Here is a 55,768-nt window from a genome sequence, read left to right on the forward strand (position 1 = left end):
CCGGTGGCTCATCGTCTACGGCGACTGCGCCGCCCTTCGACTCCTCACCACCGGCCAAAACGATCGTCAACGACCGGCCAAAACAATTGTCGCTGCCCATGAGCATTGATCGAATGTGGGTGGCCAATCAACTGGGACCCTTGCCATCCCTGACCAACGCCGGATGGATTCTGTTCGCTCCCGTCGACAACCGTGTGCTTGACACACTCGCCGAACTCGCACGGCTCGACATCGCTCGGCTAGCGCACATCCAAACGCGTACCGACTGGATGATTCCGCGAAGGCATCTACCCTATTGCTTCCGTTGCCTGGTTTTGAACCCGGCGGACGTTACTGCGCCTCGCTGGAAGCGGGCGTGGCTCGATCCCGCCGCAGGCTACTGTGACGAACACCGTGAGCCGTTAGAAACAGTACGTGCATCGACGATACGTCAAGCAAGCAATATGGAACATCTATTGAAGCTGGTCAGCCGCTACCGCAAAAAACGCGAGGTTCGCCGAATGCGCCTATATTAGCGGAAATGTTGCACCCGTTAGCGGAAATAGTGAACCTCAACAGCAGATTCAAACGCGACCTGACTGGCTGAAGGCCCGCTCGAAACTCCCGTACTGTTTTGTTTGCTTGACAGTTGACTAATCCAGCCGATGTCTTCGCGCCACGCTGGAAAAGCCGGTGGCTCGATCCAGAAACCGTAGTGTGCGAGGAACACGGGACGGTGTTGGACAGAATTCCGATAGGACTTCCGAAACAAGCTCGAAACATGACGAGTCTGCTATCGCTCGTCAGCAAGTATCGACGTGTCATCGCTAGATCGAGGCTCGCTTGGCGGTATTAGCGAAATTAGCGTACCTATTAGCAAAATTAACATACCTCAACACTTGGTCTTGTTCCCCGCCAGTACAGCACGGGCGGCAGATCTAACCTTCTCGGGATAAGTCGACGCGGTGACAAGAACATCCGAAGTCTTCTCGTCCAGTGCGCCCGCGCCTTCATGCGATGCCTGGAGAAGCGAACCGGCCGGCTCGCCGACTGAACCCGTGCGCTTCTGGCACGACGCCACTCGAACGTTGTGGCGTGTGCATTGGCCAACAAGCTGGCTCGCACCGCCTGGGCGATCGTTGCCCGTCATCTTCTGCGCTTTTGCGACGACTGAAACCTGATGACGTGAACGGCACACCGGCCTGCGGAACACCCCGGGAAGTAAAGAGGCTCCTGAAGCCGCCCAACTTTATCGGAACCGCTGGCGCGAACTTCATCGTGGCGCGGGGAGCAGTCCCCACATCGACGCCGGATAGATTTGAGCAAGCCAACATGACATCAAGCATCAGGGGTTGCAAAACTGGGGCGGACCATAGATTTACTTCGGATGACGCTGACGGATACAACAAAACAAAGAGAATGCTTAACAGATCAAACATTTGCGACCGGTGCCAACTCAGCCCTGAAATCAGGGTGAGCAATATCAAGCATGCGTTTGGTCCGCTGCCTCAAGCTCAAGCCCCGCAGATCCGCTATGCCGAACTCGGTCACGACCAAGCCAATGTCGCAGCGAGGGGTGCTGACCGGACCCGACAGTCGTTCGACGATACGACTTCGCCCCTTGCTGGTCGACGGAAGAGCGATCACTGGCACGCCTCCTCGCGAACGCGCTGCACCCCGCAGAAAATCCCCTGCACCACCAACGGCGCCGAGGTATGAGCCATTCGCGACTTCCGCATTGACCTGCCCAGTGAGATCAACCTCGATCGCCGAGTTAATCGCGACAAGGCGGTCAATGCTTGCAAGCACGTCCGGGTGGTGAACATAGTCCGTCGAACGCATCAACACGTTTGGGTTACGATGAACAAAACTGTGCAGCGCGGCGCTGCCAATCAGCACGCCGGCCACGGTCTTCCCGCTATCGATTGTTTTGCGCGCGTTGGTGATCACGCCGCTTGCCATCAGTCGCGCGACGCCATCGCCGATGCTGCCTGAATGCACACCGAGATCACGGTGGCCGGTAAGGCAGCCGAGGACGGCCTCGGGAATCGTGCCAATCCCCATCTGAAGCGTCGCACCGTCCTCGATAAATTCAGCAATGTTTTGGCCTATCCGTTGCTCTGTAGCGCTCGGTGTCGTGCGAAGCTGTTCCAGTACGGGGCGATCCGACAACAGCACGGCATCAAAACGCTCGAGCGTAAGCGATTGCTCGCCGTATGCCCACGGCGCCTGGCGATTAACTTCAGCAATCACCACCCGCGCGCTATCCAACGCCGCCAGCAGATACTCGTGCGCCAGGCTCAGGCTGTACCGCCCTGCCTCGTCGGGTCCGGCCACTTGCAACAGCAGCACGTCGACTTTTAGCGACCCCTCCCGGATCAGCGCGGGCAGCTGAGAATAGTGACATGGCAACACGTCAAGCACCCCAGCGTCGGTCAGTTTCCGGTTCGCACCGGATCCGCCGTAGCTGACGAAGTCAACGTAATCGGTGTGTTCTACTCGACACGAGTCGCTGGACGCGATGCCAAGAAGCACTCTAAACCGCCCAATGCGCTCACGCTGCGCCATTAACGCGCGCGTCAGCGGTAAAGGTTCAGCATTCGCCTGGCCCCACAACACGGTATCGCCGCGGCGGATCCAGGGCGAAAGATCGGGCGAGTCGTGATCCAGATAATGCGTCATGTACGGGTGAAATAGATATCAATACACGCGACGAATCGCCGCCGCGCGCGATGAAAGGCCTACTATTCAGATAGCCGACGGATGGCGAGCCAATGGCGTGACCTGAATGGTCATATACGGAAACAGCGGCAGCGACGACAACAACTGATGCAACTCATCGTTGCTCTCCACATCCAGGATGCTGATGTTCGAATACTTTCCTACAACTCGCCACAGGTGCGGCCACTTTCCCGCCTTCTGAAGCTCGACGGCCCGGGCTTTTTCCGCTGACTTGATCTCTTCAACCCGGCTCGGCTCGAGACTATCGGGAATGTTCACCTGCATCTCTACGCAATACAGCATTTTGCTTTCCTTATTACGTTGTTTGGAAGAATTCATTCAAATCCGATTCGCTCGATACATGTCTGCATACTGGTTGCGAGGTGAACGCCTGAACGGGCGTAGACCTTTGTCTCGAACGAAAACTGCTTTCCGTTCCGCTGTAAAAATTCACTGTCGAACAACAGCCAGTCGTTGACATCGAATGACCCGGAATGAAACAACATCGAGAACTCACGTGTGTCGAAGTTCCATCCATGCACGTCATCTGCTGTCTCGCTGACGCCTATCGCAGCCGGGACGCTGCTCGCCGCCATATAAGCCAGAGCAGCCGAACACCACACGCCCTCCAGAGGCAACGCATGCCTCAGTCGGCACCATACAAGCCGCCGCAGTTGGCCAGTTTCGTTCGCACTGGGTGCCGTCTGAGCTGACTGATGAATCTCGACGAACGGTATGCTGCTCGTGCCGTCTTGCGCCTCGTCCCGGGCAACAGATTCGGCCGCCAGAAACTCGTTAAATGCGACGGCAACGTCGGACGAACGTGTCGGTCGCAATAATGAAGCCGGTTCGGCAAATCTGACATGCATGCTGGATACGGTCTCTAGCCCCTCGACACCGTAGACATGCCTAGTCAAAGTGTGCGGCGTTTCACCGGAGGATTCGACCGCATACTCGAGCCACTCATCGAACCGAGGGGCGCGCAACATCGACAACTGCAGTGCGCTCACACGCCATCCTTGAGCAGATTGCGCAGCAGCCCACAATGCCTGCCCCGCTACTTGCCCTGCGCCACAGCGCGCGCTCGGATCAGGTTGAAAAAAACAATTCCGAAAGGAACGCTCGCCCAGACTGCTCAATGGCAGCAGCACCGTCAAGTCGTCATAGTCCGACGATGCATAGGGACGATAGAATGGCTCACGCATCGGTGTTGAACCTGTGTTAGGCGCTATGTTGCGGGGAAACCGGCTCGGTGCGAAACGGCTTCAGCTTGCCGATGAAGGTTTTGCCGTGCTCAAACCAGGCCCGCCGCACATCCGAGTCAAGATATCGGTTGTAGGCTTCCTCGTTTTCGAACCAGCATTCGCCAATTGCATCGACATGACCGATATCAAAAAACGGCACGTGAGTATCAGTCGGTTGCTCGGCGACCAACCGCACTTCGTATTTCATCAAGCCAGGTACGTCGCGGGACATTTCGTCGTGGCGAATGCATTCCGCCTTGAATTGCTCGTCTGACATTCCGTCCGGTTTGCCGAGCAAATAAAGCATTCGAATCATGTCTTCTCCTTTTCACGGTGATGATGCCGCAGAGTTCTGGTTCAGTGATGCCCCGGCTGTAGCGCATTCGCATGACTGTCCAACGTGGTCTCGACTTCGTCGAGTGCCACGCCCCGTGTTTCGGGCAACAACAGGATCGCCAATACTGCGATCGCGTAAGAGCCCAGGCAAAACAGGCCAATGGCTGTCGCCAATCCGGTGCGAGCCGACAAGAAACCCACACCCACCACCGCGCTGGCCCCCACCGACTTGCCAACGTTGTATGCAAAGCCCATGCACGTCGTGCGCACGTGCGTCGGGAATAGCTCGCTCAAGAACGGGCCAAGCGCCGCGAACATACCAATCGAAGCAAATCCGACGAAGAATCCCATGATGCTGGTCAGGACCGAATTCAGCGGAACCAGCATATAGGTAACCGTCACCACCCAGCTTAAAAGCGAAAGCGCGATCAATGTAGGACGGCGCCCGATTCTATCGGCAAGATACGCAGACGAGGCGAACCCACAGAATGAGCCTAGCGCCATGATGAGAATCGCCGTGATCAGCGACCCGGATGCCACGTGGCGTTCATTCAGCAGCGACGGCAACCAGACCAGGATGGCGTAGCATGCAGCTTGCAACCCGATCACGAGCATACTGGCCAAGATAGTGGAACGGACATACTGACGGTTAAACGCTGAGGCAAATGACGCCCGCGGCTTATCGCTCCTTTGCGATTCCTTGAAGATTACCGAGTCCTTGACGTTGCGGCGGATGAACAGCACGACAGTTGCCGGGATGACCCCGCTCCAGAAGGCGACGCGCCAAGCCGTTTCGTGAGGCAAATTCGTCAGCAGAAAGGTTGCAACCAGCACCGCGAGCGCCCATCCCAGCGCGAATCCAGACTGGACGAAACCCAACGCCTTGCCTCGGTGTCGAGTACTGGTGGCCTCGGCCATCAGCGCTGCCCCGACTGCCCATTCTCCTCCGAAGCCGAGACCTTGCAGCGTGCGTGCTACGAGCAATTGCTCGTAGCTCTGGGCGAATCCTGCGAGGATGCCGAAAAAGGTGAACCAGACGATCGTGAAGATCAATACACGAACTCGTCCATAGCGATCGCTGAGAATGCCGGCCATCCAGCCACCGATCGCCGTCACGATCAGGGCGACCGTACCGATCAACCCGATTTGCCCTTTGGTTAGCGCCCATGTTGTCATCAAGGCTGGCAACAGGAAGCTGAACATCTGCATATCGAACGAATCTAGTGCCCATCCTGAGTAGCAAGCCCAGAACGTCTTTCTTTGCTGGGGTGTACCGTCCTTGTACCAATCGAACATTGTCTGTCTCCATCAATCGTAATAGTTCTATCGACGCCGGCGGGTGCGGTGCTACGCTGCCTGAGACGCGTCCAGCAACGAAAAGTCAAGCGTTACCTCGGTGAGCGCCTGAAGCTTCGAGGGTGCCATGTCTCCAATGATTTCAACCACAAATACGCCATCTTCCCGAATGTCGAAGGTGGCAAGTTCGGTATAGATTCGGCTTACGCAGGCCAACCCAGTCAGCGGATAGGTGCATCGCGACATCAGCTTGCTTTTGCCGTCTTTTGCCAGGAAGTCCATCATCACGAAGACGCGTTTAGCGCCGATTGCGAGGTCCATCGCACCGCCAACAGCGGGAATCGAGTCCTCAGCACCGGTATGCCAGTTCGCCAGATCGCCACGCTCCGACACCTGAAACGCACCCAAAACGCATATGTCGAGATGACCACCACGCATCATGCCGAAGGAGTCCGCGTGGTGAAAAAATGCCGCGCCCGGTTGAAGTCGGATTGCTTCCTTGCCGGCGTTGATCAGGTCCCAGTCCTCGTGGCCGGGGTCCGCGGCCTCCCATTGACCGAGCACCCCATTTTCGCTGTGCAGAATCACTTCCTTGTCTCTCGAGAGGTGATTGGCGACAAGTGTTGGCAAACCGATGCCGAGATTCACATAGGAACCGTCGGGAATATCTCGCGCGACGCGAGCGGCCAGCAAATTACGCGATTCTTGATTCATCTCGTTCGTTCTCCGTCTGCGCTGCAACTCAATGTGTACGACTGTCGCCGCGCAATACCACGCGGTTGACAAAAATGCCGGGAGTAACGATCGTCTCCGGATCGAGTTCGCCCAACTCGCGAACTTGTGTGACTGCTGCGACCGTCGTCTTCGCCGCCATCGCCATCACCGGCGCGAAGTTGCGCGCGGTCTTGTTATAAATCAGGTTGCCCCAGCGATCGGCGCACTTTGCATTGACCAGTGAGAAGTCGACATGAATCGGATACTCGAGCACGAAATCGCGCTCATCGATCCGGCGAGTCTCCTTGTTCTCGGCGAGCATCGTGCCAAATCCGGTCGGCGTATAAAACGCGCCTATCCCACATCCGGCAGCCCGCAGCCGTTCCGCGAGTGTGCCCTGCGGGACGACGTCGAGCTCGATTTGCCCGGCCCGATATAACTCTTCAAAAGCGTAGGCGTCTTTCTGCCGGGGAAACGAGCAGATCAGCTTGCGCACCCGTCGCGCCCTGAGCAACGCAGCGAGCCCGAAGTCTCCATTTCCGGCGTTGTTGCTGACCACGACGAGATCCCTCGCTCCCTGTTCGATCAGCGCGTCGATCAGTTCGTCGGGCATCCCTGCACCGCCAAACCCGCCGATCGCGATCGTCGCGCCGTCGGCCACGTCTCGAACAGCATCCAGTGCTGTGTTGCAAATCTTGTTGATCATGTCTCTCGTTGTCCTTGCTCAGTGACAGGAGCGTTCAAGTAGTTCGCCACGCTCGATGGACGTAGCGTGCCATGCCCCTATGCGGCCCACAATTTTCAGATCCGCAACTGTCTTTAAGCTGGCGTTAAGGCCGCTCTCGGCCGGTTCTGGCATTCACGCTGCCAGAAAGACGGCCTGCATTAAGCAACGCGAAACATGGATTCACCAATCCAAACTTCGCAAATTCCGAGCGCAACCCCATAGTGCGAAAACCGCCCGACCTGCGCAAAGCAGAGATGTCTTAGGGTGATGAATCATCGGAGGAAAAACTTTGCCCAGTACAACCGATACCTTCGCCCAGTGGCGCAACAAACAGGAAAGCATCTCAGAGGAGATCAGCCGCTATCCGATCACCGCGCTGTCTGCAACTCTGGACATTGCGACGGTCAGCAGCGCGGTGCCGCCTCTATGGCATTGGCTGTATTTCCTACCCACCGCGCCGCTCGCGGAGGTGGGCGCCGACGGACATCCTAAGCGGGGTGGCTTTCTTCCACCTGTGCCGTTGCCGCGCCGCATGTGGGCCGGTGGGCGCCTGACTTTTCACGGGTCTTTGCAGCCCGGCGAAAAGGCTGAGCGCGCGTCCACCATCACGGAAATCGAGCACAAATCGGGGCGTTCCGGTTCGCTGCTATTTGTGACCGTACGGCACGAAATTTCAGTCAATGGCGCGCTCAAGATCAGCGAAGAGCAGGACATCGTCTACCGCGATGCGCCACAGCCGGGTGCGCCGGCTGCGCAGCCCACGCGCGCACCCGACGGAGACGTCTGGCAGCGCACAGTGATCGCCGATCCGGTTTTACTGTTCCGCTATTCGGCGCTGACCTTCAACAGCCACCGAATCCACTATGACCACCCTTACGCGACCGGGCAGGAAGGATATCCAGGCCTTGTCGTTCACGGGCCGCTGATTGCGACGCTGCTGGCCGACCTGGTCCGCCGCGAGTGCCCCGGCGCCACGTTGCGACAGTTCAGCTTCAAGGCGGTGCGCCCGACTTTCGCAGGCCAGTCATTTTCATTGTGCGCAAAGCCATCTGACGACGGCGCGAGCATCGACCTGTGGGCCAAAGACCACGAGGGTTATCTCACGATGCGAGCAAGCGCCTTACTTACCTCGAACTGATTAAACCGACTCCGATGCAAACGACCAATCACGACGCATTTCAAGATATTCGCGACGCCGTTCGCGATCTTTGTCAACAATTCCCGGCTGACTACTTCCGGAAGATCGACGAGGAACGGGGCTACCCGGAAGCGTTCGTCAATGCGCTGACTCAGGCCGGCTGGCTCGCCGCGCTGATTCCGCAGGAGTACGGGGGCTCGGGCCTGGGCCTGACCGAGGCTTCTGTCATCATGGAGGAGATCAATCGCTCGGGTGGCAATTCCGGCGCCTGCCACGGTCAGATGTACAACATGGGGACCCTCCTGCGGCACGGTTCCGAGGAGCAAAAGCGCAAGTATTTGCCTAAGATCGCCACAGGCGAACTGCGCCTTCAATCGATGGCCGTCACTGAACCGACCACCGGCACCGATACGACCAAGATCAAGACAACCGCCGAGCGCCGTTCCGACCGCTACGTCATCAATGGGCAAAAGGTATGGATCTCGCGGGTCCAACACTCCGACCTGATGATCCTGCTCGCCCGTACAACGCCCCTAAGCGAGGTTAAAAAGAAGTCCGAGGGCATGTCGATCTTCATCGTTGACTTACGCGAAGCGATCGACCGTGGCCTAACGGTGCGGCCCATTCCCAACATGGTGAATCATGAAACCAACGAGCTCTTCTTCGATAATCTCGAAATTCCGGCGGAAAACCTGATCGGGGAGGAAGGCCAGGGCTTCAAGTACATTCTCGATGGCCTGAATGCAGAACGCACGCTGATCGCAGCAGAATGCATCGGCGACGGCTACTGGTTTATCGATAAAGTGTCCGCGTATGTGAAAGACCGCGTCGTCTTCGGACGTCCCATCGGTCAGAATCAGGGCGTACAGTTCCCGATCGCGCGGGCACTTGTCAATGTCGAGGCCGCGAGCCTGATGCGTTTCGATGCGGCTCGTCGCTTCGACGCGCACGAGCCTTGTGGCGCGCAGGCTAATATGGCCAAGCTGCTGGCGGCGGACGCATCATGGGAAGCGGCGAATGCGTGCTTGCAGTTTCACGGGGGATTCGGATTTGCGTCCGAGTACGATGTCGAACGCAAGTTCCGCGAAACGCGGCTCTACCAGGTCGCGCCGATCTCGACAAATTTGATCCTTTCGTACGTATCCGAGCATATCTTGGGTCTACCTCGCTCGTTCTGAACCGATGAGTCCGCCGGTCTGCAATGCTGCATGAAGTAAGTATCCACCGGCAAAGCCGGTGGCTTTAATTTGTGAGCCGCTCAAAGCGGCTAATCGGTGGCGCTAACGCGCCCCGGTTTCTTGCGCCACTGATCGGTGGCACGCTTCGATCACCACAGTCGCATCTGATCCAGCCGCTGATCTTCCTGCTCCTGATGCTCGATGTACTCAGGCGATGTCCCGAAGACAGTTGAAGGTTGGGACGGCGGGTGCGGCATAGGTTAGGCAACCTTCCGATCATGGTCAATTGATTTCGAGCGTGACCGTTTCAAGGCCGCAGCGAGAATCCAGAGTTCATTCACGCCGAGGATTTTTCGGGAAGTGCTTCGCAGCTTCCAGGAAGCCCGCGGCTGTCCAGCGCAACGCCATGTCGGCGTCGCGATAGCGCTTCACGCGCCCCGCGACACGGCGCACCGCGCCGTTGGGATTCTCGATGATGTTGGTCGTCGACAGCCCGCGCATGAGCGCCGGCGTCAGGCCCAGCTTGTTCACCGTGAAAGTTTCCTCCAGCCCCTCGAGCAGTGCGGCGAGGCGTCCGGATAGTCGGCCTTGAGCCACGCCGCGTGCGTCTTGAGCTTGGCGATGCCATCGTCGGTCGACAACTTGTAGGCGGCCTTCATGATCGCGGCGGTTTGCGAAACGCTCTCCTTGGGCAGGCGCTCGAGGACGTTGCGCTGCTTGTGCACACGGCAGCGCTGCACGTGGGCGCGTTCGCCGAAGAACTCCTCGATGGCCGAGCGCAGCGCTTTGGAACCATCGATCACGAACAGGTATTCGCGATCCGCAGGCACGCCGCGCTCGATCAGTCCGCGCAACAGATCCTTGACGACCTGGGCGTTCTCACTCGACCCGCTCGCGAGACCCAGGAGGTGTTTCTCGCCGGGGCTCCACGCCGATAGCGGCGATGATGTGACGTGAGTCGACGATGATGCCGTCAAGGTAGATCGCCAGAAAGTCCTTGTCATCGAAGCGCCGCCCCATCAGCTCGGTGAGCGCCGTCTGGCTGGCCTTGATGAACTCGCGCGAGACGCTGCTCTTGGAGATGCCAACGGTGCCGGCCATCTCGGGCAGGACCTTGGCATATTTGCGCGTCGACACGCCCGTGACCATGATCTCGTGCACGCGCTCGGCGAGCCGCGGATTCTCGTTCAATTGCTCGTAGGCGGGGACCGGCACTTCGCCGCCGCCACGACGCCGAAGGCGCGGCCGCTTCACGTTCAACTTGCGTTCGTCCATCACAATCTGGCCTTGCTGCGAGCCGTGCCAGCGGATCTCGCCGCCTCTGCGGCCCGGATGCTTCTCGCCGGCGACTTCCGTCGCCGAGATCACCAGCAGTTGCTCGACAAGGCTACGGCCGGCTTCGTGCATCAACTCGTCGATGCTCGCGCGGGTGTTCTGAATCAGATCGAGCATGGGCAACAGGAGCTGACTGTTCTCGGCAAAACAGGCACGCAGTCCTTCCGGGTCCTGCTTGGGCACCACGTGCAACGGCGCGCTGGCGCTTTGGGGCTTCTTCTTGGTACGCTTCATTTGGCGGTTCTCCTTGGTTCCCTGTCCGGGAAGTTGGTCGTCGAAACCCGATTCTCTCGGATTTCCAACGGGGAACCGCCGCCTTCAACCTTCAACTACGCCCGGGACATTGCCTGTACTCACGGATCAGCTGCTCGTCTCGCCCCACTGTGAACACGAAATACCCTCGCGCCCAGAAATGCCTGGCCCACGAAGGTCTGCTTGCGCTCGCCATACACCCGAGCCAGGTGGATCGCACTCTTGCCCTTCATGTAGCCGACCACCTGTGACACCGCATACTTTGGCAGTATCGACAACAGCATATGAACATGATCCGCCATCAGGTGCCCTTCTTCTACCCGGCTCTCCTTTTGCTGAGCCAGTCGTCGGAAGACCTCACCCAGATGTCCCCTCAGCTGTGCGTACAACACCTTTCTACGGCACTTCGGAATGAATGCCACGTGATATTTACATTCCCATCTGCTGTGGCTTAGGCTATCAAAGTCGTCCATCATGATTCTCCCTCTAGTGTGCTTGGCGACTCACAAAGGGGAGTGTCACCGATGGACGGCTCCCGCATACGTCAAACTTTTACTACCTCCCCGGCAGAGCCGGGGAATTTTCCATGTTAACCGCGCTACAAAATGGCGGTCAGTGGGCAATCCCCAAGGGTCTCGAAAACGGGCCGTTTCCGCTGTGCGGATGTGGTCGTTCTCGATACAGGGCCAGCTAGGCCGGCAGTAGAAGAAGTGTAGAAGTCCGTGTTGGGCAACGTTTGGCCCTGTCGCGAGGAAGATGTGGGACATCGCTGAGCCCATCGGCCAACGGTCCCTGACCCTTGTCGACTCGGCATAGCCGCTACTTCGGGCTAGTCGATCAAATGCGCGCTGTCCCACAAGCAACTTGGGCCGGTGAGAACCTGTGTGTCATCCAAGTAAGATCGACCCGGTGCACACTAAGCGTTCGCGTCGATCAGCCACACAGTATCGAGGTATGCGACGCGCGTGCGTTCGGGTGTTCGAGTAAGCGAATGGACGAATCTCGGTCGATGATAAGGCCGTCGACAGCCCGGTGATCCGCCACATGCGACGCATCGCCGGATCGAGTAGCACGTCTTTTCAATCGATCAGACGAGAGGCGCCAGCGCCTGTGGCCCGACGTTGCGGACAGCCGACTATCGTCGCGCTACACGAGATTGCTTTGCGCGTAACGTTCAATCAGGCGGTGCGCGAACTCTTGCGCAAAACTTGACAGAGCGTTGAGGTCGCGAGCACAAACCTGAAACGTGCGTACGGCCCAAGGATCACGTAACGCGCATGAGCCAATGGACTGTTCGCCCTTCAGCCGCACGAATGCAGCTTTCGGCAAAATTGCAATCCCGGCTCCGGCGGCCACCATGCGACAGATCGCATCGTAGCTCGCAACATGGACGCGAATCGTCATCGGCTTGTGTGCCACCGCGGCAGCTCGATTCAGGAAGATCTGAATTGCACTTGCTTCCAGGAGCGCGACGAACGAATAAGAAAGGGACTCTTCGAACGACACATCGGGCCGCTCAAGCAGCGGGTGCCCCGCCGGAGCAATCAGAACCAGCGTACTTGATACGAACGGCAACGATTGCAGTCCACTGGTGGCCACATTGCCGGATATGATTCCCAAGTCCGCTCCACCGTCGCGCACAATACGCACGATGTCGTCACTGAGCCGTTCGCGAATGTCGATGTGGATATCGGGATGGGCGCACAGATAGTCGCCGATCACCGGTGGCAGATATTCCGTAATCGCCGTCGTATTTCCAACCAGCCGCAATTGCCCTGTCAGACCGGGGGCAAACTGCTGCAACTCCCCTGTCAGCTTTTCCAGCTCGGACAACACAACACGCGCGTGTCTTAGGTAGACTTCGCCAGCGTCGGTTAACGCTACGCCCTGTGATGATCGTTCAAGCAGGCGAATACCCAGCGTATCTTCGAGATTCTTTATGCGGTTGCTCACCGCCGGCACGGAAAGGAATGAACGCTCCGCGCCACGCGTGAGACTGCGCGTCTCTGCGACATTGACGAACAAACGGAAGTCAGTGATATCGAACCCCACAGCCATTTTCTGGTCTCTCTACTAGCCCCGACACCGTAACCATAACGGGACGTTAAGAAAACAGTATATCGCGCGCGCAACCGGTCACCGCAGTCGTTCTCAACGCCGAGTCAGAAGCGAGCGGAAGAGTCATCCGAAGGATACAGATCGGCAAACGGTGAGCAGCTCTGGCCAATGACCGAGGCGTGCGCACCTGCTACCAGCTCGCCGGCTCAAACAGGAAGCCTTGTCCCTCACGCCGGATATACCCGCAATGCGGTTCGCCGAAATGCACAGGCAGTAAAAGTGCTTCACGATCCGCAACGCGATTCAGGCATTCGAGGCGCGATTGGCGTGCAAGATCCGGCCGGATACAGTACCCAGAATTGACATCCGGCCGAACAATTTGAAGTGGGCTATGGAAAACGTCGCCACAAAACAAGCCTTCTTCGCCGCGCGAGCGTACGCGGAACGTCAACTGACCGGGGCTATGGCCGGGGGCGGGTTCAACCTGCAGACAATCGGCAATTTCGCGGGTCGGATCGATCATCTCAGCCAAGCCTTCGTTGACAATAGGCATGACGCTATCAAAAAATGATTCACCGAAGACATCGATTACACCAGCTTCCTTGTTTCGACCTTCCTCGCAAAAAACGAAGTCGTCGTTGGGAAGGTAGTAGCGCGCATTGGGGAACGTCGGAACCCAGCGATTGTCCTGCCAGGTGGTGTTCCATCCGACGTGGTCCGCGTGCAAATGCGTCATGACCACGTGGGTGACTTTTTCAGGTGGCGCGCCTGCGGCAGTCATCCACTCCTTCACCAGCCCATTGAGCATGTTCATCCGGGCGATACCCGGACGGGGTTTGAAGTTTCCTACGCCTGTATCGATCACGATGATGTTGCTGCCAGCGTGCACGATCCAAAACTGGATCGTGACGATCAGCTTGTTCATGTGCGCGATCCAGTGATTCGGATGCATCAGCGCGGCATGCTCATCCAGCACCGAGCGGTCAATTTCCGGGAAGAGGAACGCGGGGTCGTGAGTCGGACCGGCGTATTCAAGAATGCGGGTTACTTTCAAATCGCCAATCATGCGAGACTGCATCATGTTTTGTCTCCTTAATCTGGTGCACCGCACCGCGGTGTTTTTAATGCGCTCATGCCCCGGAGCATCGGGAAATCATTCAACGCGTTCGAACAGCGCGGCCATCCCCTGCCCACCGCCGACGCACATCGTCTCCAAGCCGTACCGGCTCCCGCGACGACTCATTTCATGCAGCAAGGTCGTCATGATACGCAGACCGGTCGCCCCGATCGGGTGACCCAGTGAAATTCCCGATCCGTTGACGTTAATGTTGGACAGGTCATTGATATCCCATTGCCTAAGCACCGCGAGAACTTGTGCCGCGAACGCCTCGTTTACCTCGATCAGATCCATCTCGCGTAAGGTCAAGCCCGTTCTGCGCAGCAGCTTCTCGACCGCGGGCACAGGCCCAATGCCCATGCGGGCGGGATCGCACCCTGCCGATGCCCAGCCGGCCAGTCGTGCGAGAGGCTTCAGACCGAAGCGACGCGCATAGTCTTCACTAACGACAAGGCAACCGGCTGCCGCGTCGTTCTGCTGACTGGCGTTACCTGCCGTGGATACACCCCCTGGCAACAAAGGCTTCAACGCGCTCAGTCGTTCCATAGAGACGTCAGCGCGCACGCCTTCGTCGCGCGTTATCTGCTCGACGCCACCTTTCTTCGGGACGTCGATCGGAATTACCTCGGCATCGAATCGGCCGTCGCGCCATGCGGCCGCGGCGCGCTGGTGGCTGAGCATTGCCAGTTCATCGGACGCCTCGCGGCTAATACCATAATCGGTTGCGAGGTTTTCAGCGGTTTCGGGCATGCCCGAAATACGCCCAAACCGCGACTCGGGTTGCGAGCGCTCTCGTCCGCGCTCCAGCCGGTCGTGCAGCTTCACTGACCCACTTCGGGAGCCCCAGCGCATATCCGTGGTGTAGTACTCAATGTTGCTCATACTTTCCACACCAATAACCAGCACTGCATCTGCCGTTCCCGTCTGGACCGCCATCGCGCCATTGACCAGCGCCTGAACGCCGGATCCACACCGACGGTCAAGCGTATACCCTGGCACCTCGATGGGCAATCCAGCGAGCAGCGCTGAATACCGCCCCATGCAAGGTGCTTCGCTCGACGCATACGATTGCGAGACAACGACCTCATCGAGCGTTTCGGGTGGGACGCCGGTACGCGCCATCACCGCTTTGATGACTGCTGCGGCAAGCGCATCGGCGTTCAGCGGCGCGAGGGCTCCGCCAAATTTACCGATCGGCGTTCGAAGGGGAGAAACAATCAAAGCATCACGCATGACGGAAATCCAATGTTGGTTGATGTCTCCGGGCCCAGCATGACGGACCGCGCGAGCCGTGCCAATTTCGCTTTTCAAAAGGAGCCTTTGCCGGAGATTTAGTCGCGATGCTCTGCGGTCCCATCAATCGAATACCAGCCACAGAACTCGGCGTGACAACGAAGTCGTGAAGTCCGTTTGAGGCGGCGCCCCGTGAGCTTGGTTTGGCTATTCATCGCGAACCTTTTGCTCGCCAAAAGGCCCCTTTTCGAAACGCCGATTGCCAACATCAAAGGTGTTTTGCATGATGGCATCTCGTGATTCCGCCCGGTTTCGAGCGCTCGCGACGATCTTTTGATGAAACGAGGAGACATCTCTTGGACTGGGTTGAAGTCAACGGAACGGTTCTCAGATATGAGCTACGGCAGGGCGAAACACTGCCGACGGTGTTGATCCACGAAATGGGCGGCTCGCTCGAGAGCTGGGATACGGTCTGGTCGCTGCTGCCGGTCAATCAGACTCTCTTGCGCTACGACACGCGTGGTTCGGGTTTGTCGGAAAAATTGCTGGAGCCGCCAAGTATCGACTCGCACGTAGACGATCTCGCTGCGCTACTCGACGCATCAGGCCTCAATGAACCCGTAGTACTCGCCGGCGTCGCGGTCGGTGCCGGTATCGCAATCCGGTTCGCGGCTCGCTATCCGCACCGGGTTCGCGCGCTTATCGCCATGGCGCCTGCGTGCGGTGTCGCTGCGGACGCGCGGAGCGCCACACTGATACGCGCCCAAGCACTACGAGAGCAAGGATTGCGCGACGTCGTCCCTGCACTGCTTGAACGCACCTGGCCGTCGCCGCTGCAAACCGATGCTGCAAGATATGCGACGTTTCGTAGCAGATGGCTTACAGCGGACGCCGCGAGCTTTTCGGCCATATTCGCGATGCTGGCCACTATGAATCTTGATGACGACATTCCCAAGTTGCCGCCACGCAGCGTACTCGTCGCCGGCATATTCGACGAACTGCGTCCACCGCAAGAAATCGATCGGCTCGTCGCACTCGCGCACCACGTCCAATCGATTCACGTCGCATCCGGTCACTTCATGCAGATACAAAGCCCGAAATGGGTCGCAACACTCATTCAAGAATTCGCTATTGGGACGCAAGCTGGTGCCGACATATATCGATCATTCATGGCGGACGCCGACAACCGCTGCGGTATTGTTCAGCATGCCGCATGAAGTATTTGTCCGCGGTTTGTAGTGGTATCGGTTCCCGATGCGAGACGACCAGATACAGATCACTACGGCAGCGTAAAGTATCGCGCCTGGACCAGGCTGACATCACGTCTGTGCCAATCCAATCAGTCTGTGACATTCATTCTGGAGGAAGAGTTGAAGATCCTTGTGCCTGTTAAACGTGTGGTCGACTACAACGTGAAGGTCCGTGTGAAGTCGGATAGCACGGGAGTCGATATCGCGAACGTGAAGATGTCGATGAACCCGTTCGACGAGATCGCCGTGGAAGAAGCGGTGCGGTTCAGGGAAGCGGGTGTTGCGAGCGAAGTGATCGCTGTTTCGTGCGGCGTGATGCAGTGTCAGGAGACGTTGCGCACGGCGCTAGCTATCGGTGCGGATCGAGCGATTCTCGTCGAATCCGCGGATGATCTGCAGCCGCTGGCCGTCGCGAAGATTTTGAAGGCGCTGGTCGATCGGGAAAAGCCCGAACTCGTGATTCTTGGCAAGCAGGCGATTGATGACGACTCGAATCAGACCGGGCAGATGCTTGCTGCAATGGCGGGTCTGCCGCAGGCGACGTTCGCCTCGAAGGTCGTGATCGCGGATGGCAAGGCCATCGTTTCGCGTGAAGTCGATGGCGGCGCGGAAACGCTGTCACTGAAGCTGCCCGCAGTCGTGACGACCGATCTGCGCCTGAACGAGCCGCGCTACGTGACGCTGCCGAACATCATGAAGGCGAAGAAGAAGCCGCTGACGACGGTGAAGCCCGCTGATCTGGGTGTCGACGTCGCACCGCGCCTGAAGACGCTGAAAGTCACGGAGCCGCCGAAACGCAGCGCCGGCATCATGGTGCCGGACGTGAAGACGCTGGTCGAGAAGTTGAAGACCGAAGCCAAGGTGCTGTAAAGGGAGACGCGAGAAAATGACGATTCTGGTAATTGCGGAACACGATAACGCGTCGATCAAGGCAGCGACGCTGAACACGGTTGCGGCGGCCGCTGAGGTTGGCAAATTCGTCGACGGCGATTTGCACGTGCTGGTCGCGGGTTCGAACGCGCAAGGCGCGGCGGACGCGGCGGCGAAGATCGCGGGCGTGGCGAAAGTGCTGCTCGCCGATGCACCCCAACTCGCCGATGGCCTCGCGGAAAACGTCGAAGCGACGGTGCTGAACATCGCGAAGGATTACTCGCACATTCTGGCTCCGGCGACGGCTTACGGTAAGAACATCGCGCCGCGTATCGCAGCGCATCTCGATGTCGCGCAAATCAGCGACATCACCGCCGTCGATAGCGACGACACCTTCGAGCGCCCGATCTACGCGGGCAACGCCATCGCCACGGTGCAGTCGAGCGATCCGATCAAGGTCATCACCGTTCGCGCGACGGGTTTCGATCCGGTCGCGGCCGAAGGCGGCAGCGCAGCGGTGGAAAAGATCGAAGCGGCGGCGGATGCAGGCATTTCGTCGTTCGTAAACCGCGAAGTCACCAAGCTCGATCGTCCGGAACTGACGAGCGCGCACATCATAGTGTCGGGCGGTCGCGGTCTGGGCAGCGGCGAAAACTACACGAGGACGTTGGAACCGCTCGCGGACAAGCTCAACGCGGCGCTCGGCGCATCGCGCGCGGCGGTCGATGCGGGCTATGTCCCGAACGACTTCCAGGTCGGTCAAACGGGCAAGATCGTCGCGCCGCAGTTGTACGTGGCCGTCGGCATCTCGGGCGCGATTCAACACTTAGCCGGCATGAAGGACAGCAAGGTCATCGTCGCGATCAACAAAGACCCCGAAGCGCCGATCTTCAGCATGGCGGATTACGGTCTCGTCGGCGATCTCTTCACTGTCGTGCCGGAACTGGTGTCAACATTGTGAGCAACAACACTTCCATGAATGGTCTTTTGCAAACTCGTTCATTTCTGTTCGTACCGGGCGATCGACCGGAACGGTTCGACAAGGCGTTGCAGAGTGGCGGGGACGCTGTCATCCTCGACCTGGAAGATGCGGTTTCACCGGAAAACAAGAGCGAAGCACGACGCGCGATCGAGGCGTGGTTGACGCCCGATCGCCCTGTACTCATCCGAGTGAACGCGCCGGGCACTTCGTGGTTCGAAGACGACGCACAGCTTTGCAGGCTGCGAGGCGTCGCGGGGATCGTACTGCCCAAAGCGGAGAGCGCGTCCGACGTCGTCGAACTCGTATCTCGAACGAAAAGCAGGATGCCCGTGTACGCGCTGATCGAGACAGCGAAGGGAATGTGCAATGCGATGGGCGTCGCCCGAGCGCCGTTTGTCCGCCAATTGATGTTTGGAACGCTGGACTTCTGCGCGGACCTGGGACTGGCATCCGATGGTGACGAACTTGATCATTTCCGCGCCGATCTGGCCGTCACTTCACGCGTCGCAGGAATCGCTCCGCCGATCGATGGGGTGACGCCTGCCATTGAAGACGATGACTTGTTACGCGTCGAAACGCTCAAGGCAAGGCGATGGGGCTTCGTCGGGAAGCTTTGCATTCACCCACGGCAGGTTGCGATCGTGAATGCGGCCTTCGCGCCGAGCGAAGACGAACTAGCGTGGGCAAGACGTGTCATCGAAGCCTTCAAAACCGCCGACGGTGCAGCAGTCGCCGTCGACGGGAAAATGGTTGATCGGCCCGTCGTACAGCGTGCGCAATCGATCCTCGATGCTGTCGCCGCATGAGGAGCCGGTTTCTCATCGAGCCATACGGTCCCCGCGAATCGATGGAATACGACGTCGTCATCGTTGGCGGCGGACCAGCCGGTTTGTCGGCGGCCATCCGGTTGAAGCAACTGGCGCAGGAAAAAGGCGTCGAGATCGGTGTGTGCGTCCTGGAGAAAGGCTCTGAGATCGGCGCGCACATCCTCTCGGGCGCGGTGATGGACCCGCGCGGCCTGTCCGAGCTCATTCCCGAATGGAAGGAAAAAGGCGCGCCGCTCGACGTCGAGGTGACCGAAGACCGCTTCCTCTTCCTGTCGCAGAACGACGCCAGGCAGGTGCCGAACTGGCTGCTGCCCGACAACTTCAAGAATCACGGCAACTATGTGATCAGCCTCGCGAACGTCACGCGCTGGCTCGGCCAACAGGCCGAGGCGCTCGGCGTCGAGATATTCCCGGGCTTTCCGGCGGCCGAAGTGCTCTATACCGATGACGGCGCGGTGCGCGGCGTCGTGACGGGCAACATGGGCGTCGGCAAGGATGGCGAGCCGACCGAGAACTTCCAGCTCGGCATGGAACTGCACGCGAAGTACACGCTCTTCTGCGAAGGCGCGCGCGGGCATCTCGGCCGCCAGCTGATGGAGAAGTTCAAGCTCAACCAGAATTCCGATCCGCAGGTGTACGGCATCGGCATCAAGGAACTGTGGGAGATCGATCCGGTCAAGCACAAGCCCGGCCTCGTGATCCACACCGCCGGCTGGCCGCTCGAACCCGACACCTACGGCGGCTCGTTCCTCTACCACATGGACAACAACCAGGTGGTCGTGGGCTTCGTCGTCGGGCTCGGGTATTCGAATCCGTACCTCTCGCCGTTCGAAGAGTTCCAGCGCTACAAGACGCATCCGTCGATTCGTGCGTTCCTCGAAGGCGGCAAGCGCATCTCCTACGGCGCGCGTGCGATCACGGCCGGCGGTCTCATGTCGCTGCCGAAGCTCGCATTCCCCGGCGGCGCGCTCGCGGGCGATGACGCGGGTTTCCTGAACGCGTCGCGCATCAAGGGCAGCCACGCGGCGATCAAGTCCGGCAAGATGGCCGCCGAAGCCGCGTTCGAAGCCGTGCAGGCGGGCCGTCAGAACGATGAACTGACCGCCTACCCCGAACTGTTCGATACGTCCTGGCTCAAGACCGAGCTCCATCGCGCGCGCAACTTCAAGCAGTGGATGAGCAAGGGGCTGTATCTCGGCACCTTCATGGTCGGGCTGGAGCAGAAGGTAATGGGCGGCACCGTGCCGTGGACGCTGCATCATCAGCACTGGGATCACGAGATGCTCAAACCGGCGTCGCAATGCAAGCTGATCGTCTATCCGAAACCGGACGGCAAGCTTACGTTCGATCGGCTGTCCTCGGTGTTCATGTCGAACACGAATCACGAGGAGAATCAGCCCGCGCATCTGACGCTGAAGGATGGCAGCGTACCGGTCAACGTCAATCTGCGCACCTATGCGGGACCGGAGAGCCGTTTCTGCCCGGCGGCGGTCTATGAATTCGTGAAGGACGACGACGGCAGCGACCGCCTGCAGATCAACGCGCAGAACTGCGTGCACTGCAAGACCTGCGACATCAAGGACCCGACGCAGAACATCGTGTGGGTCACGCCCGAGGGCGGCGGCGGGCCGAATTATCCGAATATGTGACGGCCCGTAAGCTTTCAGCAGCGCCCTACCTCGACCGGAGCGACTCGCATTAGGCTAAGGCGAGGTCCCTGCGATAGGTCTCATCGCCGACGGCGGCGATGCAGTAGAAGTGCTTCTTAACCAACTGCTCGCCGCTTTTCCAGACTTCCGGCTCGCGATAAGATTGTCGAGAAGGACGGATTACGTCCAATCAGCCGCAAACACAGCCCCGCTGCTTGTCGGATACTTGGCTGTGTCGCCGATTCCGGGTTGATCCTGTCGAGATCTTTGACCGTTTCTAAGAATGGCGGCATTTCCGAGCTCGGCTCTAGCCGAATGATCTCAGCGGAATCGGCCGCTGATACTGGCATCACCAAGTGCCGTTAGCGTCAGTCGGCTTCCGCTGCGACAGATTCCCCCTTCTTCTCGGCCTTCCCTTTTTCCTTGGCTGCTTTGACCTTGTCCCTCGCCTGTTGCGTGAATTGTCCCGCGAGTTCGGGCGCAATACGCAGCGCCTCTTTGACGATGTCGGAAGACAGGAGCTCGTGCCACGGGCTCCCGTGGGTTTCCGTTTCGACAAACCGGAGCGGTTGCTCGTCCAGTCGTGTCAAGGCGGTGGAAAACAGTCGCTTCTGGAATTCCTCGTCGAGGTGCAGAGCTTCGCGCCGATACCCCTCATATGCCTTTGATACGGATGCCTTGTAAGCGTAGTCCTCCGCCAGCTTGAAGCGTTGACCAATCTGCTTGGTTGCCAGCCAGGCGAACCAAATCGGACCGCCAACGGAAAGCAGCGAGATCGACAGACGCGTCCACACAATTGACGGGGAGGTCGATCCTTGAATAGCGTCAGCCAGCTGATGCAACTGCGAACCGCCGAGCCATGCTCCGCCGACAAGTGCTACAACTAAGCCAGCGACCCAAATGTAGATCGAAATGTTCAATTTCTCTGCTCGATCATGAAAAGCTCCCGCGAGGCCAACCGCTGTCGACGTTCGCATGGCTTTCTCCGACCACTCAACGACCTGCTTGGCGCTGTCTGCACTGCGCTGCAGTTCTTCAGAAATACGCTGGGAGCTTCCCTCGATCTGAGAGATTGACTCACTCTTCTCTTTGGCCGTCGAGCGCAAATCGTTCAGCTCTTGCTGGACTTCACGCAGCGTCTGCAAGTCGGTGGGAAGTCGCTCTGCCGCACTATGCGCGTCCAAGATTTCTTGAACTGCCGCGTCAAGGTTTTCGACTTTCGGTTTGAGGGAGTCGTACCGGGATTGCAACGAACGGAGCGAGCTTTGAAGCTGACGAACCTTTTTCTGAGCCTCAATCAACTCGGCTTCGCGCAGGGATAGCACTGGCCGAAGGGCTCTCTCCAGCGCATCCAAGGTGGCCAGGTAAGCAACCACGGACGCCCCGGCGTTTCCACCGTTCCAGAATTGTGGCGTTGTGTTTGTCTTCACCAATTGGAGGCGGGCGACATAATCCCCGAGCAGCTGCTGGCTCGCTTCGGATAAAACGTCGGGACCTTCATTAGCTATGCGGTCCGCCACCATCTGAGCCCGGTCGGCAAGCTCCTCTCGATTAATACCTACAGCATTGAATTGTCCCGTGGCGGTGCTAGTTGCGCGAACTTCTGCCATCGAGCGGATTTGCTGCGCTAAACCTTCAAGCTCGGTCTTCAGCTGAACCAATGTAGTGTGCAAGATTAATTACCTTTCTTATCGTATGCAGGCGCGTTCGTTTCGATCACGGTGAGATGTTCCCGCCGCGTCGATCGAACACTTGCCAAAATCGAATGGTGGTCTCACGTTAGGCGCGCATCTCCGCGCGCCCAAAATCCAGCCTCGCCTGCTAATCAGGCGCACCGCACACGCCAATGAGCCAGCATGCCGACCCGTTGAGACAACGGGCATCGTCTCGAAAAAGCGCTGAAAGCAGTCGTCTGTGTCCAGACGCGGAATTCCGAATGCACGACGGCGCTGTTCCAACCGCTTCTCGCCGGATCACGAACGATCGGTGCGTCTACCGGCTGCCGTATGCGTTCCGATGCACACCGCACAGCGCAACTGAAATCTCTACGCCAGTCCGTTGATTCGCTCATGTAGGGAAGCGATCAGTATTCGCAGGCTCGGGAACCTGACGGCGCTAGGCTAGTAAAGATGAAATGCTTTCCATCCGGCGTATAGGGCAAGTCCCTTTGCAGTGCCCGATTGCAAGCTACCGTTCAGGCTACCTGGGCTCCTTGTGCACCTAGGCCCACGCGATAGGTCCACCAGCGACTTCATGATCCAACGTATTTGCTTGACCAACAACGTTGAAGAGCTTCAAAAAAGAATCTGCCTCGGTCGAGCGCGTTTCAATCTTCCCTTTCAAACTTGGAGCAATCTTGCGACCGGCATTAACAATCAACGGAACGACATTAAACATCACGCGTGCCTCGCTTACCTCGTGGTAGGCAGCATACTCTGCGAATCGCTCGATCCCAAGGTAAGCCTTTACTGATGCCGCAGTGTCTTCCTTGACGCCGCTTTCCTTAGAACTAGCTGTTAATAAGCTCCGCAGATCGCCCCACGATAGATAGACGTCGAAGGTATCGCCATCATCGTCGGCCGGCGGAAAATCCATCAGAACATAGCGCTCCATGCTTCCAATTCGCTTCGCTTCTTGAGCGTAGTGCGTGTACAAGGTCCGAATCTTCCGCGCATGGTTATGATGGCGCGCGTTTCGGAGGAGAAGGATGAGCGCGAGTTCCGGCGTCTTGTACCAATCTAACTGCTTACTCATGCGAGCCTTCGTCATTGCGTCGAAGAGGCTGTGGAATGAGTTCAGCACACCTGACACCGCGCTCTCGACGTTGCCGGTTGCCTCTGCGCGGTCGAGCCGAATTAGGCCCTCTCTTTCCGCGCGATGGTGAGCTTCGAGCAAGATTCGAAGAGACTGGGCAAGGTCCTCAAACGAATGCGAAACCGGATCCATAAAGATTCTCGTTTGGAGGTAGCGTCGCTTACGTAGGCATGTTGCGACTAACGCGGCAAGCAACAGACACGGGCAGAACGAACTCGCGCAGGCAACAAAGATCGCGCCTGACGTCTACCTTTGATTTTTGGTCTTAGCGACCTTCTAATCTTCTAGGCGGCCTTCTTGCTTTTGTACGGAAGTTGCAGTTCCTCAACGTCGTAAGTGAAGTCAAGAACCATCTGGATCGGGTCTTCGGTTGAATGCTTCGAATTGTAGACATCGACGTCTGTTTGCAACTGGAAGCAATCGCCGACAATCTGCTGCCGTCTTTGCGCGAATGAACGTACAAAGTGACTCCGTGGAGCGCGGTCATCATCCATATCAGCCCAAAGAGACAAAGTTTTAGTACCACGTCGCTCTCTGACGGCATGCTTTGCTCTATAGCGCTGACCGTTCGGGTCGGTCCGATATTCTTCTCGCCAAACCTGCGCAATATCCGATGCGATGACATCGATGATCGTACGCACGCTCGGCTTATGGAGGCCGTTCTTGTAGGCCCATGCTGCGACCTCATGCGGATCGAGAAGGCTATCGTCTCCGACCTCCTCTTGATACCGCTCCAGATATGCTTTTACTTGATTTGCATAAGCGGACATTGATTTCTCTCGCGTTACTCTGCAACGGTGCCCCATCCATCGACATCTGCCGAGGGAAGAACGCACGCTCGTATTTTCACTTGGTACTTTCTCAGGAAATCATGCCGGCCTAATTTTCGCTGGAGTTGTCCTACAACCAATCCTGGATGAACTCCAATACGTTGAGCGAAAAGTAAGACCTTCTGTTCGGAGAAATACGGCTGTACTCGCGCAACAAAATTCTCAAACTGAGATGCCGGCACGCAAAAGCTTGCACCAGCCTTGTTTGCAAGCACCTCACATTCTGGGAGATCAGCATTCGTCTCGCCAACATCACTGTCGACGATACCTCCGCTTTCCTTCCCATCCTCCCGGAGGACGTGTTCCAATTCGTGGCGAAGCACGAACCAGAAATTGTCGATGCGGTCAAATCGCAGCGTCATCCCAACGACAGGCTTATCTTCATCCAGCCAGAAGCAGGCGCCGTCCAGCTTGGAACCGGCGATCGGTTCAACAAAGACAAGCCTCACACCGGCATCCGCCAATATGCGCGGAACATGTCTGGCTTCCTCGGGTGCACTAGTCAGTCTCTGCAGTTCCTCTATCGCAGCTAGCAACTTGTTGCGCGAATAGGACGGCACGATCTGCTTAGACGCCATTGCTTTGACGCGGAACAGCCAAGCAAGTTGAAGGGGGCTGACAGCAGATGTAGCATCTGTTTTTTTCGCAGCATGGCTTAGTTGCGGAGCCTCGTCCAAGGAAGACATGCGAAAGAAATCGCAGAATCGGCGCTCAAGCAAATCAAGGTTATCCGAAGCGGTTACCCAACCTCGACGCAGCATTTCTCGAACAGGAAAATTGCTATAAAGCCGGGCCTTCCGTGCAACATTGTCATTCGGAAGTTTCACCTTCGATAACTGATACTGACTTTCCAAGTTCATCCAGAACTCGGCCGAAGTTCCCAAGGCTTCCGCCAAACCACGTGCAGTCTCGGGGGTGATTGCCCGTCGGCCGCCGATAATCTCGCTCACAAGACGTGGTGGCCGATCCAGGATATCGGCCAACTCTTGTTGTGTCCACTCCCGTGCCTCTAGCTCTTCCCGCAAAAAATCACCTGGCGGAAAAACTTCAGCAGGTACACGAACGCTCATAACATCTCCAAAGACTAGTGGTAATCAACAATCTCAACGAGTGCAACGACTTTGCAGGGATGTCCCCCTCGAAGCTCAAGAATCAAACGCCATTGCTTATTGAGTCGGATCGAATACTGTCCGTCGCGATTACCCCTTAACTTTTCAAAATGAAGTGCTTTAAGCGCGTAAAAATCGCGCTCATCGTTGGCTGCGCGAATCTGCTGCATCCGCCGTCGATATGCGCGCACGATCTCTTGAGCGAAGCCTGCCGTGAACGTAGCTTCGGTTTCAAGCCGGTCTAAGGCGTCGTCGTCGAATTCAACTTCCATGGGTTCAAGTCTAAGGCAGCGTCGCTGCGTTGTCAACGTACGTCTTTACACTTGGTGTAAAGTTGTACATTCTACATCAAAACAATAGCGATCTATAGCGACAACGCGGCCAGTTCGGCGCGCAGATTGATCTTAGTCTCCGTTATCGTGCTGTCGTGGATTCCGACGCCGAGACGCTCGGGGAACCGACTAGTTTCTTTTCAGCGACGCCGCAGGCGGCAACTGGGCTACTCACGATTCTTTTTATGCGCGGCGACGCCGGCATAGTAGCGAGCCACCTCTTCGACCACGCGCTGCTTTCCGGCCTGGACATAAATGGTCGTTGTTTGCAGCGAAGCATGGCCGAGCACCTTCTGCACGACATCCACCGGGACTTCATCGGCGACCGACTGGGTGCCGAAGGTGTGTCTAAACGCATGCGCATTCGACTGCCCGAGCCTCACGCGTTCATCGAGGCTCAACCCATCCATCGTCTCGACCAGCTCGGCGACCATTCGACTAATCAGCCGGTTCAGTCCATCCGCGGTGTAGCCCGCTTCATTCGCTGGCTGCCCCTTCGCGCCCTGCCCCGCTCGATGTCGCCGGCGCGACGCGTCGGTCCACGGAATGACGACGGGGCTCAACAGCGGCCCGCGCTGTTCGTCTTCTTCGGTCGCGCCATCAAAATCCTGCCCCCGATCGCGCCAATGCGCTCGCAGGGCGTTCAGCGTCGCGGCGCTCACCGGCACCGTGCGTTCGCGCTGCCCCTTGCCGACGATGGTCAGTTCCCAGACCGGTCGCTCGGGCGTTCCAAAGGATGAAGGGCGCAGATCTTCGCGCCGGGCGCTTGCGGCTTCTTCACGCCGCAGACCCGAATCGCCCATCAACAAGATTGCCGCGCGCACGGCGCGCCACTGCACGCCGTTTCGGCCGTCGCGCCACTGCCCACCGGCCATCGCCCCGCTCTCTGCTGCTGAGCGCACATCGAGTTCATCACGCAGCTTGCGCCACAGCCCGGCCGGCAAAGCGCGCTCGATTTTGATCGGCCGCTCGCGCTTGATCACCATCGGATCGTTGACCGCCTTCCACGGATTGCCGGCCAGATACCGCACATCGACCCACCAGGCGAACGCGGTACGCAGTACCCGGACCGTATAACGCTGCGATTCGGGTGAAAGCGTCGCGAACAGGGATGCCTGACCGTCGGCCGCCCCAGAGGAGCCGGACAAGGCGAAGGGTCGCCAGCGCGGCGAGTGACGCGGGAAGCGCTCACCGACGAACCGCGGATCGGGATTTTTCAGAAAGTCCTTGTAGGCCTCGCAGTCGTCGACGCGCAGACCGCTCAACGCCTTGCCACGCAGCACCACCGCCCACAACAGGAAGCGTTCGAGTTCCTTGGTGTAGGCGCGCAGCGTTTTCGGCTGATCGCGATAGCGGTTCAGATACGCGCGCACCGCATCGAGATCGTGGTTCGCCTGGATATAACAGAAGGCCGTCGCGCGGTTTTCGCCATGCGCGCCGGAGAGCGCATGCGGCACGGCGAGGCGCTCGAGCGGCGCCAAGGTCAGCCGCTCGGTGATTCGACCCGCCGCTGGATTACCGCCCGGACCTCTGCCTGGGTCGCTGCCGTTCAGGCCGCTTTCCGTCACCCTGCTCGCCGGGATGAACTCGACCAGTTCGCCCGCGACCAACGGCACGCCGTCCTGTTCCACGGAGTCGACGTCGGGCTCGATCGTTAGTTGCAGTGACGCCTGCTGCTTGCGCAGCCAGCTCACAATGGCGCGCGCCCGTCCCGGGCCGATGCGCGGAATCGAGCGCCACCAGCTGCCGCCGCGCCGGTTGCAGAACGCGACCAGTTCGCCCAGCGTCTGGATGCCCTCGCCTTTCAGGCGCCGCGCCACCCGTGGACGCAGCCACGCCCCGATCGGATCATTCGGGTGCGGCGGCGCTTTCGCCAGCTGCGCGGCGTCGGAGACCATGCGGAACGTCACCGCCGTGAGCTTCGGCTGCCCATGCTGACGGATCGACGCCCGCAGGTGATCGGCGAGCGCGGTCGAGCCGTGCGCGAGCGCGAGCGCCACCAGCGCGTCGAGCATCGTGGTGAGATGCCGCTCCATCGCGCCGGGCGTCGCCGCGTGCGCATCCTCGTCGGGGTCGTAGTAGGTGCGTGCGATCACCGCGGGCGGGATGCGCTGCACGAAGGCGCGCAACGCCGTGAAATCCTTGGTCGTGTAGCGCCGCTCAAGCGTGAGTGATTCGGTGAGCTTTTCCGGGGCGCGTGCTGGCTTGGCGGTGAGCTTTTCCGGGGCGGCACCGGGGGGTGTTTTTTGGGCGGCCTTGGGAGAAGCAGAGGGCACCACGGGTCGGGGATCAGCCATGCGGACCCTCCCCGTCCGCACTAGCCGGACCCTCCCTCGGTGCGGCATGCGATGTCGTAAAACGTTTCAACAGGGCCCGCGCGTCCGCGAGGAACGCGCCGGGGAACTTGCGACACAGGGCCTCGAACATCGGCCGCGCGTCCTGCAGCCGTGCGGCAATCCGCCGGTTCTGACTGTCTTTGCTGGCCTCGCCGCCGGTGGGATCCCCGAACACGACCTGCTGCAGCAGGACCACGGCACCGCATTCCGCGAACTGGTCCAGCACCGGCCGGAAGTAGTCGGTGCCGAGCAGCAACGGGCCATAGACATAGACCAGGGCGGTCAGCACCAGTAATTCGACGCGGCTTGGCTTGACCGGCAGCGGCACGGGCAGGCCGTGAACGATCCGGCGCAGCGCGGCCCCCCGGCGATGCCGCATGATGGTCCGATCGAGTTCGCGCACGATGCGCGCGACCTCCGGATCCGGCAGCGCGTGGAAATCGTCGTCATCCGCATCCTCGGCGTCAAAGCCGGCAAAGTCTTGTGCCACGGGCCCCTGCCCTCTTTAGTAAATCAGAATTCGTGAATTCTACCCCTGAAACGCTATCCCGATAATAAGCGTTATCAGGCTTCCTAATTAAGTCAAATAGAGGGTCATGAGCTAGGGCGATGCCTCTCGTTAAGGTCATCGAGCAAGTTTCTATTACGAGGCCGTGCGCGGACGTATCTGTCCTCGCCGGCGGGCGTAGGTTCGTCGCCCAGCAACTCAAGAAGACGCCGCCTCAGTGTTGCCGGAGTGCCTCGATCGCCTCCGCATGGCGGTCGATGAGAAGCGTCCGCAGATGCAGATAATCCTCGATCAGACATTCGATCGCCAGATGTCGATATGGGGATGACGCGCCGGCGGGCCCGTGACTTGGAATAGCGGTTAAGCGGCGGATGACCGCGATTACCGCAGGCGACAGCGCTGTGCAATGGTGCCGACGAGAAGCTGAGCGGGGTCAGACCGTTGTTTAGTCATTGAACGCGCCGCAATGGTCCGCCGCGGCAAAAAGGCTCCTCATCGCTCGACGAGCGCAAGCCGCCACTCCTTCACGCCGTCATTCGGCCGCCGACTCGCGAAGGTCAATCTGCAGTCATCGGCGGCTCGATGGGTCCAGCGAATAGGCCGCCATCGAAGTACGCGTCATCGAGTTCCATGATGGTGTCGTCGCCCATCAGAATAACAACCAAGTCGACCGTCCCGTCGCCAGGCACCGCGGAGATTTCCGCGATCGTTCGTTGCGGTGATCGCTCGTCGACAAAGCGCAACCAGTAGTATCCGGGTGCGGTCGGCCGTGTATCCTTCCACTCCATATCAACTCGCGTTCGAAGGACTATTGCTACTACATTAGCGCTTCTATCGTGCCGCAGTCACCCGCTTTAACTTCTGGCGCGGCGTGATCGGCTGGCCACTGCCTACTTGTCTAGTTCGAAAACCGTCAACGTCTTTCAGTCGACTTGTTCTATTATCACAGGCCACCCGCTTGACGCGATAACGGCGCCAAGGTCTACTTCTCAGCGCTGAGCGTATCAAGTTTCACACTTTCCGTTTCATTCGATACGCTGCACCGACGACTGCACCGATCTGGTGGGACGCGCTGAAAATTGCCGCGCGGCGGGCGCGTCTCGTCACACGACGCCGTGAAACAATTCGCTGGCGGTGACAAAAATCATTTAAAAACAATCACTTACCTACCGCTCCATTTTTTCGGCGATGTTCCACGCAGGGAGGGTGATAGGCATGTGGAGTGCCACCGGTCACCTTAGGATTTTACAAAAGTTCCTGTGTTCGTGAGGCTGCCGCGCCGTGGGAAATCGACCAAACCAAGCACGCCATTTGTTTTTTGTCGATGATGTGGCCTCTTGCGCCCGGAGCGTAACGGCGCGCCTCACTCAACCTTCTGTACTAAGTGGCATCGTGCTCGTCTCTCGCCCCCGCATCGAAACTAGGCGCCACCAAGGGCCGCTTTCGTGATCGGAACACATTGCGGCAAGCGAACGTCGGTCTAACCGATGCCGGTTTCGCGTCCGATACATGCCGCGCTGACCAGCGGGGCACTGAGGTGATCATGGCGATATTCAGCGACAAACAGCATGGCTGCTCAGTCAATAGCTTAGCTGTCTTGCCCGACAGATTTCCTTGATTGCCCGCTGCTTGGCGATGACCCTTCGCGATAACACGACTCATCAGGGTTGATGGGAATCGCACGCCCTCCTTCGCTTCGTTCGCGTGCACGCGAATACGGCTGAGCGTGCCGCCGTGCGCGGCCGTCGATCGGCCCTTCGGCTCCGGCTTGGAACGATCTTCCGTGTAGGAGCACGGCACGCAGGGTAGGTGCAGCGTGCGCAGGAAAACGGTTGCGGGTTCGCCGCGCTAGCGGCAGGCGCGGTTGGATGCCCATGCGGTCGTGTTCGTCATCCGATAGCATGGACTCGATGCGGCGGTGTTGAGCGCGTGGTTTGACGTCCGCGACGGAGGTACGGGTCATCAGAGCGTCGGCGTTCTTTTTGGCTGGTAGGCGGACGCGCTCTCGCACTCGTGCACCGGTCGTCCATGCTCGGCTGCTTCGGGCCCGTAGGGTCTTGCTTCCACGGCTAATAGTCCGAATCGGCGGCGCGCTTTGCCCCTCCGCCTAATCTCGATAATGCCCCTAGCGCGATTCACACCCTCGCCTCGCTGAACGTTCCGTCGTGGCGTCCCAATCGCAAGTCTTGCAAGCTGTGTTTTGATTTCCCGCCGCACCTGCACATGCGCGGAGATCGTTAGGCGGAGTCGGTACTTGCATCTATCGGGATGAACCGGGCCTCGCCACGGGCCGGCGCCCGCCATTCGTCCGTTGCGGTCGCTCGGTGCGATTCCATCTGGACCCTTAGGCGGCTGTCGTGTGTGCCCTCAAGCGCCCACTCCTCGAACTTTCAGAAGCCGACGCAGGCCGGCGATGTGCTCCCGCACCGTACCCGTCACCGGAGGCTTCGTGTGCGCCAGCGGTCCCGCGCAAGGCGATGCTTTGTCGACCGTTTTCTGTTGCGCACGGGCGAAACGCTCAAGATCCAGCGCAGTCGCGGGACGGATTTTCCCGGAGGCGAGCGCCGCGGAAAAGGACGGCGCCCACCCGGCGGCTTGGCGGCCTATGCGCTCGGTAAGATTGAAGATCGTCAGCGAGTCGCCATCGGCCCCAATCACGAACTGGCGTTCGTCGTTGGTGTCGATAAACGTGCAGCCGGCGTGTTGGCGGGCAACGGCTTGGGCGTTCGCACGCTGCTGCGCGCGAGCTTGCTCGGCATGGTGCTTGTCGATCCGACGCCGCATCAGAAGGGCGAAATCGACTGGGCTTCGAAGGAGAGAGCGCAGATAGTTGATTGGAGCCTTGGCGCACTTCAAGTGGTCCCAGGTGGCTTCGACGACATCGGAGAGGCGCTTGCCGTGCTCACGCGCTTCCCGCATGAGCTTGAAAATCAAGAAATCGAAAAAACCCAGGGCCCGCAGGCGCTGAAGGTCCGCAGGCAGGTGGCCCGGTTGTCTCTTTTGTAAAACAGAAGGGCTTAGATCCTTATATATTCCACCGTCTGCCACATTGGCAGACGGTACAGCCAATGAATGCTGGGCCGATACGGGTGCGGTTGAAAAGGGCGTCCGGCCGGATTCGTTCTCGTGCGCGGGGGAGTGCTCAATGAGGCCGAGGAGAGCTGCGGCATGTTCAGTGAGATGAAGGTAGGCGCGACCAAACAAGCCTGCATCGACATAGCGGGCCTGCGGACGACGCTCTATGAGTCCGGCGACCTCGAGATCGTCGAGGCTGCGATAGAGCGTGCGCATGGATTGGAGCGCGCGGCCGGTGAGCAACTCACGGCGCGCAAAGATGGCAGCAAACGGTTTGGATGCGTCAACGGTCCGCGCGAGGGCGGAGAGGACGGCGCGGGCGCGCGGTGGAATCTGTTCAATGTGCGCGGCACGAAACGCGGCCCGGAAGACGATCCAAGGCAGGTTGGTCGAGTCACAGCGAAACGCGCTGAGGGCGGCCGAATCTTCGGGGTGTGCTTCACCCTCGCCAGCAACGAAGTGTTGCGCGATAGACATGTCGAGCGGTCCATTACGGTAAATGGATGGGTTTTGCTTGACTGTCGATCTTGTTGCGCTACACTCCGGGTTGAGCGTTGTACCCTTTCCGGTTTCCAGCCGGGGAGTGTGGTGCTAGGATTTCCAGCCAAGCCCACTTATGCAAAGGCCCTCAGTTTCCAGCTGGGGGCCTTTGTCTTTCAGGCCTTAGGTTTGCATCGGTCTTGGTTTCGTCACGAAAGATCAATAAAAACAGAGGTTTAGAGATCGCGTTGATTTTAGAAGCGCTTGCTCAACCCCTAAGTAATTGATTGCACACGACTTTCGTGCCGAAAGCCGTCACTTCAATTTCGATTCGATTAGGGCTTGAATTTCCTTGGCCCATTCGTTTGCGCGCTCAGTCTCCACTTTAAGTCGCACGCCGATTACGCCGCCGCGCGTGGTGATCTCGCAGTAATTTTTCTTGCCTTGTTTCACGACTAGTATCTCGGCGCGAGGGGACTTCGCCGCAGACTTTCCCTGCACACTCGACACTGCCTCCTTCTGTGTGTAGCGCTCTTCATTAACCAAACGCTCCACAGCTATAACGACTTCCCTCGTCCGCCCCTCCGAGTGTGCGCGGGAAAGCTGAGCAGCGGCATCGGCACCCAGTCTTTCAGGACGTTCTTCGAGGGCGGCTTTTGCCTCGGCTGGCAATCCGTCAAACGCAAAAATCTTGCTGACGTGGGATTCCGACAATCCAACCGCCGTGGCCAGCTCCTGTTGCGTTAGGGCGTCTGCGGTTTCCCGGAGGCGTTGAAAGTGCGAGTACTTCTCGTAGTCGGAGAGGGACGGGGCGAAGAGATTAGAAAAGAACGCAAGCCGTTCTGCCTGATCCGGTTCCATGTCTGAGACGATCGAATCGATCTCCTCAATGCCCAACTCTCGATAGATCGCAACGCGGTTGTTGCCGGCGTTGATATTCCATTCGCCGTCTCCACGTGCCTCGAGGATTACAGGGTGCACTAGCGGATGCTTGGCCAGGTTTGCTTTAAGTTCGGCATATTGCTCGGGGGTAAGCTTACGACGGCGCCCAGGAATTTCGTGCAGCTTCGAGATAGGGCGCTTAGCTCGTGCACCCTTGTCCAGTTGCATCTTGAGATCGGCGATCTCTCTGCGTTGCCGTTCCGCGGTCGCCTGTAGCTGCATCAATTGACCCGGCGCTGTACGAGGTGTTACGGGTTGGACGTCCAAGGCTTTTTCCTTGTCCTCTGCCGTCACCTGAATGCTCTTAGCCCGGGCGGCTTGTTCCTTCATCCATGACGCCATTGTTATTCCTCCTGTGCCCAGATGGCGCACACCTTGTCATCTACGCGATCGACCAACTTATCTACTGGGGTGCGAATGCGGCGAAGCGTTTCGGCTCCAACATCATTGGGCCCGAGATCGTAGAAGGTCGAGAAGCGCATATTTGTATTCCGGGCCAAGTCCGATTCGGGAATCTCAATAGGCACAACGCGCGAACCATAGATTTGCGTAATCCAGCCTTGCAGGATCTGCGCGGCGGGCTTTGACGTCATGCGGGTAACGAGGACGTCAACGAAGTCAAATTCCTTGGCCCGCCCATCGTCGAACGCTTGCATCCCATTGATCAAATCACCGAAAAGGTGCCAGAACTGCACCATCGACGCAAAGCTCAACATATCTGGTACGACCGGCACAATGACTCCGTCGGCCGCGAAGATCGCGTTGATCGTTAGGTAGCTTAGGGTCGGCGCAGTGTCGACGATGATGTAGTCGTAGGTATCCTTCAGTTGCGCCAATCCGTCATGTAAGACCTGTTCAAAACGAACCTCTTCGTCACTGGCTGCCCGTGCGGGCAACATGAATTCTGCATTGAACAGCTCGGTAGAGGACGGGATGATGTCTACGTTCGGCCAGTAAGTCGGGACGGGGAGGGTGGTCATGTCGAACGGTTTGCCCTCAAGATAAGCCTCGATCAAGGGCATGACGGTTTGAGATGAATCTACCTCAGCATGCGGATTTATGCCGTACAGTGTGCTTGCGCTTCCCTGTGGGTCAAGATCGATGTGCAAAACGCGGCGACCTCGGCGCATTGATAGACCTTGGGCGAGAAGGGTGGAGGTGGTGGTTTTTGTCACGCCGCCCTTAAAGTTCGCCACAACGATGACCTTTGCCGGACCGTTGCGAGGGAGGGGATTTCGCTCCGAGCGAATCCATGCAATCGTCTCCTCGACCGTAAACTGCCGCGGGGAGCCGGGTTTGGCTTGCGTGCCTGCGGGAAGCTCGCCCTTCTTGAGCACGTAGCCCATGCGCTGCTTGTCGATTCCACACATCTCCTGCAGTCGAGCAGACGAGATAATGGGCGGCACTTTACGAGGAAAGGGCTCGAGCATCTCGTCGCGAATTTTCTGCAGCATGCCGTCCGACAGTTTCGCGAGGTGCATTAGATCAGCGCCCGTCGTTTTACCTGCCTTGAGCTTTTTGATAGTGTCCATCGTTCTACCCGTAGCGTCCAGTGGACCGATTCTGAATATTTCGACCCAACCGGTCGAATTGTTCGAAGATTAGTCGTTGTCGAAAGTAAACGCAAGTTAACTTTGTACCTCACGACTTGTCGGCGCGTCCGTCCGGCGGGACTTTCGTGCGAATACCTCGAAAAAAGCTGAAGTTCCGGGTCGGCTTCCATCAGGAAATAAGGGCCGCTCTCGGGCGGTGTTCAACGGATTAAGCCGGGTATCAACGCATTCGATGCAACGAAGGGTATCGGTGCAAGGTCCAGTGCAAGTTGATTTGGAGTGCGCTGGACCGGAAGGTTGTCAGTTCGTCGAAAGGACTTTAAGTACTTGCGCGTGGAGGTGATTCGCGATTGGGTTGAAGCGAACCTTGACTGCGATACCGGCAAAATCGCCCGGAAGATGCGCCTAGATGCGATCGCGGGTAACCGGTTCCGTCGAGAGCATCGCCGCCGAAAGGAGGCCAGTTCTTTTCGCTGAGCAGCAACGCTTTCGACTGTTCGTTGTTCGTGCCTTTCCGTCGGGCAGCATACGTTTTGTGCAGAAGTATGACCGAACGGCAGCTGAGAAACCCGTGAAATGAGGCGTAAAATTGGCGCATTTCGCCCCTTTTGCGCGCACTTGTTACATCAGATAATCGTCGCAGTAAAGGGACAGGAAAGAATGATTGCAGTACCTGCCACCCTGCGTAAAACGTTGTTCTTCGACGTCAAACTCGACCTTCAGGCAGGTGTCAGGCTTTCTTCAGCCTTTCTAGGGTATCGGCCAACGCTGCCCAGATTCCCCTCGCCGTTCTTCTTCGGTAGCGCGACGATTGTTCGCAACGCACAGGCTTCGATGACCGCCGTTGGATCGATTCACACAGTACGGATAGTCAGTTCTCAGTCTCTCGCGCGCAGATAGGTCGCAGCGGTCCACCTGTGTTGAAAGCAACCAAACTGAAGCTGAGGCCGCACCGCTGCGACACGTAAACAGCGAACCCAAGCAATCTTTTTCAAAGAGACAACGAGACGAACCCGACGCTGCCAACAGATCTGCTATGGCTCGCTGAGAAGCGCCTTCCTACTCCTTATGGAGTGTGCGCTCTCATGCGAGTGGCGAAGGATCGCGGCCATAGGCTTTCTGACGTCGTCATTTACGCCTCTAAGCAGCTAGCTTCCCTCAGGCTCACGAACGCTTTCGCATACATCCGGGCGCTATTGCAAAAGCCAACAGACTACGCCTACCTCGCCAAACAACGCGACGAGCAAGCGCGGCAAGAATCGGAAGCTGCCGAACGACGAAGGGCACGGGAAGAGCGTGAAGACCAATTACGCGCCTATATCGGAAGCACATTCGAGTCGGCAGACGGTGCCCTGGTCCGAGAGGACCCCGACGGCGTTAAGGCGTCGACGCCATTTGGGCACGCGTCGGCGGTTGTTACCGCGATAGTGGGCGGCATGATGCGCCGTGTGCCGCACGACCCTAGCGCAAAGCGGCGGCCGTCAACAGAGACGCCTCGTGGACCGGTAAAAGAGGCCGATGCGAGAAGCCTGTTAGCCACCCTGCGCCAGGCGCTGAAAGCCCGAACGCCGTGCCAACAATAGGTCCCTTGCCGTGCGGGCCATGCTCAGGCAGCGCTATCTGGATAACGTTGCAGAGGCGAGCGCATTCTCGTAAGTCCTTGAATATTAGGCCCAAGTTTGGAGCAGCCGGCGTGCCCATCTATCGCCCCCCCTAAATTGGCACACGCGCGTCGCTGAGCGTGCAGAGCGCTACACCAAATTCGGAGGTGGGGAAAATGCGAAAGCTAGGTGTTTTTAAGCGTCATTCCCCGAAACGGCTGCTATCCGGATAGCGTTGCCGTAACCGGAGTCGTCGTAAGTCGTCTGGCGGGAAGCGTGCAGTGCAATGGCGCACGAAACTCATCGTCTTTCCGAGAAAAAAAGGACGCTTGCGCTGTTTCAATGGTGACTATTCCAAAGGGTTGCCATGCGTCTTTTCAAGAACAAGCGTCGGGCCGCGCTGTCCACGGCCCCCGGCTCATATGCCGAGGAGGATCCGAGCAAGGTTATCTTCGAGACGAGCACACGGCTCAAGCTCGAAGCTAATCGCTGGATGCTGATTTCGTTCGGCCTCGCTGTTATCGCGGCGGGCGCTGTGTGGACGCGGCAACCTCCGCCTTCGGTCACGCGCGTTGTGGGCGTGTCTGCCGATACGGGCGGGCACCCGATCGTCACCGAGCTCGTCGCGTACAAGCCCGATTCGCAAGCCGTGCGGACAACGGTCAAAGACATGGCAGTTCGCTGGTTCACCATCGAGCCGGTGCTGTCGGACCGCCTCGAGACCTCGCGCATGACCGCCAACATCAATTCGGCGAAGGCACAAATGATTGGGGCAGCAGCGGGGCAGTTCCGCGATTGGCTGAAGGCCGACGCACCGTTCCAGCAGATAACCACAAACCCCAAACTGATTCGTGAAGTCGATGTGCGCAACATCGCGTTGCTTCAAGACTCGACCGTGCTCGTGGAATTCACGACGACTACCTCGCAAGCTGGCGCGACGGGCAAGCCCGACGTGAAGTCTTATGCGCTGACCTTGCGCTATCAGATCGTTGCGCCGACGGCCGAACAGGCGTTGACGACGAACCCCTTCGGCATCTTCATTCCGTTTTTCCGCCTCGAGCGGACCGCATAAGCATGACCGCAACCATTCTCAACAAACGGCCGGTCATCGGCATGTGCGTCCTCGCCGCGTGCGCAGCGCTCCTTGCTCAACCGGCTATGGCCAAGAAGGCCGCGAGCGACTCGGCGTTCAATGCCGCGATGGTCGCAGGCGACCCGATGAGCCCGATCAATCCGTTCAACGGCGGCGCTGATCCTTTGACGATGCCGGGCGATGCGCGCATCGGCGTCTTCCCGTACAGCCGCGACCAGATCTACCGCGTGTTGACCGCACCGCTCAAGCTGACGACGATCGAACTGGAAAAGGGCGAGAAGCTGATTGCTGACCCCGCGATGGGCGATAGCGTCCAGTGGGAGATTGACGACGACAAGATGAACCACGTGTTCATCAAGCCGCACAAGGCCGATCTCGTCAACACGCTGCATCTGACGACGAATCTGCGCGAGTACGACTTCACGCTTATCGCGTCGCCGGCGGGCGGGATGTTCTATCAGACGGTGCGCTTCCAATACCCGCGCGCGCCAATGGCTCGCGTCAGCGCACGCGATGACGCGACGGCGACTGGCAGTCGCGGCGGTGCCGATTCTGGAAGCATCGGTGTTGCGCCGGACAAGCTGAACTGGGACTACAGCGTCGATGGCCGCGCCGAGTTCACGCCGGAAACCGTTTTCGACGACGGCCACGCAGTCTGGATGCGCATGCCCGCCAAGGCACAGGAGTGGCCGGTTCCGTTCATTCTGGACCACGGCGATCGCGTCGTCGCGAACTTCATCCGCCGCGGAGACTTCCTCGTCCTGCAGCGTCTGGCCGATGAGATCGTCCTGCGTTCCGGCAAGGACGAAGTCACGGTGACCCGCGGCCGCCGCCGCCTGTTCGGGGTGTTTTGATCGTGGCGAAGAAACCGGACTCGGCTACGTCCAGCGCGGAGCAAGAAGCACTCGTCAAAGGCAAGACGCCGCGCAATGCGATCATGAGCATCGGCATTCTGGCTGCGGTCGTGATCGGCGGCCTCGGCTTCTACTATCAGCTTCAGGCGACGAACAAGGCCGACGAAGAAGCTCGCATCAAGAAAGCGACGGCGCTTAAGTCGAGTACGGAGATGCCGGCTGCTGCGAACAACAACGACATCGACCAGATGATCCGTCAGCAGCGCGACGCAGCGGCGTCGGAGGCTGCCGCTCGCGCAGCGTCTGAAGCAGCGGCTCCGAAGCCCGCCGTCAAACCGATGCTGACCGGTGCGGACTTCAAGGAAGAGGTCGCAGGCTCGGGCACGGACACGCGCGAGCTTTCCCGCCAAGCGGCGCAAGACGCGATCTATACGTCCTCCATCTTCAAACAGGCAGGCGCATCGCGTTCGGCGAACTCGGCGACTGGCGTACTCCCCGCTGGCGTCCCTTCGTTGGACGAGGTACGAGCTGCTCGGAACGCTGCGGGAGCCAACACTCCCGATGCGATGGCGATCGCCTTGGCGAAGCAGGGCCAGGCACCGGAAGATCGCGACCGCGCCTTCCTCCGCGATGCGGGTTCGCGCGGCGGCATCGAACGGACAACCTTCAATGGCCGGTCGACGGGCTGCACGTTGACGCCGCCGCACGTTATCCACGTCAAGACGGTTGAGGGGCTGAACTCGGACAAGCCGGGTCGCGTGGCGTTGATGGTGGACGAGGATGTGTATGACAGCCTGCGCGGCGACTGCTTGATGATTCCGAAGGGCGCGTTCATCAATGGCATGTACAGCGCGGACGTCAAAGTGGGGCAAGAGCGCTTGCTCGTTGCTTCGACGAGTCTGCGTCTGCCCAACGGAAAGAGCGTGCCGCTCAACGGTATGCAAGGTGCCGACCAAAACGGCTACGCCGGGTTCTCGGGCGATGTGAACAACCACTTCCTGAAAATTTTCGGCGCGGGCTTCATCACGGCGATTTTGCTGAAGGCGTTCGACAGCAGCTCTCAGACCGCGACGACCGCGACGCCGAACGGCGTCACTACTTATGGTGACACGGCGGGGCAGGTGGCGGCGGCGACAGCTCAAACCGTCATGCAGCGCAATCAGAATATCCCGCCGACCATCACCGTTGAGCCGGGCCAGAAGTTCCTGGTGCAGGTGACGCAGGACATCGTCATGGAGCCATACCATGACTAAGGCGTTGGCGGCTGCTTGCCTGTCTGCGATGGCGCTTACGCGAGTCGCACGGGTACCCGCCGCAACCTGGCCGCACTGAAGGGCGCCGACTGGCGCTTGTTGGTCTCGGCCAAGGGCGAGTTGCGTACAGAGGGCTTCGATCGCTATGCGTTGGATAACGGCGCTTGGACCGCTTACCAGCAAGGTCAGCCCTTCGACGAGCACGGGTTTTCTGTTGCTGTTGAACGGCTCGGCGAGCGGGCCGATTGGCTTGTCCTTCCGGACATCGTCATGGGCGGCATGGCCTCCCTCGACTACTCGCTAAAGTGGCTGGAACGACTTCGCGGGATGCCGTGCCGGATGTTGATCGCCGTTCAGAACGGGATGCAGGCCGAAGACCTCGCCTCGCTTCTGTCGCCTGCTGTCGGCATCTTCATCGGCGGTTCAACGGAGTGGAAAGAGCAGACGGCGCACGTGTGGGGGTCCCTCGCGCGACGGCGTCACTGCTACTTGCACGTCGGTCGGGTGAACTCGGCGCGGCGCATTCGCATCTGCGCGGCCGCCGGTGCGGACAGTTTCGACGGTACGAGCGTGAGCCGGTATGCGAAGACGCTGCCGCGCCTGGATCGTGCAACGCGGCAGAGCGACTTATTCGCAGCAGCGCACGACGGCCTTGAAGAGGCGCAACGCGCGACGGCTGACGTTTTGATTTGACTTGAGCAATTAACCCATTCGGGAGCGAATCCCGAATGGGTCGCTCCTATTTTCTTGGAGCGAAAAAGATGGAACAGGAAATTGTTTCGAAGATGGAAGCTGCGATCGGCGTCATGCAGCGATACATCGAACTTGGGCATAGCCTGAGCTGCGCTTATTCGGGCGGCAAGGACAGCACGTGTACGCTGGTGTTGATGGTTGAGGCGATTCGCCGTGCCGGCGGCACGACGATCGCCCACCACGTTCAATCGGCCGACACGACCATCGAGAATCCAACGATCGCGAACTTTCTTCACTCCGTGCTGGACGAGTTGCAGTTGCACATCGAAACGTCGGCGTTGCCGGTGCGAGTCCACGTGACGACGCCTTCTTTGGCAAGCCAGTTCGTCGTCTCGACGATAGGGCGGGGAACGTTGGCACGCACGCCGGAGAACGGTGTCCGAGACGGTAGACGCACCCGTGCGTGCGCGGATACTTGGAAGGTACGGCCAGGAGGTCGACTTCGAACATTGCTCGAACGCCAAGCGGCAGATGCCGGCGCTCGCGAAGTCATAACGGTGCTGGGCCTGCGCAGGGATGAAAGTACCTCACGTGCTGTAGCGATGACCGAGCGACGCGATAACGCCGATCATCCGGTGAGAAGCAGAACCGGGGCGCTCACACTCAGCCCGTTAAGCGAATGGTCCTCAGATGATGTTTGGACAATGCTCGCGCTGCTGGCGGATGCTCAAAGCCGGCCGTTTTCATCGCCGTTGACGCCGCGCACGATACACCGCCTGTCCGAAATTTATCGCGCAGGGAACGGTGGAACGTGTGGTGTCGTGGTGGGCGACTCGGGCGCTAGGGCTTCTTGTGGCAGTCGTTTTGGGTGCGCCATATGTCTTGTCAGCGGCGATCGCGACAAGTCGCTTGAGGCGATGATCGAAGATGAGCAGTACGGGCATCTTCGACCGCTGAACGACTTCCGCAACTATTTGCTCGCGATCCAGTGGGATATGTCGCGTCGCGAATTGGTAGGGCGGTCCCTAAGCGATGCAGGCTACACGCGCATTCAGGCGGACACGTACAGCTACGCAACGCGTGTCGATTTTCTGAAGATGCTGACCAGTATCGACGCGGCCGAGCGGGATCGGGCTGAAGCGCACTCGGCCGACCTCGCGAATGGTTCTATCGCTGATACGGAGCAGAACCGGATGCTGTGCGAGCCGCAGTTCGAGTTCGTGACGCCGCAGCAGCTGGTGGCCATCGACTTCTTCCTGTCGATGCATCACTATGCGCCGCACGCGTTTCCGGCGCTTGCGGTCTGGCACGACGTGAACGTGCTTGGGCGGCGGTATCCGGTTCCAAAGCTCGACGGCTTGCCGAAGACCGACATCGTCCTGCACGGCTGGTATCGGGTCGGGCAGTACGACCGGGAAGCACCGTCGATCGGGCTGCGCTCGTTCGATGCAGAGCAGTGGAATCCGTACCGGCATCCCGGTCGGCCGGGGCGGTATGCGAGGACGACCGGTGGTGAGCAGACGGTGTATTTCGAAGAAGCCACGCAGTTTGAGGTTGACGCGGAAGCCGCCTGTGCGTTTGTGACGTGCACGTACGACACTGCTTTCATGTTGGACACGCAGCATCGTGACGCGGTCGACTCAGCGCATTTCTGGCTGAACGAAGGCATCGTGAAGTTGCCGACCGGCATGGCCCAGCGGTATCAGGACATGGCCAAACGCGGGCAGTACTTCTCGCGACTCGCTCAGCGTCTGAACCTGACGCCGGCAGAACTCGACGCGCACTTGGTCGAGAACGCCATCGGCGACGACGAGCATCAAGCATTGTTAGGCTATGACACGACGCAGTTGAGTCTCTTTGCAGAAGCGGCGTAGCCGCAAGCAAGCTTTTGAACACGTCCCAGGCTAAAGCCCTGGGACGTTTTTTTTTGCGAGGTCGAAATCATCAAAGTCAGGCGAGGGCAGTGTTTCGCCGGGTTGCACACCGAGCAGTTGCAGCGCGTGCACGACCGCCGCGGTCTCCCGTGTAAAATTCAGCACGAACCGTTCGCCCTCCATGATCACTTCTGCACCGAAGTGAACGCTGAACGCGTGAAGCGCGAGATTCAGCGCACGGGCGAGCTCACCGTCTCTCGTTTTTTCATCAAAGATTGGATTCATGTCGTGCTCCCGGCGAGGTGGCTACTGCGTCGAGTATGCATCCGTCCAAGCTAAGCAACATAAGAAATGTCGCTCCCTCGTCTCGCCTTGCTCGGCCTGTTCCCAATCGTAGCTGCGATTGGCTTCGCCCTCATACTGCCCGGCTCAGCCTCGAACTCGACCACGCTCGGACGGACGCAACTGGTCCTGGTCGTCGGTATTGTCTGCGGGGTTGCGGGTTTCGGTGCCGGATACGTCGCTCGCTCGCACAAGACGGCCGAGAAAGAGCGCGGTGGCTGGCGGCGTTCAGTCTACAACCCAAAAGAATTTCGGCGCGTGAAGTAGGCGGACAGCCGCTCACTGCGCACGGGATGGAAACGATGGCATATATCAGTTCTGAGGTAACGACGCTCCTTGCCGAGCGAGCCGCATTGGAAAAAGCTCTTAGCGAGGCCCGTGAGAAAGAGATGCGACTCGCACTGATTGAGATCGTGCAGAAGATGCGCGAGTACGACATCAGTCTGAGCGAACTTATGGGCCGCAGGCCTGGCGAGCAATATGCTGAGGCACACCCTAAGTATCAAGACCCCGTAACGGGTGCAACATGGAGCGGCCGTGGACGAGTGCCGCATTGGATAGTCGGTCAGGACCGTAACCGATTCGTGGTCACCAGCGGGGCGGCACTGAGTACTGAGCGCCAAGCACCGTTGCTCTTCGAAAAGCGCTGATCTCGTCCAGGCGCGAGGCGAGCGCAGACACTGGGAAACACATGAAAGTCGAATATCGCGAATGGACCATCGACTCTCATCCCAATAAGGTCGGGCACCACTGGCATTCGTGGTGCGAGGTAGAAAGGCCGCCCTGGGAAGACGAGGATGACGGTCAGATTTTTCATTTTTCGGACATTGGGTACTTCGACACTGAGGGAGGCGCTCACGAGCGCGCAATTGCGTGGGCGAAAGCTTGGCTCGACGAAAACTTTTGAAGGCTATGGGGGTGCGCCGTAGGGTTCGCCCTCACTCGACGGTCGAAGGCTCGGAGGTTTGCGCGGGATGCCGCCCCCGAAACGGGCTCAGGCCTTGCTAGGTTTCCCAGCAAGGGAGATGACCATGCTCAAACTCTTCGGCATTTTGACGCTTGCGGTGGCGTTCTCCGGATGCGTCACCGCTCCGCCGTACGGTTACGGTGATTCGGCATATCCCGGCTACTACACGCCGGGTCCCAGCATCGGCGTTGGCGTCGGGGGTGGCAGCTTCGGTTCGGGAGTAGGCGTCGGCGTGGGCGTTGGGTTCTGAGCTAGTCTTAACAATGGCAAAGCGGTCCACACGCCCGAGCGCTTCATCCGCGGGTGTGCTGCCGGAGACAATTGCCCCGCAACTCGCAACCCTCGCAAGGCGTCCGCCCGCGACCGGTGACTGGCGCTACGAAATAAAGTTCGACGGCTATCGCCTGATGTGCAGGCTTGACTCGGGGCGGGTCAAGCTCATAACGCGCGGAGGCCACGACTGGACCGAGAAGATGCGCACGCTGGCGACTGCGATCGAGGAGATGCCGGTCGACAATGCCTGGCTGGGCGGAGAGGTGGTCGTGCTCACTGAGACTGGCATTCCAGATCTCAACGCGTTGGAGAACGCGTTCGACCGACGCAGCACGGCGCAACTGACATTTTTCGCGTTCGACATTCCCTTTCTCAACGGTCGTGACTTACGGGAAGTACCGCTCTTGCAGCGCAGAGAGCTGCTCGGCGCGTTGATCGCCCAAACGTCGAGCCAGCGCATCCGCTTCAGCGAATCCTTCACCGAGGACCCTCAGTCCCTGCTCGCCTCGGCGTGCCGCATGCGGCTGGAGGGCATCATCGGCAAGCGCGCGCATGCGCCGTACCGTTCGGGCCGCTCGACCGATTGGATCAAACTCAAATGCTTAAGGCGCCAGGAATTTGTCGTTGGCGGCTATACAAGGCTGGCGGGCGCGAAAAGTGGAATACGGTCGCTGATGCTCGGCGTGCATGAGCGAGACGGCAGCCTGCGGTTCGCCGGAACCGTGAAGGCGGAACTGAAGCCGCGTCCGCTTGCTGAGCTCGAAAAGAAAGCGGTAAAGCTGATTTGCGACGATCCGCCTTTCTCCGACCCGCCTCCGCGCGAAAAGGATCGCGAGTTCGTTTGGCTGGAACCTGAACTCGTCGTTGAAGCGTCGTTCCTCGAATGGACGCCGTCGGGCGAGGTTCGCCATCCCGTTTTCCAAGGCATGCGCGACGACAAGCCCGCCACGGCCGTGACCGAAGAGACGGTCGTGGACGTCGATGGGCCGGAAAGGCTTCCCCAGGCGAAGGGAGCCTCGCGGATGTCGCCCAGCCGTGCTGGAACGGTCGTCATCGCAGGCGTGAAGGTGTCTAACGCCGAGCGCATCATTGACGACGTAACGCGCGTGAAGAAAATTGACCTCGTTCATTACTACGACGAGATCGCGGAGTTCGCTTTGCCGTACTTGAAGGATAGGCCGGTTTCGCTGGTACGCGCACCTGAGGGAATCAACGGCGAGCTGTTTTTTCAGAAGCACGAGGAGCGCTCGAAGATCCCCGGCATCACACGGCTGCCGAATGAGATGCACCCTGGCCACCCGCCGCTGCTCGTTGTAGACCATCACGAAGCGCTCATCGGCCTCGCGCAGATGAACATGGTCGAATTGCATAGCTGGAACGCCGTGCAGCCCGACCTGGACCATCCTGATCGCTTTATCCTCGATCTGGACCCCGACCCTGAACTCTCATGGCAGATGATGGTCGATGCGGCGACGCTCTCTAAGGTGTTGCTTGACGAGATCGGGCTTAAAAGCTTTATCAAGACGAGCGGCGGCAAAGGCTTCCACATCGTCGTACCGCTCACGCGCCGGCAGCAGTGGCACGAGGTGAAGGACTTCTCGCACGCCGTTGCCCGGTACATGGCGCGGCTGATGCCCGAGCGCTTCTCTGCTGTCCTTGGCCCCAAGAACCGGGTGAAGAAGATCTTCATAGACTATCTGCGCAACAGCAAAGGAGCGAGCACGGTCGCGGTGTTCTCAGCGCGCGCCCGGTCCGGCATGGGGGTGTCGATGCCTATCGCGTGGGACGAGCTGAACGACATCGGCCGCGCCGATCAGTGGACGATCAAAGCAGCCGCGCAGCGCATGCGTTCGCTCAACTCCGATCCGTGGGACGGATTCCACCGCACGCGGCAAGGCATTACAGTGGCGATGCGAAAGGCGGTCGGCCTGCGCTGACCGCTCAAGAGGCTTCGCCTGCGTTCCGCCTCATCGCCCGGAAGGCGTATTTCTTAATGGCGGAAAGAGCGCTACTTCTGCCTCTGTTCGACGGTTGGTACTTTTCGCAGGACCCTTACACTTCTTTCTGTGGCGATGAGACGCAAGTCACAAGTCGCAGAACGGCAGTAACCGAGATCCGGCCCAACTTGACACCTACCCGGACAAGCGGTTGCCACGATCGCGCCGCAGGTTTTATCGCTCCGTTTTAGCATTTTGTCGTTGCGGGGAAGTCGTTGCTTTTCAGCGGGTTGGCCCTGGCGTGAAGCACTAGGCTAGAGGGTACGAAGTTGTCGCGGTAGGATGGTAGTCGCAGCCCCGGCCCGATCATCGGTCGGGGCTTCGCCTTTGTTGCGGCTATGTGTCTGTTTTTTTGACCGCTTCACGAACCCTTCTGTAGATTGCGGTATGCGTTGAAGTGGCGGATTGCCTTCGCCGCGTCGCCAAGCTCTTCGTGGATACGCGCGGCGTTGAAGTGTGCATCGGCAAAGTCCGGCGCGTGTTCGATACAAAGCTCATACGATCGTAATGCTTCGCCAAAGCGCCCTGAGTCTTCCAGCGCGACCCCGACATTGAAGAGCAACACTGGATCGTTCGGTCGGTAGCGCAAAGCTTCGCGGTAGACCGCTATCGCGTCGTCGAACCGCTGGGTGTGCATGAGGATGCCGCCAAGGTTCAACGATGCGTCGGTATAGTCGGGCACACGCGCAAGCGCAGCCCTATATTCCGATTCGGCAGCGTCAATGTTTTCCTCTTCCAACGACCGCGCGCGGTAGAAGAAGACAGTCGCGTCTTCGCGGGCCCTGTTGGATGACTTGCGCGCCGGGCTGCTCGATGGCGGGCGCCGCGGTGATCTTGTTGCCCGCGATCTTCTTGTCGATCTCAGCCAAGATGCGCTCTTTTTCCTCATCCTTGTACGCCGCCGCGTCATAGTTGTCGACGCGGTACTGCTCGATCAGTTGCTCGGCGAGCTGCAGTTCGGTCGGCTGGATGTCCGTCTCTTCGATGCCGATATCTGCTTGGGAACGGACATCATCGGCGTAGAGCAGAGTCTGGAGGATCAAGCCGTCGTTGCCAGCGCGCACCTGCACCATGTGCTGCTTGCCCTTCCACGTCCAACGGGCTACCGCGCACGTGCCGCTGTCTTTCATGGCTTCCTGCAGCAGCCGGTACGGTTTGCCGCCCCGTTTGTCGGGCGCGAGGTAATAGGGCTTGTCGAGGTATATCGGATCGATCGCCTCGGTCGGCACAAACGACACAATGTCGATTGTGTGGCTCGCGCTCGCTTCCAGCGCCTCAAGTTCAGACTTCTCGAAGATCACGTACTTCTCTTTTTCGAACTCGTAGCCCTTGACCATATCGGCGCGCTCGACGACTTTGCCGTCGTGGGGGCAGACGTATTGCTGTCCAAGCCGAGTACCGCAGTCATTGTGCATCAGATTGAAGCCGACACCGGACTTGCTTTCCGTTGCGGTATAGGCCTTCACCGGGACCGAGACAAGGCCGAAACTAAGAGACGGAATCAAAAAGACACCGCTGGGGGCTGTTAACCTTTTCGGCAAGCTGTTAACCTTTGGCCATCTGAACAACTGGAGCCAAGGATGGGCGCGCCGATTGTTGAGGACGAACTGTGGGCACTGATCGAGCCATTGCTGCCGATGCCAAAACCACGGCGCAAGAAGTATCCGGGACGGTTGCCGGTTGCGAACAGGGCTGCACTGAACGGCATCCTGTTCGTGCTCAAGACCGGTATTCGCTGGCGCGACCTGTCGACAAAATTAGGATTTGGCTCGGGCTCAACCTGCTGGAGACGGTTGCGAGACTGGCAGAAGGCGGGTGTGTGGAAGCGATTGCACGAACTACTGCTGGCGAAGTTACGCGAGGCAGGCGAACTGGACTTCTCGCGAGCAGCCGTCGACTCTTCATCTGTGCGAGCCGTTGGGGCGGGCGAAAAACTGGCCCGAACCCCACGGATCGCGCGCGACCAGGTTCCAAGCACCACATCCTGGTAGACGCCAACGGCGTTCCAGTCAGCGCGATCCTGACAGGCGCGAATCGCAACGACGTCACCCAATTGCTGCCACTCGTTGACGCCATTCCGCCGATACGCGGCGTACGTGGCCGACCTCTTCAGAAGCCCAAAGTCATCTACGCAGACCGTGGCTATGACTCCGAGACACATCGCCAGAAGCTTCGCAAGCGCGGCATCAACCCGGTGATTGCCAAGCGCCGGACAGAGCACGGGAGTGGTCTGGGCAAATTCCGATGGGTTGTCGAGCGTACTCATGCGTGGCTTCACAATTTCCGTCGTCTTCGTATTCGCTTCGAACATCGCGCCGACATTCACGAAGCATTTCTAAAACTCGGTTGCTCCCTCGTCTGCTGGAACATCTTCAGACGGACGGAGCAGCCTTTTTGAATCCGTCTCTAAGCGTCATCGATGCGATCGAGCGGGCAGCCATATGAAAACCTCTCGCGTAGGTTGTCTGGCCGGCCACACTCGAGTCTCCCTAGGACAGGGGTCGGATTCTACACAAGCGGCGAGGCCAACCGGCAAACCATGCAAAATGGGTGCCACGGCACACGAGTTGCGATACAAGCCATTGCGTGAAACGCGAGAAGCGTTCGTCCATTCGCGGCCGTTATGATGTGTTGCAACGAGGGTGGAAAAAAGTGTGCACCAGCTACGAGTCTAATCCGAAAGACCGCTTCGACGTCTTTAGCCTGTTCCCGGCGCCGAACTTCGACTACAAGCGGGATATCTACAAAGACTATGACGCACCGATCTTCCGCCGTTTTGACGGAGCGTATTCAACCGATGCGGCAACATTTGGGTTGGTCCCTCGAAAGTTCATACCAAAAGGCGCGAAGGTATTTACAACGATGAACGCGCGATCAGAGACAGTTGGGCAAAAGGAGAGCTTTCGCTCGGCGTGGAACAAGCTCCAACTTGCCCTGATCCCATGCAACCGGTTCTATGAGCCTAACTATGAGACCGGCAAGGCCGTTCGCTGGCGTATTGGAACGGCAGGTGGTGCGCCGCTGGCGATCGCGGGTCTGTGGCGCGAATGGAAGGATCCGACTGTCGGCTCTAAAAGCTTGAGCATGACGATGCTTACGGTGAATGCTGATGATCACCCGCTGATGAAGCGGTTTCACAAGCCTGGCGCGGAGAAACGGTCGGTGGTGATAATCCCCCCGACCGAATATGAGGACTGGCTCTCTTGCAAGAGCACTGCCGAAGCCCGGTCGTTTCTGCAACTGTACCCAGCGGACGCGATGCATGCGGAACCGTTTCCTTTGCCGCCTCGCGAGCCGGCGCAGCCGAAACAAGATCTTGCGCAGGCATCGCTTTTGGCCGACAACGGCGGCTGACCTGATGACAATCGCTCGCCTAGGGTCGGCTGGCTAGCGCACGCTCGATCTTGCGGTCGGTTTTGTACTGGCTCAATGCGAAGACCGACCAAATCGCGGCGGGCAGCCAACCGATGATGGTGATTTGCAAGAGCAAGCAAATGATTCCCGCGATAGGGCGCCCGATCGTGAAAAACTGAAGCCACGCGACGATGATGGCAAGGAAGAGGCGCATTTTTTGATAAATGAGAGTCTGACGAGACTGGAATAACGGCGTATTAATCAGTTTCTTAATAGGGCGGATCGTGCATCCGCCCCTTGAGCATGTTAGTTGACGAGCAAAGAGCCGCCATTGCCAAGGCCGCCTTTGACGTTCTGCGCACGATATTGCCGAACAGCGCCAATAAGGTTATTGAGCGAGTCGGTGAACGCCGCAACCACCACCTTGCCTTGTGTAGTGCGCGCATAGGCACTGCCGCCGGCGCCAGCTGCGCCGCCGAAGCCGCCAGCGAGCACGCCCGAGAGCATGCCGTAGTCGACGTTGCGCGCCGATCCCTCGGCTGCTGCCAGTTGGACACTCGAGCGGTTGTCGACGAGCGTCAGCATCGTCGAGGCTTCCTGCGCTTTCATCGTGCCCGCGACGCCCGCCAGGGCGCCACCGACGACAGGCACGAAGGCGAGCAGGCCTGCCGCACCGCCGCCCGCGTCACGGTACTGAAGGTCACGCTCGGGCTGATCGTGTAGTCGGCCGCGACCATCTGGCCTTTGTGCATCTTCGAGGTCTTGCGCAGTTCGCCCGATGCGTTCAGGGCGCGCTCACCCATAGCGGTGCCGAGCGCGCGGCCGCGATCGACGATCACGAAACAGTTGCTTTGCTGGACGAGCAGCTTGAGCACTGGCACCGTCGAGCCAAGCTGGTATTGACCAGTGAGAAGGCCGTACCACGGTGCTTCCGTATCCTCGACGATAGCGACAGTGCCGAGCGGCGCCGGGCAGTGCTGCAGGCCTGCATTGGCGTTCTGCGATGCTTCGCCGGCAGCGGAACCAGTCGCCGCCGTCTTGGCGGATTGCGCGCCCGGCTGCATCTGTGAGCAAGCGGACAGGGCGAAAACGGACAGGGCGGCGATGCCGATCATTTTGAGCTTCATGGTTCCTCGTTGTAGTCGTGAGTTCTTGATTTGTGGCGCAACGGCCGATTGAGCCAGCAGCGGTTGCGCGGTCACCGCGCAGACGCTTTCATGAGCGAAGACAAGGCTACCGGCCGTGGGCGCGCCTCGGATTTAGAAAGACGCCTGCTTTTGAGCGTCTTTTCGTTATCTGCGCTGTCTAACGCCAGCGGCGCTCGAGCCGGGTCACTCGCCACCACACGCCGTCGAGGCTCGATGCTTGCGCGCGAACGCGACGCATCGCCCTGCGCTTCATCATCAGTCCGCCGTCCTTGACGAACCCCATGCCTTTCAATGCCTCAGTGGTGTATCGTTTTCTCAACGTCGCGTAGATGCGAGTCATGACGACTTGCCGACCGCAGCAGTGGCCACCTTCGGAGGGCAGTCGAAGCCAGTCCACTCCCCACGGATCACTTCCACATCCGCGCGGTTCGCTCGTACAAGAACGTCTCGCGACCCGTTTGTTTCGTCGAAGAGTCGAACATACGAACTGCCGCCCACGCCATGCCACACGGCGCGGGCGTCGCGCGTGCCCCATTTATCCGTGTTGGGCAACTTGCAGAACTGGACCTTCACACCGCTGGCCGCTGCGATCGCGGCTAACTGCGTATGCTCAGCATCGGAGAAGATGACAACCTGGCCGGGCGCCGAGCGCACGCCGAGATTAACCATCGACAGATTCAGAATTGGCGGGGCGGGTAGCTACGAGCGTGTCGAAAATGCTAAAAGCGGAGGTGGTGCCTCCGCTCCTTTTTGGGATCAACTCAGTTTGGTTGCTGTTGCGGCCTGCTCTTTCGTTGTCATTCAGGCACGACGTGGAACTGCTTCTCGTTGCCCATGACTTTGGCTGATGCAATGGCTTCCGTCGTGAACGACCAGGTGACGTCGATAGGATGCGTGTCGCCATGCAGCGCTTTAAGCACGCCGGTCACATGAACCGAATACGCGGTGCTGCCCTTGAGTGCGGTGTACGGGATGCACATGGCACTGTTCGTCACTTCCGTGTTGCTGTCGGGCGTGAGTTGCAAACACGGGACGTCATTGCCGCCGCTATCAGTGATTTTGATGCTTACCGAGGTCAGGTGCCCCGTTAGCTTCGCCTGAATCGTCACCGGATAGCCCACGTAGGTGTTCTGGTACTGCGGCTGACTGGCAAACGGATTCGGGTTTTCGGCCGCGAACCACCTAGCCGGCACACCCGTTTGACCGGAGTACGGATACGCGACGAGTTGCGTATCGCCAACGACCGGGGTGAATCCGCCGAAGTCAATGTTGACCGCTTCCCACGTTGTACTGGTCGACGCGCCAACACCGAGTGATGTATAGCCCTCAAGCATCAAAAAACGGTGGAACGGCGCGTCGAATAGCGATGTAACGCCGGTCAACGATGTCGAAAAAGCCCGAATGTCTCCGGCTGTCGTAACTTCACCGAACACGGCATCTGAGCGAGTAAACGGCGACTGCCCCGTGTAGCCTGGAAGTCCTTGCGTTTCGTTATGCCCGGTAGCCTGGTTCAGAACCAAGTAGTTGGCGTGGTTCAGCGACGACGTAACCAGCTGCTGGTCAACGGTGAGTTGATTGAGACCGACGTTGTGGCGTACCGCGCTCATAAATGCGATGCTGTCCGCTGTCGGGTCCCCCGTAGGAGAGACATTCTGCGGCACAGATGCGGGCGGGAGCAGCGTTACCTTCTGCGACGAGGTCAGAGAGCCGGTCTGATCGCCCGCGTTTGTGGAACCAGTGCCGGCTTGGCTACTTGTGCTGTTCGAGTCGGAGGAACTAGAGCCGCCGCCGCACGCAGCGAGTACGGCGATGGTCAGCGCAGTCAACGCAGAGACGCGGGCGGACGGATATACGAAACACAATCTTTTCAAAATAAAGCCTCGTTAATTCGTGGGCGCCTGCGCGGCGTTCTGATTGTTTCGTCGCCGATCCGGTCGTAAGCGCAGGATCGTTGACCACCAGTGTTGTCCGAAAAGGCACTTGTCAAGGCGGTGGAGTCCCGCCCACTGCATGGTCGCGCTGCGGACTATTGCGAATTCGGTATGCCAGCCCGGACCAGCATGAGCATGGTGAACAGAACGCCGGTTCCTGAGCGGGCGAAAGCTACGATTTTTCGAGCGCCTTTCGCCCGTAACTGATGATGGCCGGCGATGTATCGTTCGCAAGGGTGAGCGCGGCCGCTGAACGGAGCGGAACCGCTAAGGCCCGGCGTCAAGCGACCGATAGAAGGGTTGGCAGGCATTGGCACGTCATGTCGCGGTTCAGGCCGCGAGTGAAAGCAAAAAACGAGATGAGGCAGATGAAAATGGTTGGAAACAAAGTTGTCGCAATCGCGTTGATGGTGGCTGTCGGCGCAACCGGCTGATGAGAGCGCCGGGACAAGGCTCGGCGTTGAACTGACCGAAAAAAGATCGAACGATGGGAAACCCGGAGGAAAAATGCAGACGGAGGTTTTTATGACGGCACTCGTCGCGCTGCTTATTTGCGGGGCTGTCATAGCTCGGATGATGTGGCGCGGCTCTCTGATCGGGCAAATCCTTCTCTTCTCCGCACCCGCCGTGTTTCTGGCATGGCAAGTGACGCATCGGATACGTGAGCGCTTGCGCAGCAATTAGAGCCGGAAAGCCTGAACGAAGATAAACATGAGCCGCTGCCAGATAGACGCCGCTGACTGACCCACAAACAACACGAATATGAGCGCCCTAGCAGAATCCGCGTTAATCAAAGCGATGGCCGAGAAGATCGAGCGTCTTGAGAAAGAGCTTGCGACCTGGCAGTCAGCGTCGCACCTCCCTTCACAGTTGGGAGACTTTGCGCGCATTTTGCGCAGTTATGGCATTGCCACCGTTTTTCATGCCGGAAAGATCGATCCCATAGACGGTGGGGCCGCGGCCGAGAGCCTGCGGCCGGCAGTGGAACAGTTTGGCCGCCGCGAGCGCCTTACCCCGGCGTGCAAGACGAGACTGATCGCGGAGATTTCCGGATCCCTGTTCGACGCTACCGACGGCTTCGACGCAGTTAAGAAAGCCAAGGTGGCTTGAAAGTACAGCGACAAGTTCGGAGACGATCGACCAGTTTCGCGTGGGTAAAATTGGACGCGTCTACCTTTCGCGCCGAGGTCAGCGCATCCGACTCTATGGCTTTCTCGAATCGACGATCGACGTATCTCCAACTTGGCGCAGTGGAAGCCTACGCGCGCCGGAAGCGTCGCGTCATGAAAATCGCGGACAGTCCGGTCCTGTTCACCGTGCAGGCGGCTGACCCGATGATCATCCCCGAGTCGCTGTTCGCGCTGAAAGAGGGCGACTGCCTTTCTCCGAGTGACCTCGAGCCCGTTGTCCCCGGTCTCGCCGACACGCCAAGCTCCTTCGGACCGGCGACGGCGGCGAACCCCCTGCACACGCTCACGGCCCTTACCGACGGCATCCTCGTCGTTCTCGAGCTGGCGCAGGAGGCGCAAAGGGATTCCGCGCGAGCGGAGGCGAAGCTACGCGGAACCCTAGCGCGGTTCATCGTGACGATGCTCTGGCCGCCGGGATCCGAGGTGGACGAAGCGCAGCATGCCTTGGCAAGCCGACCGTTCGGATAGGTGGCGAGCTTCGACGCCGCGAAGATCTTCTTCTCGTTGAGCCGTTCACGCTGCAACGCAAGAGGATGCCGGTCGAACGTGAAGCCCGTCGAGCGATAGTCGCTAAGCGCCTGCGCCACATGGGTCGGCCCGGCTATCCGCGTACACACGCGTATTTACATTTACTCGTCAATCGCTTATAGTACATCCATCGTACATACGCAACGAGGAGCGAGATGCAGACCACGCGAGTTTTCAGGAACGGCAATTCCCAGGCCGTCCGCATTCCTGCTGACCTTGCCTATGAGCGCAGCGACCTTGAACTTGAGATCGAACGCGTGGGCGATGAAATCCGCATCCGACCGGCGCGCCGACCGCTCGCGGGTGTGTTGAAGAAATTCGCCAAATTCAGCCCCGACTTTATGGCCGAGGGACGAGGCGAGCAGGAACAAGCAGAACGCGAGGGCTTGTAATGCCGCGCTTTATGCTCGACACCAATATGTGCATCTACCTGATGAAGAACCAGCCCGAGCAGGTGGCGAAACGCTTCGCGGAGTGCTTTGTCGGTGACGTGGTCATGTCAGCTATCACGTATGCAGAGTTGGAATACGGTGTCGCCGTTTGTGCGAATCCGGCGAAAGAGCGGCGCACCCTCGCCGCGTTGACTGAGGACATTCCGGTGGCTCCGTTCGATGCTGCGGCGGCGATGGCCTATGGCCCGATTCGTGAGGCTACTCGGGAGCGCAAGAAGGACCACCTAGATAAGCTGATCGCCGCACATGCGGTTGCGCTCGACGTTGTCCTTGTCACGAACAACACAAAAGACTTTGTCAGTTATCCGGGCGTCAAGCTCGAGAACTGGCGGAGCGATTGAACACGGAAAACGAACCATGTCCAATTTGACTCCAGCGCTTGCTCTGCGGGCAGCGATCAACGTTTTGCGCGATTCTGCTGAGTCACGCAAGATGCCCAACGGTGAGCCGCTAACCGATGCCTCAGTGCAGCTCCATTTCGACGCGGCGGACTTGCTCGATGAGTCCTTGTCGGACCTTCGCGACCACGAGTAAAAGGAAGCGACGCAGCCCATTAGGGAGATGACACGATGCCGACTATCGAACTCCGAATCAACGATCGTGAACTTGAAGCCGAGCTTACTGCTGGACTTAGGGTAATCATTCGTGAGCGCGATGTGGCCGAGGTTGCTTACTCGCTGAGTGAAGCATTTGCCGCGCTGCTTCCGCACGGTCCGGAGTATGTGCTCCGGTCAACCGTCGACGATGCAATCAGGGCACTGTTACGAAAGCACGCACTGCCCAACTGAAGGGAGAAAGAATGGATGCGCTGTATGCCGCGGATGCGGCTCTGAAAGACGCCGTGCCTGCGGCGGTGCAACGCCATCGGACGGCAGGTACGCTGACCTGGGCGCTGATTCATAGAATTGAGTCGGAGATTCTCAGTGAGGTTGCGTCCAAGGGCGAACATAGCGCGAGGATGCTGGGCATGTTGCGAGCGTCTCCGGCATTGGGCTATCCAAACGACGACCGACCGGTTTCGTTCGAAGGCCACGACGTGGTTCCCTCGGTCTTCGGCGCGATCTACGCCGAGTGGAAGCGCATCAACTGACAACGAGAAACACTCAGCGATACCTTATATGGCATGGACTTAACAAGCTCATTCTCCCTTTGGGGAACGGATTGAGTGTGGCCGGTGTACCGCAGCGTCGGCTGCACGGCGAGGGACCCAGCGACCGAGAGACCACTTCCGTGTTCGGCCATGTGCAGTCGTTGGTTTCCACGGCATGAAGGACAGTCGAACGGCGGCTTTGCACCGTATAGCTGTCCGTCACCCAGCCATTGTGATCAAGAC

57 protein-coding genes and 3 pseudogenes are annotated in these 55,768 nt (G+C 59.0%); 28 read left to right on the forward strand and 32 right to left on the reverse strand.

All coding sequences use genetic code 11. The annotated features are described in order from the left end of the window. Both QCE73_RS36675 and QCE73_RS36680 read left to right on the forward strand, forming a co-directional pair. A partial coding sequence (locus QCE73_RS36675) for a hypothetical protein (RefSeq protein ID WP_309885744.1) occupies nucleotides 1-515 on the forward strand: 515 nt, incomplete at its 5' end. Between the two features lie 356 nt (nucleotides 516-871). Continuing rightward, nucleotides 872-1,153 (forward strand): annotated as a pseudogene (locus QCE73_RS36680) (transposase); the annotation flags it as partial. Between the two features lie 257 nt (nucleotides 1,154-1,410). Here QCE73_RS36680 and QCE73_RS36685 read toward each other — a convergent pair. The 7 genes from QCE73_RS36685 to QCE73_RS36715 all read right to left on the reverse strand — a co-directional run bounded on the left by QCE73_RS36685 (nucleotide 1,411) and on the right by QCE73_RS36715 (nucleotide 6,996). Continuing rightward, entirely contained in the window at nucleotides 1,411-2,661 is a 1,251-nt protein-coding gene (locus QCE73_RS36685) for an acetyl-CoA hydrolase/transferase C-terminal domain-containing protein (RefSeq protein WP_309885745.1), read from the reverse strand. A 66-nt stretch (nucleotides 2,662-2,727) separates the two neighbouring features. After that, complete coding sequence (gene catC / locus QCE73_RS36690) at nucleotides 2,728-3,003, reverse strand: muconolactone Delta-isomerase (RefSeq protein ID WP_309885791.1); 276 nt, start codon at nucleotides 3,001-3,003, stop codon at nucleotides 2,728-2,730. Nucleotides 3,004-3,035: 32 nt separating this feature from the next. Then, nucleotides 3,036-3,905: an acyl-CoA thioesterase domain-containing protein gene (locus QCE73_RS36695; protein WP_309885746.1), complete on the reverse strand. Its 870-nt coding sequence runs from the start codon at nucleotides 3,903-3,905 to the stop codon at nucleotides 3,036-3,038. Nucleotides 3,906-3,921: 16 nt separating this feature from the next. After that, entirely contained in the window at nucleotides 3,922-4,260 is a 339-nt protein-coding gene (locus QCE73_RS36700; RefSeq protein WP_309885747.1) for a 4-methylmuconolactone methylisomerase, read from the reverse strand. A 41-nt stretch (nucleotides 4,261-4,301) separates the two neighbouring features. Next, nucleotides 4,302-5,576 (reverse strand): MFS transporter, encoded by a 1,275-nt coding sequence (locus tag QCE73_RS36705; RefSeq protein WP_309885748.1) that lies wholly within the window; start codon nucleotides 5,574-5,576, stop codon nucleotides 4,302-4,304. Nucleotides 5,577-5,627: 51 nt separating this feature from the next. After that, on the reverse strand, nucleotides 5,628-6,290 hold the full coding sequence (locus tag QCE73_RS36710; RefSeq protein WP_309885749.1) for a 3-oxoacid CoA-transferase subunit B: 663 nt from the start codon (nucleotides 6,288-6,290) through the stop codon (nucleotides 5,628-5,630). Nucleotides 6,291-6,318: 28 nt separating this feature from the next. After that, nucleotides 6,319-6,996, reverse strand: a complete 678-nt coding sequence (locus QCE73_RS36715; RefSeq protein ID WP_309885750.1) for a 3-oxoacid CoA-transferase subunit A — start codon at nucleotides 6,994-6,996, stop codon at nucleotides 6,319-6,321. A gap of 310 nt (nucleotides 6,997-7,306) precedes the next feature. On the opposite strand from QCE73_RS36715, the gene QCE73_RS36720 reads away from it, so the two are divergent. Together QCE73_RS36720 and QCE73_RS36725 are read left to right on the forward strand one after the other, a co-directional pair. Next, on the forward strand, nucleotides 7,307-8,155 hold the full coding sequence (locus tag QCE73_RS36720; RefSeq protein WP_309885751.1) for a MaoC family dehydratase N-terminal domain-containing protein: 849 nt from the start codon (nucleotides 7,307-7,309) through the stop codon (nucleotides 8,153-8,155). A gap of 14 nt (nucleotides 8,156-8,169) precedes the next feature. Then, entirely contained in the window at nucleotides 8,170-9,333 is a 1,164-nt protein-coding gene (locus QCE73_RS36725) for an acyl-CoA dehydrogenase family protein (protein ID WP_309885752.1), read from the forward strand. A gap of 260 nt (nucleotides 9,334-9,593) precedes the next feature. On the opposite strand, the pseudogene QCE73_RS36730 reads toward QCE73_RS36725, so the two are convergent. The 5 genes and pseudogenes from QCE73_RS36730 to QCE73_RS36750 all read right to left on the reverse strand — a co-directional run bounded on the left by QCE73_RS36730 (nucleotide 9,594) and on the right by QCE73_RS36750 (nucleotide 15,328). Continuing rightward, a pseudogene (locus tag QCE73_RS36730) lies at nucleotides 9,594-10,902 on the reverse strand (IS256 family transposase). Nucleotides 10,903-11,021: 119 nt separating this feature from the next. Continuing rightward, a complete protein-coding gene (gene tnpA, locus QCE73_RS36735; protein ID WP_404989867.1) occupies nucleotides 11,022-11,396 on the reverse strand; it encodes an IS200/IS605 family transposase in 375 nt (124 codons plus the stop codon). A 670-nt stretch (nucleotides 11,397-12,066) separates the two neighbouring features. Then, nucleotides 12,067-12,978 carry a LysR family transcriptional regulator gene (locus tag QCE73_RS36740; RefSeq protein WP_309885753.1) on the reverse strand — a complete coding sequence of 304 codons (912 nt, stop codon included), beginning with the start codon at nucleotides 12,976-12,978 and terminating at the stop codon, nucleotides 12,067-12,069. Between the two features lie 190 nt (nucleotides 12,979-13,168). Continuing rightward, complete coding sequence (locus tag QCE73_RS36745) at nucleotides 13,169-14,059, reverse strand: MBL fold metallo-hydrolase (protein WP_309885754.1); 891 nt, start codon at nucleotides 14,057-14,059, stop codon at nucleotides 13,169-13,171. Between the two features lie 72 nt (nucleotides 14,060-14,131). Continuing rightward, a complete protein-coding gene (locus QCE73_RS36750) occupies nucleotides 14,132-15,328 on the reverse strand; it encodes an acetyl-CoA C-acetyltransferase (RefSeq protein ID WP_309885755.1) in 1,197 nt (398 codons plus the stop codon). Nucleotides 15,329-15,684: 356 nt separating this feature from the next. Here QCE73_RS36750 and QCE73_RS36755 point away from each other — a divergent pair, with 356 nt between their 5' ends. The 5 genes from QCE73_RS36755 (at nucleotide 15,685) to QCE73_RS36775 (ending at nucleotide 20,906) form a co-directional block, all read left to right on the forward strand. Beyond that, nucleotides 15,685-16,545: an alpha/beta hydrolase gene (locus tag QCE73_RS36755; RefSeq protein ID WP_309885756.1), complete on the forward strand. Its 861-nt coding sequence runs from the start codon at nucleotides 15,685-15,687 to the stop codon at nucleotides 16,543-16,545. A 153-nt stretch (nucleotides 16,546-16,698) separates the two neighbouring features. Next, complete coding sequence (locus tag QCE73_RS36760; protein WP_309885757.1) at nucleotides 16,699-17,448, forward strand: electron transfer flavoprotein subunit beta/FixA family protein; 750 nt, start codon at nucleotides 16,699-16,701, stop codon at nucleotides 17,446-17,448. 16 nt (nucleotides 17,449-17,464) lie between these two features. Then, nucleotides 17,465-18,409 carry an FAD-binding protein gene (locus QCE73_RS36765; protein ID WP_309885758.1) on the forward strand — a complete coding sequence of 315 codons (945 nt, stop codon included), beginning with the start codon at nucleotides 17,465-17,467 and terminating at the stop codon, nucleotides 18,407-18,409. 14 nt (nucleotides 18,410-18,423) lie between these two features. Then, nucleotides 18,424-19,236, forward strand: a complete 813-nt coding sequence (locus QCE73_RS36770) for a CoA ester lyase (protein WP_309885792.1) — start codon at nucleotides 18,424-18,426, stop codon at nucleotides 19,234-19,236. Next, entirely contained in the window at nucleotides 19,233-20,906 is a 1,674-nt protein-coding gene (locus QCE73_RS36775; protein ID WP_309885759.1) for an electron transfer flavoprotein-ubiquinone oxidoreductase, read from the forward strand. Before QCE73_RS36770 ends, QCE73_RS36775 begins: the two co-directional genes overlap by 4 nt. 368 nt (nucleotides 20,907-21,274) lie before the next feature. On the opposite strand, the gene QCE73_RS36780 is transcribed toward QCE73_RS36775, so the two are convergent. The 11 genes from QCE73_RS36780 to QCE73_RS36830 all read right to left on the reverse strand — a co-directional run bounded on the left by QCE73_RS36780 (nucleotide 21,275) and on the right by QCE73_RS36830 (nucleotide 34,864). Further along, complete coding sequence (locus tag QCE73_RS36780) at nucleotides 21,275-22,579, reverse strand: hypothetical protein (RefSeq protein ID WP_309885760.1); 1,305 nt, start codon at nucleotides 22,577-22,579, stop codon at nucleotides 21,275-21,277. Between the two features lie 547 nt (nucleotides 22,580-23,126). Continuing rightward, nucleotides 23,127-23,852: a hypothetical protein gene (locus tag QCE73_RS36785; RefSeq protein ID WP_309885761.1), complete on the reverse strand. Its 726-nt coding sequence runs from the start codon at nucleotides 23,850-23,852 to the stop codon at nucleotides 23,127-23,129. A gap of 152 nt (nucleotides 23,853-24,004) precedes the next feature. Continuing rightward, the gene (locus tag QCE73_RS36790) at nucleotides 24,005-24,490 is read right to left on the reverse strand and encodes a hypothetical protein (protein WP_309885762.1); all 486 of its coding nucleotides are present in this window, start codon (nucleotides 24,488-24,490) and stop codon (nucleotides 24,005-24,007) included. A gap of 14 nt (nucleotides 24,491-24,504) precedes the next feature. Then, nucleotides 24,505-25,620: a HigA family addiction module antitoxin gene (locus tag QCE73_RS36795; protein ID WP_309885763.1), complete on the reverse strand. Its 1,116-nt coding sequence runs from the start codon at nucleotides 25,618-25,620 to the stop codon at nucleotides 24,505-24,507. A gap of 14 nt (nucleotides 25,621-25,634) precedes the next feature. Further along, nucleotides 25,635-25,931 (reverse strand): type II toxin-antitoxin system RelE/ParE family toxin, encoded by a 297-nt coding sequence (locus QCE73_RS36800; RefSeq protein ID WP_309885764.1) that lies wholly within the window; start codon nucleotides 25,929-25,931, stop codon nucleotides 25,635-25,637. A 227-nt stretch (nucleotides 25,932-26,158) separates the two neighbouring features. Further along, entirely contained in the window at nucleotides 26,159-28,288 is a 2,130-nt protein-coding gene (locus QCE73_RS36805) for a site-specific integrase (protein ID WP_309885765.1), read from the reverse strand. Continuing rightward, nucleotides 28,281-28,817, reverse strand: coding sequence for a hypothetical protein (locus QCE73_RS36810; RefSeq protein ID WP_309885766.1), 537 nt, complete (start codon nucleotides 28,815-28,817; stop codon nucleotides 28,281-28,283). Before QCE73_RS36810 ends, QCE73_RS36805 begins: the two co-directional genes overlap by 8 nt. Before the next feature lie 575 nt (nucleotides 28,818-29,392). Then, the gene (locus QCE73_RS36815) at nucleotides 29,393-29,623 is read right to left on the reverse strand and encodes a hypothetical protein (RefSeq protein WP_309885767.1); all 231 of its coding nucleotides are present in this window, start codon (nucleotides 29,621-29,623) and stop codon (nucleotides 29,393-29,395) included. 1,579 nt (nucleotides 29,624-31,202) lie between these two features. Further along, complete coding sequence (locus QCE73_RS36820; protein ID WP_309885768.1) at nucleotides 31,203-32,387, reverse strand: Replication protein O; 1,185 nt, start codon at nucleotides 32,385-32,387, stop codon at nucleotides 31,203-31,205. A 318-nt stretch (nucleotides 32,388-32,705) separates the two neighbouring features. Continuing rightward, a complete protein-coding gene (locus tag QCE73_RS36825) occupies nucleotides 32,706-33,662 on the reverse strand; it encodes a ParB/RepB/Spo0J family partition protein (RefSeq protein WP_309885769.1) in 957 nt (318 codons plus the stop codon). A 14-nt stretch (nucleotides 33,663-33,676) separates the two neighbouring features. Beyond that, nucleotides 33,677-34,864 (reverse strand): AAA family ATPase, encoded by a 1,188-nt coding sequence (locus QCE73_RS36830; RefSeq protein ID WP_309885770.1) that lies wholly within the window; start codon nucleotides 34,862-34,864, stop codon nucleotides 33,677-33,679. A gap of 1,989 nt (nucleotides 34,865-36,853) precedes the next feature. On the opposite strand from QCE73_RS36830, the gene QCE73_RS36835 reads away from it, so the two are divergent. The 5 genes from QCE73_RS36835 (at nucleotide 36,854) to QCE73_RS36855 (ending at nucleotide 42,253) form a co-directional block, all read left to right on the forward strand. Continuing rightward, nucleotides 36,854-37,558 carry a type IV secretion system protein gene (locus QCE73_RS36835; protein ID WP_309885771.1) on the forward strand — a complete coding sequence of 235 codons (705 nt, stop codon included), beginning with the start codon at nucleotides 36,854-36,856 and terminating at the stop codon, nucleotides 37,556-37,558. Nucleotides 37,559-37,560: 2 nt separating this feature from the next. Further along, complete coding sequence (locus tag QCE73_RS36840) at nucleotides 37,561-38,433, forward strand: TrbG/VirB9 family P-type conjugative transfer protein (RefSeq protein ID WP_404989869.1); 873 nt, start codon at nucleotides 37,561-37,563, stop codon at nucleotides 38,431-38,433. Between the two features lie 2 nt (nucleotides 38,434-38,435). Then, nucleotides 38,436-39,686 (forward strand): TrbI/VirB10 family protein, encoded by a 1,251-nt coding sequence (locus QCE73_RS36845; RefSeq protein ID WP_309885772.1) that lies wholly within the window; start codon nucleotides 38,436-38,438, stop codon nucleotides 39,684-39,686. 15 nt (nucleotides 39,687-39,701) lie between these two features. Then, on the forward strand, nucleotides 39,702-40,379 hold the full coding sequence (locus QCE73_RS36850) for a hypothetical protein (protein WP_309885773.1): 678 nt from the start codon (nucleotides 39,702-39,704) through the stop codon (nucleotides 40,377-40,379). 68 nt (nucleotides 40,380-40,447) lie between these two features. After that, on the forward strand, nucleotides 40,448-42,253 hold the full coding sequence (locus tag QCE73_RS36855) for a phosphoadenosine phosphosulfate reductase family protein (RefSeq protein WP_309885774.1): 1,806 nt from the start codon (nucleotides 40,448-40,450) through the stop codon (nucleotides 42,251-42,253). A gap of 30 nt (nucleotides 42,254-42,283) precedes the next feature. On the opposite strand, the gene QCE73_RS36860 is transcribed toward QCE73_RS36855, so the two are convergent. Next, complete coding sequence (locus QCE73_RS36860; protein WP_309885775.1) at nucleotides 42,284-42,538, reverse strand: hypothetical protein; 255 nt, start codon at nucleotides 42,536-42,538, stop codon at nucleotides 42,284-42,286. Between the two features lie 359 nt (nucleotides 42,539-42,897). Between QCE73_RS36860 and QCE73_RS36865 the strand changes: the two genes are divergently transcribed. The 4 genes from QCE73_RS36865 to ligD all read left to right on the forward strand — a co-directional run bounded on the left by QCE73_RS36865 (nucleotide 42,898) and on the right by ligD (nucleotide 45,772). Next, a complete protein-coding gene (locus QCE73_RS36865; protein ID WP_309885776.1) occupies nucleotides 42,898-43,245 on the forward strand; it encodes an H-NS histone family protein in 348 nt (115 codons plus the stop codon). Between the two features lie 41 nt (nucleotides 43,246-43,286). Then, complete coding sequence (locus QCE73_RS36870) at nucleotides 43,287-43,502, forward strand: hypothetical protein (RefSeq protein WP_309885777.1); 216 nt, start codon at nucleotides 43,287-43,289, stop codon at nucleotides 43,500-43,502. Nucleotides 43,503-43,626: 124 nt separating this feature from the next. Continuing rightward, nucleotides 43,627-43,812, forward strand: coding sequence for a hypothetical protein (locus QCE73_RS36875; RefSeq protein ID WP_309885778.1), 186 nt, complete (start codon nucleotides 43,627-43,629; stop codon nucleotides 43,810-43,812). Nucleotides 43,813-43,825: 13 nt separating this feature from the next. Then, nucleotides 43,826-45,772, forward strand: coding sequence for a DNA ligase D (gene ligD, locus QCE73_RS36880; RefSeq protein WP_309885779.1), 1,947 nt, complete (start codon nucleotides 43,826-43,828; stop codon nucleotides 45,770-45,772). Nucleotides 45,773-46,193: 421 nt separating this feature from the next. Here ligD and QCE73_RS36885 read toward each other — a convergent pair whose 3' ends face one another. Then, nucleotides 46,194-46,571, reverse strand: a complete 378-nt coding sequence (locus QCE73_RS36885; RefSeq protein ID WP_309885780.1) for a tetratricopeptide repeat protein — start codon at nucleotides 46,569-46,571, stop codon at nucleotides 46,194-46,196. Beyond that, on the reverse strand, nucleotides 46,552-47,337 hold the full coding sequence (locus tag QCE73_RS36890; RefSeq protein ID WP_309885781.1) for a Ku protein: 786 nt from the start codon (nucleotides 47,335-47,337) through the stop codon (nucleotides 46,552-46,554). The genes QCE73_RS36885 and QCE73_RS36890 overlap by 20 nt, the downstream gene beginning before the upstream one ends. A gap of 132 nt (nucleotides 47,338-47,469) precedes the next feature. On the opposite strand from QCE73_RS36890, the pseudogene QCE73_RS36895 reads away from it, so the two are divergent. The 3 genes and pseudogenes from QCE73_RS36895 to QCE73_RS36905 form a co-directional block, all read left to right on the forward strand. Next, nucleotides 47,470-47,607, forward strand: a pseudogene (locus tag QCE73_RS36895) (transposase); the annotation flags it as partial. A 44-nt stretch (nucleotides 47,608-47,651) separates the two neighbouring features. Then, nucleotides 47,652-48,230, forward strand: coding sequence for an IS5 family transposase (locus QCE73_RS36900; protein ID WP_309885782.1), 579 nt, complete (start codon nucleotides 47,652-47,654; stop codon nucleotides 48,228-48,230). Nucleotides 48,231-48,484: 254 nt separating this feature from the next. Next, on the forward strand, nucleotides 48,485-49,186 hold the full coding sequence (locus QCE73_RS36905) for an SOS response-associated peptidase family protein (RefSeq protein ID WP_309885794.1): 702 nt from the start codon (nucleotides 48,485-48,487) through the stop codon (nucleotides 49,184-49,186). 19 nt (nucleotides 49,187-49,205) lie between these two features. On the opposite strand, the gene QCE73_RS36910 is transcribed toward QCE73_RS36905, so the two are convergent. The 6 genes from QCE73_RS36910 to QCE73_RS36935 all read right to left on the reverse strand — a co-directional run bounded on the left by QCE73_RS36910 (nucleotide 49,206) and on the right by QCE73_RS36935 (nucleotide 52,160). After that, nucleotides 49,206-49,400, reverse strand: coding sequence for a YqaE/Pmp3 family membrane protein (locus QCE73_RS36910; protein WP_309885783.1), 195 nt, complete (start codon nucleotides 49,398-49,400; stop codon nucleotides 49,206-49,208). A 92-nt stretch (nucleotides 49,401-49,492) separates the two neighbouring features. Then, complete coding sequence (locus tag QCE73_RS36915; RefSeq protein WP_309885784.1) at nucleotides 49,493-49,795, reverse strand: hypothetical protein; 303 nt, start codon at nucleotides 49,793-49,795, stop codon at nucleotides 49,493-49,495. After that, the gene (locus QCE73_RS36920; protein WP_309885785.1) at nucleotides 49,792-50,313 is read right to left on the reverse strand and encodes a hypothetical protein; all 522 of its coding nucleotides are present in this window, start codon (nucleotides 50,311-50,313) and stop codon (nucleotides 49,792-49,794) included. Before QCE73_RS36920 ends, QCE73_RS36915 begins: the two co-directional genes overlap by 4 nt. Nucleotides 50,314-50,491: 178 nt before the next feature. Then, nucleotides 50,492-50,674: a hypothetical protein gene (locus tag QCE73_RS36925; RefSeq protein WP_309885786.1), complete on the reverse strand. Its 183-nt coding sequence runs from the start codon at nucleotides 50,672-50,674 to the stop codon at nucleotides 50,492-50,494. Then, nucleotides 50,671-51,003 (reverse strand): hypothetical protein, encoded by a 333-nt coding sequence (locus tag QCE73_RS36930; protein ID WP_309885787.1) that lies wholly within the window; start codon nucleotides 51,001-51,003, stop codon nucleotides 50,671-50,673. Before QCE73_RS36930 ends, QCE73_RS36925 begins: the two co-directional genes overlap by 4 nt. 128 nt (nucleotides 51,004-51,131) lie before the next feature. Next, the gene (locus QCE73_RS36935; RefSeq protein WP_309885788.1) at nucleotides 51,132-52,160 is read right to left on the reverse strand and encodes a CAP domain-containing protein; all 1,029 of its coding nucleotides are present in this window, start codon (nucleotides 52,158-52,160) and stop codon (nucleotides 51,132-51,134) included. Between the two features lie 867 nt (nucleotides 52,161-53,027). Between QCE73_RS36935 and QCE73_RS36940 the strand changes: the two genes are divergently transcribed. The 7 genes from QCE73_RS36940 to QCE73_RS36970 all read left to right on the forward strand — a co-directional run bounded on the left by QCE73_RS36940 (nucleotide 53,028) and on the right by QCE73_RS36970 (nucleotide 55,525). Continuing rightward, nucleotides 53,028-53,375, forward strand: a complete 348-nt coding sequence (locus tag QCE73_RS36940; RefSeq protein ID WP_309885789.1) for a hypothetical protein — start codon at nucleotides 53,028-53,030, stop codon at nucleotides 53,373-53,375. Between the two features lie 173 nt (nucleotides 53,376-53,548). Next, entirely contained in the window at nucleotides 53,549-53,923 is a 375-nt protein-coding gene (locus QCE73_RS36945) for a hypothetical protein (protein WP_187608276.1), read from the forward strand. A gap of 215 nt (nucleotides 53,924-54,138) precedes the next feature. Then, a complete protein-coding gene (vapB, locus tag QCE73_RS36950) occupies nucleotides 54,139-54,375 on the forward strand; it encodes a type II toxin-antitoxin system VapB family antitoxin (protein WP_008345055.1) in 237 nt (78 codons plus the stop codon). Next, nucleotides 54,375-54,776, forward strand: coding sequence for a type II toxin-antitoxin system VapC family toxin (locus QCE73_RS36955; RefSeq protein ID WP_309885790.1), 402 nt, complete (start codon nucleotides 54,375-54,377; stop codon nucleotides 54,774-54,776). The genes vapB and QCE73_RS36955 overlap by 1 nt, the downstream gene beginning before the upstream one ends. Nucleotides 54,777-54,792: 16 nt before the next feature. Continuing rightward, on the forward strand, nucleotides 54,793-54,969 hold the full coding sequence (locus tag QCE73_RS36960) for a hypothetical protein (protein ID WP_008345052.1): 177 nt from the start codon (nucleotides 54,793-54,795) through the stop codon (nucleotides 54,967-54,969). A 35-nt stretch (nucleotides 54,970-55,004) separates the two neighbouring features. Continuing rightward, complete coding sequence (locus tag QCE73_RS36965; RefSeq protein ID WP_062268030.1) at nucleotides 55,005-55,223, forward strand: hypothetical protein; 219 nt, start codon at nucleotides 55,005-55,007, stop codon at nucleotides 55,221-55,223. 11 nt (nucleotides 55,224-55,234) lie between these two features. Next, nucleotides 55,235-55,525 (forward strand): DUF2471 family protein, encoded by a 291-nt coding sequence (locus QCE73_RS36970; protein WP_187608278.1) that lies wholly within the window; start codon nucleotides 55,235-55,237, stop codon nucleotides 55,523-55,525. The last annotated feature ends 243 nt before the right edge of the window (nucleotides 55,526-55,768 follow it).

Origin of the sequence: Caballeronia sp. LZ029, from assembly GCF_031451275.1 — a bacterium.
Taxonomy (GTDB): domain Bacteria; phylum Pseudomonadota; class Gammaproteobacteria; order Burkholderiales; family Burkholderiaceae; genus Caballeronia; species Caballeronia jiangsuensis.

Coding starts and splice junctions, on each gene's coding strand:
- QCE73_RS36685 (WP_309885745.1), bottom strand. CDS start 2,661: ATGACGCATTATCTGGATCACGACTCGCCCGATCTTTCGCCCTGGATC.
- catC (WP_309885791.1), bottom strand. CDS start 3,003: ATGCTGTATTGCGTAGAGATGCAGGTGAACATTCCCGATAGTCTCGAG.
- QCE73_RS36695 (WP_309885746.1), bottom strand. CDS start 3,905: ATGCGTGAGCCATTCTATCGTCCCTATGCATCGTCGGACTATGACGAC.
- QCE73_RS36700 (WP_309885747.1), bottom strand. CDS start 4,260: ATGATTCGAATGCTTTATTTGCTCGGCAAACCGGACGGAATGTCAGAC.
- QCE73_RS36705 (WP_309885748.1), bottom strand. CDS start 5,576: ATGTTCGATTGGTACAAGGACGGTACACCCCAGCAAAGAAAGACGTTC.
- QCE73_RS36710 (WP_309885749.1), bottom strand. CDS start 6,290: ATGAATCAAGAATCGCGTAATTTGCTGGCCGCTCGCGTCGCGCGAGAT.
- QCE73_RS36715 (WP_309885750.1), bottom strand. CDS start 6,996: ATGATCAACAAGATTTGCAACACAGCACTGGATGCTGTTCGAGACGTG.
- QCE73_RS36725 (WP_309885752.1), top strand. CDS start 8,170: ATGCAAACGACCAATCACGACGCATTTCAAGATATTCGCGACGCCGTT.
- tnpA (WP_404989867.1), bottom strand. CDS start 11,396: ATGATGGACGACTTTGATAGCCTAAGCCACAGCAGATGGGAATGTAAA.
- QCE73_RS36740 (WP_309885753.1), bottom strand. CDS start 12,978: ATGGCTGTGGGGTTCGATATCACTGACTTCCGTTTGTTCGTCAATGTC.
- QCE73_RS36745 (WP_309885754.1), bottom strand. CDS start 14,059: ATGATGCAGTCTCGCATGATTGGCGATTTGAAAGTAACCCGCATTCTT.
- QCE73_RS36750 (WP_309885755.1), bottom strand. CDS start 15,328: ATGCGTGATGCTTTGATTGTTTCTCCCCTTCGAACGCCGATCGGTAAA.
- QCE73_RS36765 (WP_309885758.1), top strand. CDS start 17,465: ATGACGATTCTGGTAATTGCGGAACACGATAACGCGTCGATCAAGGCA.
- QCE73_RS36770 (WP_309885792.1), top strand. CDS start 18,424: ATGAATGGTCTTTTGCAAACTCGTTCATTTCTGTTCGTACCGGGCGAT.
- QCE73_RS36775 (WP_309885759.1), top strand. CDS start 19,233: ATGAGGAGCCGGTTTCTCATCGAGCCATACGGTCCCCGCGAATCGATG.
- QCE73_RS36785 (WP_309885761.1), bottom strand. CDS start 23,852: ATGGATCCGGTTTCGCATTCGTTTGAGGACCTTGCCCAGTCTCTTCGA.
- QCE73_RS36790 (WP_309885762.1), bottom strand. CDS start 24,490: ATGTCCGCTTATGCAAATCAAGTAAAAGCATATCTGGAGCGGTATCAA.
- QCE73_RS36795 (WP_309885763.1), bottom strand. CDS start 25,620: ATGAGCGTTCGTGTACCTGCTGAAGTTTTTCCGCCAGGTGATTTTTTG.
- QCE73_RS36800 (WP_309885764.1), bottom strand. CDS start 25,931: ATGGAAGTTGAATTCGACGACGACGCCTTAGACCGGCTTGAAACCGAA.
- QCE73_RS36805 (WP_309885765.1), bottom strand. CDS start 28,288: ATGGCTGATCCCCGACCCGTGGTGCCCTCTGCTTCTCCCAAGGCCGCC.
- QCE73_RS36815 (WP_309885767.1), bottom strand. CDS start 29,623: ATGGAGTGGAAGGATACACGGCCGACCGCACCCGGATACTACTGGTTG.
- QCE73_RS36820 (WP_309885768.1), bottom strand. CDS start 32,387: ATGTCTATCGCGCAACACTTCGTTGCTGGCGAGGGTGAAGCACACCCC.
- QCE73_RS36825 (WP_309885769.1), bottom strand. CDS start 33,662: ATGAAGGAACAAGCCGCCCGGGCTAAGAGCATTCAGGTGACGGCAGAG.
- QCE73_RS36830 (WP_309885770.1), bottom strand. CDS start 34,864: ATGGACACTATCAAAAAGCTCAAGGCAGGTAAAACGACGGGCGCTGAT.
- QCE73_RS36835 (WP_309885771.1), top strand. CDS start 36,854: ATGCGTCTTTTCAAGAACAAGCGTCGGGCCGCGCTGTCCACGGCCCCC.
- QCE73_RS36840 (WP_404989869.1), top strand. CDS start 37,561: ATGACCGCAACCATTCTCAACAAACGGCCGGTCATCGGCATGTGCGTC.
- QCE73_RS36855 (WP_309885774.1), top strand. CDS start 40,448: ATGGAACAGGAAATTGTTTCGAAGATGGAAGCTGCGATCGGCGTCATG.
- QCE73_RS36860 (WP_309885775.1), bottom strand. CDS start 42,538: ATGAATCCAATCTTTGATGAAAAAACGAGAGACGGTGAGCTCGCCCGT.
- QCE73_RS36865 (WP_309885776.1), top strand. CDS start 42,898: ATGGCATATATCAGTTCTGAGGTAACGACGCTCCTTGCCGAGCGAGCC.
- QCE73_RS36870 (WP_309885777.1), top strand. CDS start 43,287: ATGAAAGTCGAATATCGCGAATGGACCATCGACTCTCATCCCAATAAG.
- QCE73_RS36875 (WP_309885778.1), top strand. CDS start 43,627: ATGCTCAAACTCTTCGGCATTTTGACGCTTGCGGTGGCGTTCTCCGGA.
- ligD (WP_309885779.1), top strand. CDS start 43,826: ATGGCAAAGCGGTCCACACGCCCGAGCGCTTCATCCGCGGGTGTGCTG.
- QCE73_RS36910 (WP_309885783.1), bottom strand. CDS start 49,400: ATGCGCCTCTTCCTTGCCATCATCGTCGCGTGGCTTCAGTTTTTCACG.
- QCE73_RS36915 (WP_309885784.1), bottom strand. CDS start 49,795: ATGAAAGCGCAGGAAGCCTCGACGATGCTGACGCTCGTCGACAACCGC.
- QCE73_RS36920 (WP_309885785.1), bottom strand. CDS start 50,313: ATGAAGCTCAAAATGATCGGCATCGCCGCCCTGTCCGTTTTCGCCCTG.
- QCE73_RS36925 (WP_309885786.1), bottom strand. CDS start 50,674: ATGACTCGCATCTACGCGACGTTGAGAAAACGATACACCACTGAGGCA.
- QCE73_RS36930 (WP_309885787.1), bottom strand. CDS start 51,003: ATGGTTAATCTCGGCGTGCGCTCGGCGCCCGGCCAGGTTGTCATCTTC.
- QCE73_RS36940 (WP_309885789.1), top strand. CDS start 53,028: ATGAGCGCCCTAGCAGAATCCGCGTTAATCAAAGCGATGGCCGAGAAG.
- QCE73_RS36945 (WP_187608276.1), top strand. CDS start 53,549: ATGAAAATCGCGGACAGTCCGGTCCTGTTCACCGTGCAGGCGGCTGAC.
- vapB (WP_008345055.1), top strand. CDS start 54,139: ATGCAGACCACGCGAGTTTTCAGGAACGGCAATTCCCAGGCCGTCCGC.
- QCE73_RS36955 (WP_309885790.1), top strand. CDS start 54,375: ATGCCGCGCTTTATGCTCGACACCAATATGTGCATCTACCTGATGAAG.
- QCE73_RS36960 (WP_008345052.1), top strand. CDS start 54,793: ATGTCCAATTTGACTCCAGCGCTTGCTCTGCGGGCAGCGATCAACGTT.
- QCE73_RS36965 (WP_062268030.1), top strand. CDS start 55,005: ATGCCGACTATCGAACTCCGAATCAACGATCGTGAACTTGAAGCCGAG.
- QCE73_RS36970 (WP_187608278.1), top strand. CDS start 55,235: ATGGATGCGCTGTATGCCGCGGATGCGGCTCTGAAAGACGCCGTGCCT.